At 74.3% G+C, this 56,276-nt stretch carries 52 protein-coding genes; 20 read left to right on the top strand and 32 right to left on the bottom strand.

From position 1 onward, the window contains the following. Window positions 1-314: 314 nt before the first annotated feature. From ACFQ80_RS11920 to ACFQ80_RS11910, 3 genes are read right to left on the bottom strand one after another with little or no spacing between them, the layout of a single operon-like run. Window positions 315-1,724, bottom strand: a complete 1,410-nt coding sequence (locus ACFQ80_RS11920) for a dipeptidase (RefSeq protein WP_430563795.1) — start codon at window positions 1,722-1,724, stop codon at window positions 315-317. Then, a complete protein-coding gene (locus tag ACFQ80_RS11915) occupies window positions 1,721-2,224 on the bottom strand; it encodes a hypothetical protein (protein WP_430563794.1) in 504 nt (167 codons plus the stop codon). Before ACFQ80_RS11915 ends, ACFQ80_RS11920 begins: the two co-directional genes overlap by 4 nt. 1 nt (window position 2,225) lies before the next feature. Continuing rightward, entirely contained in the window at window positions 2,226-3,710 is a 1,485-nt protein-coding gene (locus ACFQ80_RS11910; RefSeq protein WP_430563793.1) for an APC family permease, read from the bottom strand. A gap of 126 nt (window positions 3,711-3,836) precedes the next feature. Between ACFQ80_RS11910 and ACFQ80_RS11905 the strand changes: the two genes are divergently transcribed. Further along, on the top strand, window positions 3,837-4,775 hold the full coding sequence (locus tag ACFQ80_RS11905) for an NAD(P)-dependent oxidoreductase (RefSeq protein ID WP_430563792.1): 939 nt from the start codon (window positions 3,837-3,839) through the stop codon (window positions 4,773-4,775). A 14-nt stretch (window positions 4,776-4,789) separates the two neighbouring features. Here ACFQ80_RS11905 and ACFQ80_RS11900 read toward each other — a convergent pair whose 3' ends face one another. After that, a complete protein-coding gene (locus ACFQ80_RS11900; protein WP_430563791.1) occupies window positions 4,790-5,554 on the bottom strand; it encodes a DUF3995 domain-containing protein in 765 nt (254 codons plus the stop codon). A gap of 60 nt (window positions 5,555-5,614) precedes the next feature. On the opposite strand from ACFQ80_RS11900, the gene ACFQ80_RS11895 reads away from it, so the two are divergent. Then, complete coding sequence (locus ACFQ80_RS11895; RefSeq protein WP_430550194.1) at window positions 5,615-6,175, top strand: TetR/AcrR family transcriptional regulator; 561 nt, start codon at window positions 5,615-5,617, stop codon at window positions 6,173-6,175. A gap of 21 nt (window positions 6,176-6,196) precedes the next feature. On the opposite strand, the gene mutM is transcribed toward ACFQ80_RS11895, so the two are convergent. From mutM to coaD, 6 genes are all read right to left on the bottom strand, one after another. Beyond that, window positions 6,197-7,153 carry a bifunctional DNA-formamidopyrimidine glycosylase/DNA-(apurinic or apyrimidinic site) lyase gene (gene mutM / locus ACFQ80_RS11890; RefSeq protein WP_430563790.1) on the bottom strand — a complete coding sequence of 319 codons (957 nt, stop codon included), beginning with the start codon at window positions 7,151-7,153 and terminating at the stop codon, window positions 6,197-6,199. Beyond that, on the bottom strand, window positions 7,146-7,901 hold the full coding sequence (gene rnc / locus ACFQ80_RS11885) for a ribonuclease III (protein ID WP_430550196.1): 756 nt from the start codon (window positions 7,899-7,901) through the stop codon (window positions 7,146-7,148). Before rnc ends, mutM begins: the two co-directional genes overlap by 8 nt. Window position 7,902: 1 nt before the next feature. After that, a complete protein-coding gene (gene rpmF / locus ACFQ80_RS11880) occupies window positions 7,903-8,097 on the bottom strand; it encodes a 50S ribosomal protein L32 (RefSeq protein ID WP_079574722.1) in 195 nt (64 codons plus the stop codon). 2 nt (window positions 8,098-8,099) lie between these two features. Further along, the gene (locus ACFQ80_RS11875) at window positions 8,100-8,651 is read right to left on the bottom strand and encodes a YceD family protein (protein WP_430563789.1); all 552 of its coding nucleotides are present in this window, start codon (window positions 8,649-8,651) and stop codon (window positions 8,100-8,102) included. Window positions 8,652-8,868: 217 nt separating this feature from the next. Further along, window positions 8,869-9,438, bottom strand: a complete 570-nt coding sequence (locus ACFQ80_RS11870) for a hypothetical protein (protein WP_430550198.1) — start codon at window positions 9,436-9,438, stop codon at window positions 8,869-8,871. A 62-nt stretch (window positions 9,439-9,500) separates the two neighbouring features. Then, on the bottom strand, window positions 9,501-9,986 hold the full coding sequence (gene coaD / locus ACFQ80_RS11865) for a pantetheine-phosphate adenylyltransferase (protein WP_430550199.1): 486 nt from the start codon (window positions 9,984-9,986) through the stop codon (window positions 9,501-9,503). 84 nt (window positions 9,987-10,070) lie between these two features. Between coaD and ACFQ80_RS11860 the strand changes: the two genes are divergently transcribed. Next, a complete protein-coding gene (locus ACFQ80_RS11860; RefSeq protein ID WP_430563788.1) occupies window positions 10,071-10,895 on the top strand; it encodes a GNAT family N-acetyltransferase in 825 nt (274 codons plus the stop codon). Here the strand turns inward: ACFQ80_RS11860 and rsmD are convergent. Genes rsmD through ACFQ80_RS11845 form a run of 3 tightly spaced genes read right to left on the bottom strand, consistent with a single transcriptional unit; the run spans window position 10,820 to window position 15,513 of the window. Continuing rightward, complete coding sequence (gene rsmD / locus ACFQ80_RS11855; protein ID WP_430563787.1) at window positions 10,820-11,458, bottom strand: 16S rRNA (guanine(966)-N(2))-methyltransferase RsmD; 639 nt, start codon at window positions 11,456-11,458, stop codon at window positions 10,820-10,822. The two genes, ACFQ80_RS11860 and rsmD, sit on opposite strands and share 76 nt — an antisense overlap. Before the next feature lie 36 nt (window positions 11,459-11,494). Beyond that, window positions 11,495-13,750 (bottom strand): ATP-dependent DNA helicase RecG, encoded by a 2,256-nt coding sequence (locus tag ACFQ80_RS11850; RefSeq protein ID WP_430563786.1) that lies wholly within the window; start codon window positions 13,748-13,750, stop codon window positions 11,495-11,497. Further along, on the bottom strand, window positions 13,747-15,513 hold the full coding sequence (locus tag ACFQ80_RS11845; protein ID WP_430563785.1) for a DAK2 domain-containing protein: 1,767 nt from the start codon (window positions 15,511-15,513) through the stop codon (window positions 13,747-13,749). The genes ACFQ80_RS11850 and ACFQ80_RS11845 overlap by 4 nt, the downstream gene beginning before the upstream one ends. Window positions 15,514-15,670: 157 nt before the next feature. Between ACFQ80_RS11845 and rpmB the strand changes: the two genes are divergently transcribed. Next, entirely contained in the window at window positions 15,671-15,862 is a 192-nt protein-coding gene (gene rpmB, locus ACFQ80_RS11840) for a 50S ribosomal protein L28 (RefSeq protein ID WP_069984843.1), read from the top strand. Window positions 15,863-16,060: 198 nt separating this feature from the next. Next, on the top strand, window positions 16,061-16,579 hold the full coding sequence (locus tag ACFQ80_RS11835) for a GNAT family N-acetyltransferase (RefSeq protein ID WP_430550204.1): 519 nt from the start codon (window positions 16,061-16,063) through the stop codon (window positions 16,577-16,579). A 15-nt stretch (window positions 16,580-16,594) separates the two neighbouring features. Here ACFQ80_RS11835 and ACFQ80_RS11830 read toward each other — a convergent pair whose 3' ends face one another. Further along, complete coding sequence (locus ACFQ80_RS11830) at window positions 16,595-17,617, bottom strand: thiamine-phosphate kinase (protein ID WP_430563784.1); 1,023 nt, start codon at window positions 17,615-17,617, stop codon at window positions 16,595-16,597. A 52-nt stretch (window positions 17,618-17,669) separates the two neighbouring features. Here ACFQ80_RS11830 and ACFQ80_RS11825 point away from each other — a divergent pair, with 52 nt between their 5' ends. Next, on the top strand, window positions 17,670-18,164 hold the full coding sequence (locus ACFQ80_RS11825) for a DUF3515 family protein (protein ID WP_430563783.1): 495 nt from the start codon (window positions 17,670-17,672) through the stop codon (window positions 18,162-18,164). A 46-nt stretch (window positions 18,165-18,210) separates the two neighbouring features. Then, window positions 18,211-18,624, top strand: a complete 414-nt coding sequence (locus ACFQ80_RS11820; RefSeq protein ID WP_430563782.1) for a VOC family protein — start codon at window positions 18,211-18,213, stop codon at window positions 18,622-18,624. A 44-nt stretch (window positions 18,625-18,668) separates the two neighbouring features. Here ACFQ80_RS11820 and ACFQ80_RS11815 read toward each other — a convergent pair whose 3' ends face one another. After that, window positions 18,669-19,847, bottom strand: coding sequence for a D-alanine--D-alanine ligase family protein (locus ACFQ80_RS11815; RefSeq protein WP_430550208.1), 1,179 nt, complete (start codon window positions 19,845-19,847; stop codon window positions 18,669-18,671). Between the two features lie 43 nt (window positions 19,848-19,890). Continuing rightward, entirely contained in the window at window positions 19,891-21,546 is a 1,656-nt protein-coding gene (locus ACFQ80_RS11810) for an AMP-binding protein (RefSeq protein ID WP_430563781.1), read from the bottom strand. Between the two features lie 230 nt (window positions 21,547-21,776). Here ACFQ80_RS11810 and ACFQ80_RS11805 point away from each other — a divergent pair, with 230 nt between their 5' ends. From ACFQ80_RS11805 to ACFQ80_RS11795, 3 genes are read left to right on the top strand one after another with little or no spacing between them, the layout of a single operon-like run. Then, window positions 21,777-23,189 (top strand): hemolysin family protein, encoded by a 1,413-nt coding sequence (locus ACFQ80_RS11805; RefSeq protein WP_430563780.1) that lies wholly within the window; start codon window positions 21,777-21,779, stop codon window positions 23,187-23,189. Further along, window positions 23,186-24,217, top strand: a complete 1,032-nt coding sequence (locus ACFQ80_RS11800; RefSeq protein ID WP_430550211.1) for a CNNM domain-containing protein — start codon at window positions 23,186-23,188, stop codon at window positions 24,215-24,217. The genes ACFQ80_RS11805 and ACFQ80_RS11800 overlap by 4 nt, the downstream gene beginning before the upstream one ends. Window positions 24,218-24,243: 26 nt before the next feature. Continuing rightward, window positions 24,244-25,464: an acyl-CoA dehydrogenase family protein gene (locus tag ACFQ80_RS11795; protein ID WP_430550212.1), complete on the top strand. Its 1,221-nt coding sequence runs from the start codon at window positions 24,244-24,246 to the stop codon at window positions 25,462-25,464. Between the two features lie 18 nt (window positions 25,465-25,482). On the opposite strand, the gene ACFQ80_RS11790 is transcribed toward ACFQ80_RS11795, so the two are convergent. Continuing rightward, complete coding sequence (locus ACFQ80_RS11790; RefSeq protein ID WP_430563779.1) at window positions 25,483-26,442, bottom strand: aldo/keto reductase; 960 nt, start codon at window positions 26,440-26,442, stop codon at window positions 25,483-25,485. Between the two features lie 57 nt (window positions 26,443-26,499). Between ACFQ80_RS11790 and ACFQ80_RS11785 the strand changes: the two genes are divergently transcribed. The 3 genes from ACFQ80_RS11785 (at window position 26,500) to ACFQ80_RS11775 (ending at window position 30,845) form a co-directional block, all read left to right on the top strand. After that, entirely contained in the window at window positions 26,500-27,951 is a 1,452-nt protein-coding gene (locus ACFQ80_RS11785; protein ID WP_430563778.1) for an MFS transporter, read from the top strand. Beyond that, on the top strand, window positions 27,948-29,522 hold the full coding sequence (locus ACFQ80_RS11780) for a pyridoxal phosphate-dependent decarboxylase family protein (RefSeq protein ID WP_430563777.1): 1,575 nt from the start codon (window positions 27,948-27,950) through the stop codon (window positions 29,520-29,522). The genes ACFQ80_RS11785 and ACFQ80_RS11780 overlap by 4 nt, the downstream gene beginning before the upstream one ends. A 162-nt stretch (window positions 29,523-29,684) precedes the next feature. Beyond that, window positions 29,685-30,845, top strand: coding sequence for a trans-sulfuration enzyme family protein (locus ACFQ80_RS11775; RefSeq protein ID WP_430563776.1), 1,161 nt, complete (start codon window positions 29,685-29,687; stop codon window positions 30,843-30,845). Window positions 30,846-30,870: 25 nt separating this feature from the next. On the opposite strand, the gene ACFQ80_RS11770 is transcribed toward ACFQ80_RS11775, so the two are convergent. From ACFQ80_RS11770 to murA, 4 genes are all read right to left on the bottom strand, one after another. Further along, window positions 30,871-31,590 (bottom strand): HAD-IA family hydrolase, encoded by a 720-nt coding sequence (locus ACFQ80_RS11770; protein ID WP_430563775.1) that lies wholly within the window; start codon window positions 31,588-31,590, stop codon window positions 30,871-30,873. A gap of 67 nt (window positions 31,591-31,657) precedes the next feature. After that, a complete protein-coding gene (locus ACFQ80_RS11765) occupies window positions 31,658-32,707 on the bottom strand; it encodes an NAD(P)H-dependent glycerol-3-phosphate dehydrogenase (RefSeq protein ID WP_430563774.1) in 1,050 nt (349 codons plus the stop codon). Further along, complete coding sequence (locus tag ACFQ80_RS11760) at window positions 32,704-33,462, bottom strand: lysophospholipid acyltransferase family protein (protein ID WP_430563773.1); 759 nt, start codon at window positions 33,460-33,462, stop codon at window positions 32,704-32,706. Before ACFQ80_RS11760 ends, ACFQ80_RS11765 begins: the two co-directional genes overlap by 4 nt. A 41-nt stretch (window positions 33,463-33,503) precedes the next feature. Beyond that, the gene (gene murA, locus ACFQ80_RS11755) at window positions 33,504-34,820 is read right to left on the bottom strand and encodes a UDP-N-acetylglucosamine 1-carboxyvinyltransferase (protein ID WP_430550220.1); all 1,317 of its coding nucleotides are present in this window, start codon (window positions 34,818-34,820) and stop codon (window positions 33,504-33,506) included. A gap of 237 nt (window positions 34,821-35,057) precedes the next feature. Here murA and ACFQ80_RS11750 point away from each other — a divergent pair, with 237 nt between their 5' ends. After that, entirely contained in the window at window positions 35,058-36,410 is a 1,353-nt protein-coding gene (locus ACFQ80_RS11750; protein WP_430550221.1) for an MFS transporter, read from the top strand. Between the two features lie 82 nt (window positions 36,411-36,492). Here the strand turns inward: ACFQ80_RS11750 and ACFQ80_RS11745 are convergent, their stop codons facing one another. Beyond that, window positions 36,493-38,139, bottom strand: a complete 1,647-nt coding sequence (locus ACFQ80_RS11745) for a DHA2 family efflux MFS transporter permease subunit (protein WP_430563772.1) — start codon at window positions 38,137-38,139, stop codon at window positions 36,493-36,495. 54 nt (window positions 38,140-38,193) lie between these two features. After that, window positions 38,194-38,661, bottom strand: coding sequence for a MarR family winged helix-turn-helix transcriptional regulator (locus tag ACFQ80_RS11740; protein ID WP_430563771.1), 468 nt, complete (start codon window positions 38,659-38,661; stop codon window positions 38,194-38,196). A gap of 91 nt (window positions 38,662-38,752) precedes the next feature. Between ACFQ80_RS11740 and ACFQ80_RS11735 the strand changes: the two genes are divergently transcribed. From ACFQ80_RS11735 to ACFQ80_RS11725, 3 genes are all read left to right on the top strand, one after another. Continuing rightward, complete coding sequence (locus tag ACFQ80_RS11735; protein WP_430563770.1) at window positions 38,753-39,850, top strand: LLM class flavin-dependent oxidoreductase; 1,098 nt, start codon at window positions 38,753-38,755, stop codon at window positions 39,848-39,850. Next, window positions 39,847-40,509 (top strand): NADPH-dependent F420 reductase, encoded by a 663-nt coding sequence (locus ACFQ80_RS11730; protein ID WP_430563769.1) that lies wholly within the window; start codon window positions 39,847-39,849, stop codon window positions 40,507-40,509. The genes ACFQ80_RS11735 and ACFQ80_RS11730 overlap by 4 nt, the downstream gene beginning before the upstream one ends. Window positions 40,510-40,730: 221 nt before the next feature. Continuing rightward, the gene (locus ACFQ80_RS11725; RefSeq protein ID WP_430563768.1) at window positions 40,731-41,405 is read left to right on the top strand and encodes a DUF4287 domain-containing protein; all 675 of its coding nucleotides are present in this window, start codon (window positions 40,731-40,733) and stop codon (window positions 41,403-41,405) included. A gap of 44 nt (window positions 41,406-41,449) precedes the next feature. On the opposite strand, the gene rbsD is transcribed toward ACFQ80_RS11725, so the two are convergent. From rbsD to ACFQ80_RS11680, 9 genes are all read right to left on the bottom strand, one after another. Continuing rightward, the gene (gene rbsD, locus ACFQ80_RS11720; protein WP_430563767.1) at window positions 41,450-41,947 is read right to left on the bottom strand and encodes a D-ribose pyranase; all 498 of its coding nucleotides are present in this window, start codon (window positions 41,945-41,947) and stop codon (window positions 41,450-41,452) included. Then, on the bottom strand, window positions 41,944-42,882 hold the full coding sequence (locus tag ACFQ80_RS11715; RefSeq protein WP_430550228.1) for a ribokinase: 939 nt from the start codon (window positions 42,880-42,882) through the stop codon (window positions 41,944-41,946). The genes rbsD and ACFQ80_RS11715 overlap by 4 nt, the downstream gene beginning before the upstream one ends. 35 nt (window positions 42,883-42,917) lie before the next feature. After that, window positions 42,918-43,622, bottom strand: coding sequence for a deoxyribose-phosphate aldolase (gene deoC, locus ACFQ80_RS11710; RefSeq protein WP_430550229.1), 705 nt, complete (start codon window positions 43,620-43,622; stop codon window positions 42,918-42,920). 32 nt (window positions 43,623-43,654) lie between these two features. Then, the gene (locus tag ACFQ80_RS11705; RefSeq protein WP_430550230.1) at window positions 43,655-44,509 is read right to left on the bottom strand and encodes a carbohydrate ABC transporter permease; all 855 of its coding nucleotides are present in this window, start codon (window positions 44,507-44,509) and stop codon (window positions 43,655-43,657) included. Continuing rightward, window positions 44,506-45,399, bottom strand: a complete 894-nt coding sequence (locus ACFQ80_RS11700; protein WP_430563766.1) for a carbohydrate ABC transporter permease — start codon at window positions 45,397-45,399, stop codon at window positions 44,506-44,508. The genes ACFQ80_RS11705 and ACFQ80_RS11700 overlap by 4 nt, the downstream gene beginning before the upstream one ends. A 25-nt stretch (window positions 45,400-45,424) precedes the next feature. Beyond that, window positions 45,425-46,702 carry an ABC transporter substrate-binding protein gene (locus ACFQ80_RS11695; RefSeq protein ID WP_430563765.1) on the bottom strand — a complete coding sequence of 426 codons (1,278 nt, stop codon included), beginning with the start codon at window positions 46,700-46,702 and terminating at the stop codon, window positions 45,425-45,427. Window positions 46,703-46,791: 89 nt separating this feature from the next. Then, entirely contained in the window at window positions 46,792-48,252 is a 1,461-nt protein-coding gene (locus tag ACFQ80_RS11690; protein ID WP_430563764.1) for a hypothetical protein, read from the bottom strand. Between the two features lie 50 nt (window positions 48,253-48,302). Continuing rightward, window positions 48,303-49,322, bottom strand: coding sequence for a hydroxyacid dehydrogenase (locus tag ACFQ80_RS11685; protein ID WP_430563763.1), 1,020 nt, complete (start codon window positions 49,320-49,322; stop codon window positions 48,303-48,305). Then, complete coding sequence (locus ACFQ80_RS11680) at window positions 49,319-50,473, bottom strand: mandelate racemase/muconate lactonizing enzyme family protein (protein ID WP_430550235.1); 1,155 nt, start codon at window positions 50,471-50,473, stop codon at window positions 49,319-49,321. The genes ACFQ80_RS11685 and ACFQ80_RS11680 overlap by 4 nt, the downstream gene beginning before the upstream one ends. 202 nt (window positions 50,474-50,675) lie before the next feature. Here ACFQ80_RS11680 and ACFQ80_RS11675 point away from each other — a divergent pair, with 202 nt between their 5' ends. The 3 genes from ACFQ80_RS11675 (at window position 50,676) to ACFQ80_RS11665 (ending at window position 56,118) form a co-directional block, all read left to right on the top strand. Then, window positions 50,676-51,413, top strand: a complete 738-nt coding sequence (locus ACFQ80_RS11675) for a FadR/GntR family transcriptional regulator (protein WP_430563762.1) — start codon at window positions 50,676-50,678, stop codon at window positions 51,411-51,413. A 329-nt stretch (window positions 51,414-51,742) separates the two neighbouring features. Further along, window positions 51,743-54,181 (top strand): glycoside hydrolase N-terminal domain-containing protein, encoded by a 2,439-nt coding sequence (locus tag ACFQ80_RS11670; RefSeq protein ID WP_430563761.1) that lies wholly within the window; start codon window positions 51,743-51,745, stop codon window positions 54,179-54,181. A gap of 47 nt (window positions 54,182-54,228) precedes the next feature. Next, entirely contained in the window at window positions 54,229-56,118 is a 1,890-nt protein-coding gene (locus ACFQ80_RS11665) for a right-handed parallel beta-helix repeat-containing protein (RefSeq protein WP_430563760.1), read from the top strand. The last annotated feature ends 158 nt before the right edge of the window (window positions 56,119-56,276 follow it).

The following is a 56,276-nucleotide window of genomic DNA, read 5'->3' as shown; positions in this document are numbered from 1 at the left end:
TCGAGGCCAGCACCGGCACGGCGCGCTCCCGTCCGCCTGCCGTCGTCCGTCGCGCGACCGCCCTGTGGGCCGTCGCGGTCGGGTCGGGGGCCGTCGAGACGCTGCTGGTCGTCATCCCATGGGCGACGACCGGTGCGATGGACGCCGGGCTCTGGATGAACCTCGGCCTCCGCGTGGTCGTGTACGGCGTCGCGACGCTCCTGGTCGTCGCCTACCGGCGCCGCCCGTCCGCGTGGTGCACGTGGCGGCCGTCGTCGCCGCGACGGTCACCATGTACCTCCCCGGGGCGAGCGCCTGGTACCGGGGAGCACCCGTCAGCCCGACGCCGACGAGCGCCTGACGCCGAGCCGGGCCAGGAACAGCGCCTCCCCGACGGCGAGGTTCTCGATCTCGCTCGGGTGCACGCTCTCGTTCGGCGCGTGGATCAGACAGGCCGGCTCCTCGACGCCGAGCAGCACGATCGCGGCGTCCGGGTACTGGCTCGCGAGGATGTTGCACAGCGGGATCGACCCGCCCTGCCCGGCGGTCACGGTGGCCCTGCCGTAGGCGTCCGCGAGCGCCGTCGACAGCGTCTCGAAGACGTGCCCGTCGGTCCGGGCGGCGAACGGCTGCCCCGGGGTGTCGCGCTCCACGGTGACGCGCACGCCCCACGGCGCGTGCGCCTCGAGGTGCGCCACGAGCTTGTCCTGCAGGTCGCGGGCGTCCGCGCCGGGCGGCACGCGCAGGTTGAGGCGCGCCGCGGCGCGCGGCTGGATCGCCGCCGCCGACCCGACGACGGACGGCGCGTCGATGCCGAGGATCGTCACGACCGGGCGGGCCCACAGCATGTCGGCCACGCTGCCGTCGCCGAGCAGCCGCGTGCCCGGCAGGGCGCCCGCGTCGGCGCGGAACTGTTCGGCGTCGTACCCGACGCCCGGCCAGGTGCCCGAGGCGTCGACGCCGTCGATCGTCGTGTTCCCGTCGGCGTCGCGCAGGGAGGCCAGGAGGGCGACCAGCGCCGCGAGGGCGTCCGGCGCGGCCCCGCCGAACATGCCGGAGTGGATCTCGCCCTCGAGCGCCTCGACGCGCACGACGACGCTCGTCGCCCCGCGCAGCGACACGGTGAGCGTGGGCAGGCCGAGCGTCGCGTTGCCGGTGTCCTGGATGAGCATCGCGTCGGCGGCCAGGGCGCCCGGGTTCGCCTCCACCCACCCGTCCAGGCCGCCCGTGCCCTGCTCCTCCGAGCCCTCGATCACGATCCGCACGCCCACGGGGAGGTCGTCACCCACCAGCGCGCGCAGGGCGCGCAGGGCCGTGAGGTGCGTGACGACGTTCCCCTTGCAGTCCGCCGCGCCCCGGCCGTAGTAGCGACCGTCGCGCTCCGTCAGCTCGAACGGCGGGGTCGTCCACGCGGCGTCGTCGAGCGGCGGCTGCACGTCGTAGTGCGCGTACAGGAGCACGGTCGGCGCGCCTGGCGGGCCGGGCCGGTACCCGACGACGACGTCCGAGCCGTCGGGGGTGCGCTCGCGACGCGCGTCGTCGATGCCCTCGGCCCGGAACGCGTCGACGACCCACTGCGCCGCGCGCTCGCACTCCTCGCGGGGGTACAGGCGCTCGTCCGCGACGGACGGGATGGCGACCAGGGTGCGCAGGTCGTCGAGCGCGCGCGGCAGCAGCGGGCCGACGGCGGTCCGCACGGCCGCGACGTCCGGCACGGCGTCCGGCACGAGGTCGGGGGTGCTCATGAGGTCTCCTCGCTGGTGGGCTCGCCGGCCGGTTGGGTCGTGGTGTCGTCCAGGTTGAGGGAGTCGACGTAGGCGTCGAACTCGTCGAGCTGGTCGGGGCAGTAGGTCTCGATGACGAGGCGGTCGCCCTCGAGGCGGCGCTCGTCGAGCACGGAGGGCCGCAGGCCCGGGCCGGCGGCGCCGTTGGCGGACCCGAGGTTCGCGGTGGCGTCCACGAGCGCGGCGGGGTCGGTGCAGAACCCGCCGCCGTCGGACCCGAGCACGCGGGCGATGGTCTCCTCGGAGAAGGCCGTGATGCCGATGTCGGCGAACGCGGCGTGCAGGGTGGCGGCCTTCTGCTCCGCCTCGCGCTGGTCCTGCCGGTCCTGGTAGCCGGCGAACTGGACCACCATGATCGCGCCGAGCACCAGGAGCAGGACGGCAGCGGCCGTGTACGTGACCCAGCGGTGCCGGACCGGCGCGCCGGGCTCCGTCCCCGGCGACGACGTCGTGGTGGTCATCTCACTCCCCCTCGTCCGTCGCGACGTCCGCGGTGACGTCCGCCGGCTGTCGCCACGACGGCTTGCGGAGCCGGAGGAACAGCCACGGGATCAGCAGGCCGATGATGCCGAGGCCACCGCCGACGATGAGGATGTACACCCCCACCGAGCCGCTGGAGAACTGCGCGGGCGGCACGAAGCCGATGATCAGCGCCGCGACCGAGGCGAGGAAGCCGACCACGCACAGGACGCCGAGGGCCGGGGCGCGGTAGCCGCGCGGGTGGTCGGGCGCGGTGCGCCGCAGCCGCATCGCCGCGACGAACAGCAGCAGGTACATGATCAGGTACACCTGCGTGGTGATCACCGACAGGATCCAGTACGCGCTGGAGACGTCCGGGATGAACGCGTACAGCAGGGCGATGACCGTGGTGAACACGCCCTGCGCCACGAGGATGTTCTGCTGCACGCCGTTCTTGTTGAGCCGCTGCAGGAAGGGCGGCATGTAGCCCTCCTCGCGCGCCACCGTCAGCAGGCCCTTCGACGGCCCGGCGAGCCAGGTGAGCATGCCGCCGATCGACGCGGCGATGAGCATGAGCCCGAGGATCGGCGTCAGCCACGAGACGCCGAAGTTGGCGAAGAACGCGTCGAACGCCTGCATGACGCCCGCGGTCAGCGAGAGCTGGTCGGCCGGGATCACCCAGCTGATCGCGACCGCCGGGAGGATGAAGATCACCAGCACCAGCCCGATCGCCAGGAACATCGCGCGCGGGAACTCCTTGCCCGGGTTCTTCAGCGTGTTCACGTGCACGGAGTTCATCTCCATGCCCGCGTACGACAGGAAGTTGTTGACGATGAGCACTAGGGACGCGATCCCGGTCCACTGCGGCAGCAGGTGGCTCGAGTCCATCGGCGCGGCCGAGGTGTTGCCCTGGCCGAGGAACACGATGCCCAGCACCACGAGGATCGCGGCCGGGATGAGCGTGCCGATGATCAGGCCCGCGCTGGACAACCCGGCCACCGTCTTCGTGCCCTGCGACGACACCCACACCCCGGACCAGTAGATGACGACGATGACGATCGCCACGTACACGCCGTTGGACGCGAGGGCCGGGTTGATCACGTACGCGAACGTGCTGGCCACGTACCCCAGCAGGCTCGGGTAGTAGAAGATCGTCATCGCGAACTGGCACCACACGGCCAGGAAGCCGAGCGGCTTCGACAGCCCCTCCGCCACCCACCGGTACACGCCGCCCGACCAGCCGGACGCCAGCTCCGCCGACACCAGCGACGTCGGCAGCAGGAAGACCAGCGCCGGCACCACGTACAGGAAGACCGCCGCGAGCCCGTAGACCGCCATCGTCGGAGCGGCCCGCAGGCTCGCCACCGACGACGTGATCATGAACGCGAGCGTGATCCACGTGATGTAGTTGCGCGGCGTGCGCGCCGTCATCGCCTGCCGCACCTGCTCGCGGGTCGGCGGCGCCGTCCCCGTCCCCGACGTCGTCATGCCGACCTCCTCGACACCCGTGCCTCCCGGCGGACGCCGGCCCTTCGCACGATAAGAGGGCAGGTCACGGGGCGCACGGCGAACGGCGCCGAACCACCCGGCCACCGGCTGATAGCGTCGCGAGGCGTGAAGCTCCTCGTGCCGGGCAACGTGCCCTTCGACCTGTCGATCGACGTCCCCGGCGTGGAGGTGGCGCGCTACGTGATGCGCGATCCCGTGCCCGAGGAGCACGTGGACGCCGACGCCCTGGTCACGTGGTCCAGCCCTCAGCGGGTCCTGGAGGACGCCGCGCGCCGGATGACGCATCTGCGCTGGGTGCAGACCCTCAACGCCGGCCCCGACCAGGCGCTCGCCGCGGGGTTCGCGCCCGACGTCGTCATCTCCTCGGGCCGCTCGCTGCACGACGCGACGGTCGCCGAGCACACGCTCGCGCTCGTCCTCGCGTCCGTGCGGCGGCTCGACCGCACCCTGGCCGCCCAGCACGAGCACCGCTGGGACCGCGACCTCGGCAGGGAGCAGGCGAACCACGAGTCGCAGTTCACGCTGCACGGCGCCCGCGTCACGATCTGGGGCTTCGGCTCCATCGCCGCCGTCCTCGCCCCGCTCCTCGCGGCGCTCGGCGCGCGCGTGACCGGGGTCGCGTCGTCGGCGGGCGAGCGCTACGGCTTCCCCGTGGTGGGCTCGATCGAGGAGGTCGCGCCCACGACGGACGTCCTGATCTCCCTGCTGCCCGCGACCGAGGCCACCCACCACGCCCTCGACGCGCGCGTGCTCGCCCTGCTGCCCGCGCACGCCCGGTTCGTCAACGCCGGCCGCGGGGCCACCGTCGACGAGGAGGCGCTGGTCGCCGCCCTGCGCGACGGCACGATCGCCGGCGCCGCGCTCGACGTCACCGAGACGGAGCCGCTGCCCGAGGGCTCGCCGCTGTGGGACGCGCCGCACCTCATCCTCACGCCGCACGTCGCGGGCGGGCGGCCGCAGGGCGCGGCCGGCTTCGTCACCGAGCAGGCGCGGGCCTGGCTGGCCGACGGCGCGGCGGGTCTGCGCAACGTCGTCGCGCGCTGACGCTCCTCGGCCGGTCAGGCCGCCAGCGCCAGGCCGGCCGCGGCGCCGGCCGCCAGCAGGCCGACGGCCGGGGTCCACCAGCGGTCGTCGGCCCGGGCGAACCGGGTGCCCCGCACCCGCTTGGACACACCGACGTAGCGCCCGTCCCCCACGACGCGTGCCAGCAGGACGACCAGGGCCGCGACGCCGAGCCCGCGCCACCAGCCCCCGTCGGCTCCGAGGGCCAGCGCCACGACCACTGCCGCGTAGGCGAGCAGCGCCACGACGACGACCAGCGTCGCGACCGGGCCGGGCCGCACCACCGGCTCTCGGGTGCCGGTGCGCTGCGGCAGCACGCGGCCCCGCCCGGTCGTCGCCCCGGCCGCCCAGGCGACGTGGAAGCCCGCGGCGACGAGGGCGGCGACGACGGCGGCCCCGGCACCGACCCCCAGCACGGGCTCGGGGACCGCCCCGCCGGCCCCGAGCGCCAGCAGCCCCGCCGCGACGAAGACCGGCCAGGCGAGGTGCCCGGGAACGAACCCGAAGATGACCCCGCCGGTGGCGAGACACAGGAGCCCGACGACCACCGGTACGGGCAGGCCGAGCAGGATCGCGGCGAGCGCGTACCACGCCAGGGACAGCAGGTGCCAGACCGCCCGGAGCAGGCGGTCGGCCCACGGTCGCGCGAGGCGCGCGCGCCAGTCGGGCGAGGCGAGCAGCGGACGGACGATCACGCGCTCCCCGAGCACGGAGTGCAGGGTGGCGACGGCGACGAGCAGGACGGCGGCGGCGATCGACATCGGATCCTCCATACGGTGGCGTATGGTCAGGCTAGCCATACGGTGCCGTATGGTCAACGGATGGCCTCGCTCTCCGCCTCCGACTGGGTCCGCGCCGCCGCGGGGAGGCTCGCGGCGGACGGCGTCGACGCCGTCCGCGTCGAGCCGCTCGCCCGCGAGCTCGGCGTCTCCAAGGGCAGCTTCTACTGGCACTTCGCGGACCGGGCCGGGCTGCTCGACGCCGTCCTGGACCACTGGCGCGCGGCAGGGACGGCCGGCGTGATCACGCGGGTGGAGGAGTCCTCCGACGATCCGGCCGACCGGCTGCGCGAGCTCGTGCGCCTGGCGTTCGAGCACGCGGGGGGCGGGCCCGGCGGGATCCTCGACGGCCGGTTCGACGGCGCCGTCCGCGCCTGGGCCGCACGCGACCCCCGCGCCCGCGACGCGGTGCACGCCGTCGACGAGGCGCGGACCGCCTACCTCGAGCGGCTCCTCATCGGGGCCGACGCGCCGGACGCGCCGCGACGTGCCGCGGTCCTGTACCGGGCCCTGCTCGGCGAGTACGCCCTGCGGAACGCGGGGGCCGGCGCGCTGGACCGGCGCGCGGTCGACGAGCTGGTCGCCTGGGCCCTGGGCCGGTGAGCCGGCGCGGTCAGGGGCGCGTCACCAGCGGCCGTTCCGCGGCCGCGGCTGGCAGACGGGGCAGGTGTACGACGAGCGGTTCATGAACGCGTCCCGCCGGATCGGAGCCCCGCAGCGCGGGCAGGGCTCGCCCTCGCGGCCGTAGGCGGCGAGGCCGCGCGCGAAGTAACCGGACTCGCCGTTGACGTTCACGTAGAGCGCGTCGAAGCTCGTCCCGCCCTGCGCCAGGGACTCGTCCATGACCTCGGCGGCGGCGTCGAGGGCGCGGCGCACCTCCACCGGCCGCAGCCGGTCGGTCGCGCGGGCGAAGTGCAGGCGGGCGCGCCACAGGGCCTCGTCGGCGTAGATGTTGCCGACGCCGGACAGCAGCGTCTGGTCCAGCAGCGCACGCTTGAGGCCGGTACGCCGGCGCCGGACCGCTGCCACGACGGCGTCGGCGTCGAACGCGGGGTCCAGCGGGTCGCGGCCGATGTGCGCCACCGGCTCCGGCACGGCCGGAAGGTCGCTGCCGAGCCCGCCCGGGGCGCCGTCGTCCGTCGGCTCCAGGTCGACGACGGACAGGTGGCCGAACGTGCGCTGGTCGACGAAGTCGAGGTACTCCGCCCCGCTCGGGGCACCGGTCAGGTGCAGGCGGGCACGCAGGTGCGGGTGCGCCCAGTCGCCCGCGACGGCGGGGTCGCGCACGAGCAGCTGGCCGGACATGCCGAGGTGCGCGAGCAGCGCGGCCGCCGGGGCGTCGTCGGCCGCCGGACCCGACGGGCCGGTCCCGCCGTCGTCGAGGGGCAGCCAGAGGAACTTGCCGCGACGCACGGCGGCGGACAGGCGCCTGCCGCGCAGCTGGTCGGCGAAGCCCGCGGGGCCACCGTCGTGCCGCCGCACGGAGTAGTCGCGGAACACCTCGACGTCGCGCACGACGGCGCCCACGACCAGGCGGTCGAGGCCGTCGCGGACGGTCTCGACCTCGGGGAGCTCAGGCACCGGCGGCGTCGCCCGTCGTGCCGGACGTCGAGCCGGCGCCGGGCACGGGGAGCTGCTGCAGGGCGCGGTACGCCTCCTCGGCGGCGGCCTGCTCGGCGTGCTTCTTCGCGGAACCGGTGCCGAGTCCCAGCACCGGGCCGGTGGTCACCTGCGCGTGGAAGACGCGCGCGTGCTCCGGCCCCTCGCCGGTGACCTCGTACACGGGGGCGCCGAAGCCACGTACGGCGGCGGCCTCCTGGAGCGACGTCTTCCAGTCGAGCCCCGCGCCGAGCCCGGCGGCCGCGTCGAGCGTCGTGTCCACGAGGCGGTGCACCAGCTCGCGCGCCGGCTCCAGGCCGTGCGACAGGTAGGTGGCGCCGATGAGCGCCTCCACGGTGTCCGACAGGATCGAGTCCTTGTCGAAGCCGCGGGTGCGGAGCTCGCCCTTGCCGAGCAGCACGTAGCCGCCGAGGTCGAGGCGGCGCGCGATCGCGGCCAGCGCGCGCTGGGACACCGTCGCCGCACGCATCTTCGCCAGCTCGCCCTCGGGCTGGTCGGGGTGGCGCCGGTACAGCGCCTCGGTCACGACCAGCCCCAGCACGGTGTCGCCCAGGAACTCGAGCCGCTCGTTGGTCGGGATACCCCCGGCCTCGTGCGCGAACGACCGGTGCGTCAGGGCAAGCACGAGAAGCTCGGGATCCAGGTGGACCCCGAGCTTCTCGAGAAGAGCGGTCGGCTCCGGCCGGGGCCGGTTGCCGGGTGCAGGCATGTCAGCCCGCGTGCTCGGTGCGCAGCGCCTCGGCGTACTGGCGGCCCTTGTAGGCACCGCAGGTGGGGCACGCGGCGTGGGACAGCTTCTGCCCCTTGCAGCTCGGGCACGTCGTGAGGACCGCCGCGGTGGTCTTCCACTGCGAACGGCGCGCACGGGTGTTGCTGCGCGACATCTTGCGCTTCGGAACAGCCACGGCTAGCTCTCTTTCGTCTCGTCGGACACGCTCGACTCCTCGAGCATGGTCTGCAGCGCCGACCACCGGGGGTCGACAACGTCGTGATGGTGGTCCGGGTCGTCCGCCAGCCGCGCCCCGCAGACGGAGCACAGGCCGGGGCAGTCCGGACGGCACAGCGGTTGAAATGGTAGTGCAGTCACGAGGGAATCCCGAACCGCCGGCTCGATGTCGGCCTGGTCGTCGACCAGGACCGGCTCGTCCTCGGCGTCCTCGTCGCCGGACTCCTCCGCCGCCTGCGCCCTCTCGGGATAGGCGAAGAGCTCCTGCACGCGCACCGTCACCTGCTGGGAGACCGGGTCGAGGCAGCGCACGCACTCCCCCACCGCCGTGCCGCGCACGACGCCGGACACCAGCACCCCCTCCATGACCGACTCGAGCCGGAGGCCCAGGGTGAGGTCGTCGCCCTCGGGCACGCCGATGACGGCGGTCCCCATGTCCGCGGGGGCGGGCACGACGCGCGCGACCTCCTCCATCGAACCGGGTCGCCGAGACAGCTCGTGCGTGTCGAGCACGAGCGGCGAGGGCTTCGCGGTGGCGATGGCAGGCTCCGATGAACAGGGGTGGACCCGACGGGCGGGAAGGGGTTCGGCCCGGACCCGGGCCAGCGACCTAGTCTAGGCCATGCCGGCGCCATGGTGCAGCACGCCCGCGAGTGACGAGTCTCTCACGCGCTACGAGGCGGCCCCGGCCCGCGACGTGCGCGTCAGGAGCGCGCGTCAGGAGGGCCGGTCAGGAGCGCCTCTCCTGCGGCCAGCGCGGATCGGCGACGGAGTCCCACCGCACCCGCGGCGCGCCCTGCTCGAGGCGCCCGGCCAGCTTCTCCCGGCCGGCACGCACCTGGTTCGACAGGGCGTCGAGGTCCTGCTGGAAGTCCGCCAGGCGCCCGTCGCAGTACGAGTCCGCGTCGGTGCGCAGCGCCGCCGCGCGCGCCTCCGCCTCGGCGACGACCTCGGCCGCGCGCGACTGCGCCTGCACGACGACCTGCTCGGACTGCACCAGCTCGATCGCCCGGGCGCGGGCGGCGGCCACGATCTCCTCCGCCTGGCGGTGCGCGTCGTCCAGGGTGTCGCGGGCGGCCGCGAGCACCTCGTCGGCGCGGGCCACCTGCGTGGGCAGCGCGTCGCGCAGCTCGTCCACGAGCGCCAGCGCCTGGTCGCGGTCCACCTTCACGTTGGTCGACAGCGGCACGGAGCGCGCGTTCTCGACCAGCGCGGCCAGGTCCTCCAGGATGTCCAGCAGCCCGCCGGCCGGGTTGCCCCCCTGGCCGGTCCCGGGAGTGGTCTCGGTCGTCTCGCTCATCCCCTGCTCCTTGGTCCTGCTCGTGGGGCCCTGCTCGTGGGGCCCGGCTCGTCAGCCTCGCGTCATCTGCCGAGGGCTGCTCGCACCGCGTCCGCGACGCCGTCCGGCACCAGGTCGTCGATCGGCCCGCCGTACCGGGCCACGTCCTTGACCAGCGACGACGCGACGTGCGCGTACCGCTGCTCCCCCGGGACGAAGACCGTCTCGATCCCGGTCAGGTGCCGGTTCATGAGGGCCATCGGCAGCTCGGAGTCGAAGTCCGCACCGCCGCGCAGGCCCTTGACCACCGCTACCGCCCCGACCTCCCGGCAGAAGTCCACCAGCAGGCCCGGCACCACCTCGACCCGCACGTCGGCGGTCTCCGGGTCGGCCGCGAGCGCCGTCCGGGCCAGCTCCACCCGCTCCTCGGGCCCGAGCAGCGCGTTCTTGGCGGCGTTGCGGGCCACCCCGACCACCACGACGTCGAACATCCGGCGCGTGCGCCGCACGATGTCGAGGTGGCCGAGCGTGATCGGGTCGAACGACCCGGGGCAGACGGCGATGCTCACGCCGTCACGCTAGTACAGCGGCGTCGCGATCCCCGGGAGCCCGGTCGGGGTGCCGTCACCCCGCGACGGGGACACCCTGAGGGCATGACCGACGACGCCGCGCCCCACCCGTCGCCCGCGGAGCCGACCGTGGTGCCGCTGACCGAACCGGCACAGCTCGACTCGCTGTGGCGGCACGTCCTGGCGCCGTCCTTCCCGCCCGACGAGCTCACGTCGTCCGACGACCTGCGGGCCGGCCTCGCCGCGGGCGGGCTCACGGCCTACGGCGTGGAGCAGGACGGGACGGTCGTCGCCGGGATCGTGGCCTCGTGGTCGCGGGCCACGCAGGTGCTGCTCGTGGACTACCTCGCGCTGGCGCCCGGTCACCGTGGCGGCGGCCTCGGCGGTCGGCTCCTCGACCGGTCGCTCGCCGGGTGGCGCGAGGAGCTGCACCCCGTGCTCGTGCTGGCGGAGGTCGAGCACCCCGGCCACCACGCGCCCCACCCGAGCCACGGGGACCCGGCGGCGCGCCTGCGCTTCTACACGCGGCACGGGGCGCGCGTGCTCGCCGTGCCCTACTTCCAGCCGGGCATCGGCGGCCCGGGGTCGCCGCGGGTCCCCGCGATGCTGCTGATGGCGCTCGGGACGGGCCCGGGCGCCGACTCGGTGCCGGCCGCCGCCGTGCGCGGCTTCCTCCTGGAGCACCTGCGCGAGTGCGAGGGCACCGTGCCGGGCGACCCGGCGGTCCGGCGGCTGCTCGAGGCGGCGGCCGGGGAGACCGTGCCGCTCGTCGACGCGGCCGACGCGGAGGCCCTGGCCGCCGTGCCCGTCGCCGTCCTCGAGGGGGCGGAGCGCTACGCCCCGCCGGCCCCCGCGCCCTCCGACCCGACCGGGTCCGAAGCGTCGGAGGGGTCGGACGGCTCGGCGTAGTGCACCGCCGTCTCCCCGTAGTCCTTGCGGGCGAGCACCTCCAGACCCGTGGGCCAGGCCGGCTCGGGGCTACGGGTGGACCGCTCCACCACGACGACAGCGCCCGCGGCCAGCACCCCGGGTGCGGCCAGGTGGGTCAGGACCGTCGCGAGCGCGTCCTCGGCCAGGTCGTAGGGCGGGTCGAGGAAGACGACGTCGAACCCGGTCGCCGCGCCCGTCCCGGCCTTGCGTGCGGCGACGCCGGCGGCGAACCGCTCCGCGGAGTCGGCGACGACCCGCACCTCGCGCTGCAGGCCCAGGGTCGCCACGTTGCGGCGGGCGACGTCCGCCGCCCGCCGGTTCGCGTCCACCAGCACGACGTCGGCGGCGCCGCGGCTCAAGGCCTCGAGGCCGAGCGCTCCGGAGCCCGCGTACAGGTCGAGCACCCGCGCGCCGTCCAGCACGTCGAGGTGGTCCAGCCGGGAGAAGATCGCCTCGCGGACCCGGTCGCTGGTGGGTCGCGTGCCCTTCGGCGGCACCTGCAGCGAGCGCCCGCCGAACCGGCCGGCCACGATCCTCGTCATGGCGCCGAGCCTAACCAGTCGACACCAGTCGACCGGTCAGGCCCGTTCGAGGAACTCCTCCTGCTCGTCGTCCAGCTGCGCCGCGATCGCCGCGCGCAGCTCGGGGTGCTCACCGAGCTCGAGGTCGGCGTCGACGACGGCGGTGGCCTCCCGCCGCGCGTCGGCGATGAGGTCGGCGTCCTGCACGACGCGCAGCAGGCGCAGCGAGCTGGAGCGGCCGGACTGGGCCGCGCCGAGCACGTCGCCCTCGGAGCGCAGCTCGAGGTCCAGGGTGGCGAGGCGGAAACCGTCGGTCGTCTCCGCGAGCGCCTCGACCCGGGTCGCCGCGGGCGTGCCGGGCTGCGCCGTCGAGACCAGGAGGCACAGCCCCGGCGCGGAGCCGCGCCCGACCCGGCCGCGCAGCTGGTGGAGCTGGGACAGGCCGAACCGGTCGGCGTCGAAGACGACCATCACCGTGGCCTCGGGCACGTCCACGCCGACCTCGATCACGGTGGTGGAGACCAGCACCTGCAGCTCGCCGGCCGCGAACCGGGCCATCGCGGACTCCTTGTCCGCGGGCGCCATCTGGCCGTGCAGCACGCCGACGTCGAGGCCGTCGAGCGCCGGCGTCTCGCGCAGCATGTCCGCCACCTCGAGCACGGCGCGCAGCGCCGGACGCTCGTCGGCCGCCCCGTCGCCGTCCATGAGCTCGAGGAGGTCCGGGACGTCGTCGAAGTCCTTCGCCGCTGCCCCGCCGCCGGCGGGGAGGTCCTCGTCGGGGTGGATCCGCGGGCACACGACGTACGCGCGGTGCCCCTTGTCGACCTCCTCGCGCACACGCGACCAGGTGCGCTCCATCCACCGCGGGTTGCCGGCGGGGACCACGTGCGAGGTGATGCCGGCGCGCCCGGCGGGCACCTGCGTGAGCGACGACGTCTCGAGGTCGCCGAACACCGTCATCGCGACCGTGCGCGGGATGGGCGTGGCCGTCATGACGAGCACGTGCGGCGCCACGCGCCCCTTGGCGCGCAGCGCGTCGCGCTGCTCGACGCCGAACCGGTGCTGCTCGTCGACGACGACGAGACCCAGGTCGGCGAACTGCACCCGGTCGCCCAGCAGGGCGTGCGTGCCCACGACGATCCCCGCCTCCCCGCTCGCGGCCTGCAGCAGCGCCTCCTTGCGGGCGGCAGCGCCGAGCGATCCGGTGAGCAGGGCGACCCTGGTGCCGTGCGCGGCCCCGCCGAGCAGCCCGCCCTCGGCGAGCGGCCCGAGGAGCGACCGCAGCGTGCGGGCGTGCTGCGCCGCGAGCACCTCGGTGGGCGCCAGCAGCGCGGCCTGCCCGCCGGCGTCGACCACCTGCAGCATCGCCCGGAGCGCCACGACCGTCTTGCCGGAGCCCACCTCGCCCTGCAGCAGCCGCTGCATCGGGCGGGCCTGCGCGAGCTCGTGCGCGAGGTCCTCGCCCACCGCGCGCTGCCCGTCCGTCAGCGTGAAGGGCAGTGCCGCGTCGAAGTCGGCGAGCAGGCTCGGCTCCCCCGGCCCCCGCGACGGGCGGGCCGTGGCCTCCTGCTCGGCGGCGTGCGCCCGGCGCTGCGCGAGCGCCGCCTGCAGCACGAAGGCCTCCTCGAAGCGGAAGCGGTGACGTGCCCGCTGCCAGGAGGCCTGGTCGACGGGGTGGTGGATCGCGCGCAGGGCGTCGAGCCGGCTCGGCAGCCCGTGCCGGGCACGGACCTCGTCGGGAACTGGGTCCTCGACGTCCGCCTCGGTGAGCGGGTCGAGGACCGTGCGCACGGCCCGCTGGATGCGCCAGGAGGGCACGGACGACGACGCGGGGTAGATGGGGATGGGTCGGCTGGCCTCGAACATCGCCTCCTCGGCGTCGTCCGCGTCCACGCCCACGAGGACGTAGTCCGGGTGGGTGAGCTGGCGGGTGCCCCGGTACTCGCTCACCACCCCCGTGAACAGCCCCACGCGCCCCGGTCGCAGCTTGTCCTCGTGCGGCCGCAGCGCGCCGGCACGCTTGGCGAAGAACGTCAGCGCCAGCTCGTGCCGGCCGTCCGTGACGACCGCCGACAGCATGGCGCCCGCGCGCGAGCGCATGGTCCGGACGGTCGCCCGCGCGACCCGCGCCATCACGGTGACGTGCTCGCCGAGCGCCAGCCGGTCCATGTCCGTGAGCGTGCCGGGGTCGCCGTACCGGCGCGGGTAGTGCCGCAGCAGGTCCCCGACGGTGACGAGGCCCAGCTTGGCCAGCGGGCCCGCGCTGCGGGCCCCCAGCACCTTGGTCAGCGCCTCGCCCTCGCGCCCGGTCACGCGGGTCCCTCCGCCGCGTCGACGGCGAGCGGCTCGACGCCGATCGCCACGTGGTCCCCGGGGCGACCGGTGCGCATGACGACGACGTCCGCGCCGTCGGACACGGCCGCGGCCCGCGACGCGAGCACCTCGACGGTGGCGTCAGGGACGTCGTCGTCGGGCAGCAGGGTGACGATCGCGATCGGCGAGCCCGCCACGAGCCGCTTGACGATGGCGCCGACCGTGACGGCCGGGCCGCCGCCGACGCGCAGCCCCGCGACCACCGCACCGACGGCGTCGGGGACGCCCGCGTCCTGCTCGCGCGGGTCGTCGAGCGTCGCGGCCAGCGCGGACATCCCCGCCACGACGTGCACGTCGCCGGGCGCGACGACCCGCACGATCTCGGGTGTCGCCTCGGGCCCGTCCGCGGCGCCCGCTCCCGGGCCCACGGGGTCGGGCTGCAGCGCCTCGGGCGCGAGGACGAGCACCCGCGGGGCCCCCGCCCCGACCGCCGCGGCGACGAGGTCCGCCGCGGTCGGGGGGACGTCGAGGTCGAGGACCACGACGGCGCCGCCGCGCGCGAGCTCGGCGGCCAGCGCCGGCGCGGCCGTCGTGACGACCACCGCCCACCGGTCGGGCGGGACCGCGAGGTGGCGCACCGACACCCGCGACACCGCGCCCCGCGACGCCCAGCGCCGTGCCACGCCGAGCGCCGCGTCGAGGTCCGCGGTGTGCACGTGGGCCTGCCAGAGCGAGCGGTCGACGTCGTCCGCACCGGTGCCGTCCTCGGCGCCGCCCACGACGACGACCGAGCTCCCGACGTCGTCCAGGTCGGCGCGCAACGCGTCGGCCACCGCACCGGGGCTGAAGTCGGCGGCGGACGCCGACCGTTCCAGCAGGAACATGAGCTCGACGTCGTCGGTCGCGACGCCGCCGTGCTCGTGGGGATGCTCGTGGGGATGCCCGTGCGACCGCTCGTGCCCGCCCTCGGGCCCACCCGCGGGCAGGGCACCGCCGGGGCCCGTGCCCCGGCCGGTGCGCGACCCGTCGTCTCCCTCGGCGGCCTCGCCGGCGGAGGGCGCCGCGTGTCCTCGCAGGTCGATGTCCAGCAGCACGGGGCCGATGCTGCCGTCCGCCTCCGACACTCCCTCGGCGGCCGCCCGCTGCGCCGCCGCCAGTGACCGCAGCACCAGCACGAGCCCGCAGGCGCCGGCGTCGAGCACGCCGGCGGCACGCAACGGTTCCAGGGCCCCCACGCTGCGCAGGGCCGCCTCCCGCGCACCGCGGCAGGCGGCGTCGGTCGTGGACAGCCGCGCCGCCGCTCCGGCGGGACCGACCATCCCGCCGGCCTCGGCGTGCCGGGCCGCGGCCGCGGCGGACTCCGCCGCCGTGAGGATGGTGCCGGGCGCGGGGTGCGCGACGGCGTGGCGCGCGGTCCGGGCAGCGACGTCGAGCGCGATGGCGAGGCTGTCGCCACGCGTCGCGGCGACGGTGAGACCGCGCAGCCACTCGCTGAGGATCACCCCGGAGTTCCCCCGTGCGCCGCGCAGGGCCGCCCGTGCGGCCAGCCGCAGCAGGCGCGCCCCGCCGGCGTCCGCGGGCGCGGCGTGGACGGCCGCCGCGGCGTCGCGGATCGTGAGGTACATGTTGGTGCCGGTGTCGCCGTCGGCCACGGGGAAGACGTTCACGCGGTCGATCTCGGCGCGGGCCTCGGCCAGGGCCCGGGCGGCCGTGCTCACCCAGGCACGGACGACGGAGGCGTCGAGGAGCTCGGGCTGTTGCACGCCCCCACGGTAGCGGTGAGACACCACACGTTGAGGGGCACTCCTCCGATCGGCTATCCTCGTGTGGTTGCCCGGCCTGTTCCGGGCTCCCCCAACCACCAAGCTTCACGTCCTGCTGCCCTGGCGCGGGTCGTGTCACGACGATTCAGGAGAGACCGTGGCTGCCAACTGCGACGTCTGCGGCAAGGGCCCGGGCTTCGGGCACAGCATCTCGCACTCCCACATCCGCACGAAGCGCCGCTGGAACCCGAACATCCAGCGCGTCCGTGCCGTGGTCGCGGGCACCCCCAAGCGTGTGAACGTCTGCACCTCCTGCCTCAAGGCGGGCAAGGTCACGCGCCAGGCCTGAGCCTGCGCACCGGGCACACCCCGGTGCTTCGACGCTTTCGCGAGACGCCCGTCGGGATCTTCCCGGCGGGCGTCTCGTCGTCCCCTCGTGCACCCGGCGCCCCCGCGCGCTCGTCGCCCGCGGACACCGGCAAAGAATTCGTGAAGGATTCACCAAACGGCCTTGGCCGAGGCGGCGACGACGTGGCACTCTGAGCAGATGATCGTGCAGACCGACAGCGACGTGGAGATCCGGCCCGCCGCGGTGACCGACGCCGGGCGGATCGCCCAGGTGCACCTCACCTCGTGGAAGGGCGCCTACGCCAGCGTGCTGCCGGCCGAGTACCTCGACTCCCTCGACGCGTCCGAGCGGGCCGCCCAGTGGCAGCAGATCCTCGACGAGGGCACCCGCACCACGCTCGTCGCCGAGGGCGACGGCCGCCTCCTGGGTTTCGCGAGCTACGGCCCGTCGCGCGACGAGGACGCCGAGGACGGCGACCTCGAGCTCTACGCGATCTATCTCGACCCCGAGTCCTGGGGCCGCGGCGTCGCCCGCGACCTGATGCGCACCGTCCTCGCCGACGTCCCCGACGGCGTGCCGATGTCGCTGTGGGTGCTCGCGCAGAACGAGCGCGCGCGCCACTTCTACCGCCGCCACGGCTTCCAGGCGGACGGCGTCGAGCGCATGGACGACATCGGCGACACCCCGGTCACCGAGGTGCGCTACCGCCGCGGCTGAGCGACCCCCGCGCGGTCACCCGCCGAAATGGTCCCACCCGCCGCGCGCGGCGGGCTCCGCACCGTCCACGGTGACGACGGCGGGTCCCTGCCGGACCTGCCCCACGCGGCGGAAGCCCTCCGGCAGCGCGACGCCCGGCGGGAACGCGGCGAGCAGGCCGTGGTCCTCTCCCCCGGTGAGCGCCCATCCCCGCGCGGCGTCCCGAGCGGCCTCCGGGCCGAGCCCCAGACCCCGGGCGGCGGGCAGCAGCCGCTCGACGTCCACCGCCAGCGTGCCCGCCTCGACGTCCACGCCGACGCCGCTCGCGCGCGCCATCCGGCCCGCGTCGCGCAGCAGCCCGTCCGAGACGTCCAGCATCGCGGTGGCCCCGCCCCGGGCCGCCGCCGGACCGGCCGCGAGCGGCGCCCCCGGGCGCAGGTAGCCGGCCACGCAGGCACCGACCCCCGCCGCGCCGTCGACGGTCGTCGCGTCCGCGGGGGTCGCCGCGCCGGCGTCGAGCAGCGCGAGGCCTGCCGCCGAGAGCCCGCGGTGCCCGGCGTGGGCCAGCACGTCGCCCGGCCGCGCACCGGCCCGCGTCACGGGCGCACGCCCCTCCAGGTCGCCGTGCGCGGTGACCGCCACGACCACGGTCTCGCCGCCCGACAGGTCCCCGCCCACGACGCCCGCCCCGACCGGCGCGGACACGTCCGCCAGGCCGCGGGCGAGCCCGGTCACCCAGTCGACCGGCAGGTCCCCCGGGACCACGAGCGACACGACCAGGGAGGTCGGGCGCGCGCCCATCGCCGCGACGTCCGCGAGGTTGGCCGTCGCGGCCCGCGCCCCGACGTCGTACCCGCCCGACCAGCGCCGGCGGAAGTGCCGGTCCTCGACGAGCACGTCCGTCGTGACCACGAACCGCGCGTCCGGGGCCGCGACCACCGCCGCGTCGTCCCCCGGGCCGAGCAGGGTCGCCGCCGCCGCGGGCAGCAGCGGGAAGATCCGCGCGAGCAGGTCCTCCTCGGACAGGTCGCGCACGAGGGGTCGGGTGGCGTCGGTCACGGGACGACTGTAGGCGGTCGGCGGGCACGTCCCGCCCGGTAGCGTGGTCGCCGTGCCCCGTCGTGCCCGTGCCCTGATGTCGTCCCGCGCCGCTGCCCGCGCCGTCGCGCTGGGCGTCCTCGTCCTCCCGTTGGCTGCCTGCGCCACCACGATCGGCGCGACGCCCGCCGAGGACGCCGCCAACCCGGACTGCGCGCCCGTCATGCTCGCGCTGCCCGACGTGCTCGCGGGCGACCTCGACAAGGCGAAGACCAACGCCCAGGCCACCGCCGCCTGGGGTGAGCCCGGGGCCGCCGTGACGCTGCGCTGCGGCGTCACCCCGCCCGGACCCTCTCCCGACTGCCAGCGCGTCGAGTCCCCGGCGGGCGCCGTGGACTGGATCGTCGAGGCCGGCGAGGACGGGACGTGGCGGTTCACCACCTACGGTCGCGAGCCCGCCGTCGAGGTCGTCGTGCCCCCGTCGGTCACCGAGGACCACTCGACGTCGTTCGTCGGCGATCTCGCCCAGGCCGTGAGCAACGTGCCGCCGACCGCGCAGTGCACCTGACGCGACTGCCGAGGCGCGGACCGACCGCCCGTGGCACGGTGACGGGATGGACCAGCGCCTGAGCCTCGTCACCCTCGTCGTCGCCGACCTCGCCGCCACGCGGCGCTTCTACGTGGACGGCCTCGGCTGGGAGCCGCTGATGGAGGCGCCCGGCGAGGTGCTGATGTTCCAGGTCGGGCAGCACGTCGTGCTGTCGCTCTGGGACGAGGGGCACGCCACGGAGGAGATCGGGCCGGTGGTGCGCGGCGGCACCGCGCCGCTGACCCTGGCGCACAACGTCGGCACGCCGGCCGACGTGGACGCCGTCCTGGCGCACGCCCGCCGGGCCGGCGCCGCGACGGTCCGCGACGGCGTGCAGCGCGAGTGGGGCGGCTACTCGGGCTACTTCACCGACCCCGACGGGTTCCTGTGGGAGGTCGCGCACGCCCCGGGCCCGCTCGGCGAGCTCGTGGTGCCCTGAGGCTCGCCGACCTCCTGCACGTCCCCGTTCAGCCACGCCGCCGTTCAGCGCAGGCCGGTGGGGCGCTCCAGGGCGAGCTGGATGAGCTCGTCGACGAGCTCGGGGTAGCTCACGCCCGACGCCTCCCACATGCGCGGGTACATCGAGAAGGGCGTGAACCCGGGCATGGTGTTGATCTCGTTGACGATCACGCGCTCGTCGGGGGTGACGAAGACGTCCACGCGGGACAGGCCCTCGGCCTCCACCGCCTCGAACGTGCGCACCGCGACCTCGCGGATCTCGTCGATGACGGCCTGCGGCAGCTCGGCCGGGCAGCGCAGGTCGACGTGCGCCTCGTCGAGGTACTTCGCCTCGAAGTCGTAGAACGCGTGGCTGTCGTGGTCGACGACGATCTCGCCGGGCAGCGACGCCCGCGCCCGCGCGCCGTCGTGCCCGCCGAGCACGGCGCACTCGATCTCGCGGCCGTCGATCCCGGCCTCGACGACCACCTTGGGGTCGTGCTCGCGCGCGGCGTCGACGGCGGCGGGCAGGTCGGCCAGGTCGTCCACGCGCGTGATGCCGAGCGACGACCCCGCGCGGGCGGGCTTGACGAACAGCGGCAGGCCGAGCGGCTCGACGGCGGCGACGCACGCGGCGCGGTCCCGCTCCCACTCCCGGGGGCGGATCACGACGTACGGGCCGACGGCGAGTCCCTGGCCTGCGAGCACGAGCTTCATGAAGTGCTTGTCCATGCCGACCGCCGAGGCGAGCACGCCCGCGCCGACGTAGTGCACGTCCGACAGCTCCAGCAGGCCCTGCACCGTGCCGTCCTCGCCGAACGGCCCGTGCAGCAGCGGGAAGACGACGTCGACCTCGCCGAGCAGCGCGGGCACCTGGCCCGGCTCCAGCACGCGCAGGGTGCGCTCGCCCTGGGTGAGCGACAGCACGACCTCGGCGCCCGAGTCGGCGGTCACCTCCGGCAGCCGGCCGTCGGTGATCTGCCACCGCTCCGGGTCGTCGGCGGCGATCACCCAGCGACCCTCGCGCGTGATGCCCACGGGCACGACGTCGTAGCGGTCGCGGTCGATCGCGCGCAGCACCCCGGCCGCGGTGGACGCGGAGATGGCGTGCTCGCCCGAGCGACCGCCGAACAGCACGGCGACGCGGGTCTTGCGCGGGGCACCGTCGCCCGCGGGCGGGACGGCAGGAACGGGGCTCGTAGGAGCGGCGGTGGCGTCGGACATCGCCGCCCAACCTACCGGACCCGGACCCGCCGTCCCCACCACCTCAGCGGGCGCGCAGCTCCTTGCGCAGGATCTTCCCCGCCGCGGACTTCGGGACCGCGTCGACGAACTCCACGACCCGCACCTTCTTGTACGGGGCGACGTGCTCGGCGACGAAGGCCTGCACGTCGCCGCCGTCGAGCCTGCTGCCCTCGGCCCGCACGACGAACGCCTTCGGCACCTCCCCCGACTCCGGGTCCGGCACACCGATCACGGCCGCGTCCGCGATCTCGGGGTGCGTGAGCAGCAGCGCCTCCAGCTCGGCGGGCGCCACCTGGTAGCCCTTGTGCTTGATGAGCTCCTTGAGGCGGTCGACCACCGTGAACGCGCCGTCCGCATCGACCGTCACGATGTCGCCGGTGTGCAGGAAGCCGTCGGGCTCGAGCGTGTCCCGGGTGGACTGCTCGTCGGCGAGGTAGCCGACCATGACGTTCGGACCGGAGCACAGCAGCTCGCCGGGCGCGCTGACACCGACCTCGGGCAGCGCGATCGCCTCGCCCGTCGCCGGGTCGACGACCTTGGCCAGCATGTTGGGCACCAGCAGGCCGACGGTGCCCGGGGAGATGTCGGTGCGGTCGACGGGCACGACGTGCGAGACCGGCGACATCTCGGACATCCCGTACCCCTGCAGCACCCGGGCGCCCGGCAGGCGGCGGCCCACCGCCTCGGCCAGGTGCTCGTCGAACGGGGCCGCCCCCGACATGAGGATCCGCACGCTGGACAGGTCCCGTCCGGCGGCCGCCGGGTGCTTGGCGAGCGCCAGCGCGATGGGCGGCGCGACGAACAGCACGGTGGCCCGGTGCTGCTCGACGACGCGCAGGTACTCGGCGAGGTCGAACCGCGGCAGGGTGACGAGCGCCGAGCGCTGGTAGATCGCGCCGTTCATGAGCACCGTCATGCCGTAGATGTGGAAGAACGGCAGGACCGCGGGGACGACGTCGTCAGGTGCGAGGGGCAGGTACGCCTCCGTCTGCACCACGTTCGCCACGAGGTTGCGGTGGGTCAGCATCACGCCCTTCGGCAGCCCCGTCGTGCCGGACGAGTAGGGCAGGACGGCGAGGTGCGTGCGGGGGTCGAACGCGACGTCGGGCGCGGCGTGGCCGCCCGCGAGTAGCTCCCCGAGCGACGGGTGGCCGTCCGCGCCGTCGAGCACGACGACGTCGGCGGCCGCCATCCCGACGGCGTCGGCGCCGGCCTCGGCCGCCGGCAGCAGGGCCGAGACGGTCACGAGCGCCCTCGCCCCGGACGACCCGAGCTGCTTGGCGACCTCGCGCCCCGACGCGAGCGCGTTGATCGTGGTCACCGTGATGCCGGCCCGCAGCAGCCCGTGGAAGACGGCGACGAAGGCGGGCACGTTGGGGCTGTGCAGGGCCACCACGTCCCCGACGCCCAGGCCCCGGGCGGCGAACGCCCCGGCGATCGCCCCCACGCGGTCGCGCAGCTCCCCGTAGGTGATCCTGGCGCCGCTCGGGCCGTCGACCAGCGCGACCCGGTCGACGTCCGCGGCGGCGAGGGACGCGAAGAGGAAGTCGTAGAGGCTGACGTCGGGGATCTCGACGTCGGCGTGCGGGCTGCGGATGACGGAACGGTCGGTGCTGCTGGCGTCGGTGCTGATGTCGGCGCTGCGGCCGACGGCGGTGTCGGCGCTGGTCTCGGACATGGCGGTCCCTTCGTGCGGCACGGTCCTCGTCGACCGTGTGCACGGGAGCGTAGCGCCGGGAACCGATGGCGCGGGAGCGTCGTTGGGGCGATCGTGGACATCACGAACGACTCGAACGCCATCGCGGCGCCCCCGGCCGAGGATCAGGCCGCGCCCGCCGACGACCCCAGTCATAGTCCGGGCTCCCCGCAGCCCTCGACTCCTGCCGACCCTGAGGCGGTGCGCCCCCGGTGACCGCCGTCCTCTCCCTCCTCCTCGGCATCCTGGTGATCCTCGTGATCACGGCGGCGACGGCCTACTTCGTCGCCCAGGAGTTCGCCTACATGACCGTGGACCGCTCCCGGCTCGCCGCCCGCGCGGAGGCCGGTGACGCGACCGCGAAGCGCGCCCTCGCCGTCACGCGCCGCACGTCCTTCGTCCTCTCGGGCGCCCAGCTCGGCATCACCGTGACCGGCCTGCTGGTCGGCTACGTCGCCGAGCCCCTGGTGGGCGACGCGCTGGGCACGATGCTCGGCGGCGTCGGCGTCCCGACCGGGGTCGGCGTGGCCGTCGGCACGGTGGCGGCGCTCGCCGTCTCGACGCTGGTGCAGATGCTGTTCGGCGAGCTGTTCCCGAAGAACCTCGCCATCGCCCGGCCGGAGCCCACGGCCCTGCGCCTGGCCGGCTCGACGACGGCGTACCTCACGGTCCTCGGCTGGCTCATCGCGATCTTCGACAAGGCGTCGAACGCGCTGCTGCGCGTGCTGAAGATCGAGCCGGTGCACGACGTCGAGCACTCCGCCACCGCCCGCGACCTCGAGCACATCGTGGCCGACTCGCGCGAGAGCGGCGACCTCCCCGACGACCTGTCGGTGCTGATCGACCGCATCCTCGACTTCCCGCAGCACGACGTCGAGCACGCCATGATCCCGCGCTCGCGCGTCGGCACCGTCGACCCTGCCCTCACCGTGGGCGAGCTGCGCACGCTCATGTCCGGCGGCCACTCCCGCTACCCGGTGGTGGACGCCGAGGACCGCGCGCTCGGCGTCGTCCAGCTCACCGACCTGCTGCGCACCGGCCTCGACGACGCCGCTCCCGTCACCGACCTCATGCGGCCGGTCACCGTGCTGCCCACCCTCATGGCGCTGCCGGACGCCCTCACCGAGCTGACGCGCACCCGCAACCAGCTCGCCGTCGTCGTCGACGAGTACGGCGGCCTCGCGGGCGTGCTCACCCTCGAGGACCTCGCCGAGGAGCTCGTCGGCGAGATCACCGACGAGCACGACCCGGACCTGCCGGTCACCGTGGCGCACGAGGACGACGGCGCCTGGGTGATGGGCGGCGACGTCCACCTGGACGAGGCGGAGCGCGCCATCGGGCACGACCTGCCGCGCGGCGACCACGAGACGGTCGCCGGGCTGCTCATCGCGCAGACGGGCGCGCTGCCCCGCGCGGGAGACGCGGTGAGGGTCGACCTCCCGCCGGACCCGGCGGACCTCGTGCACGCCGAACCCCGCCGCCGATGGCTCGAGGTCGACGTGATCTCGGTCGAGCGGCACGTGCCCCACCTGGTGCGCGTGCGGCTGTTCGAGGGCACCGCGGAGGGCACGGTCGAGCCCGCCCCGGACGCCACGCCCGACCTCGCGAAGGAGGACGACCGATGAGCAACCCCTGGGTCGTCGTCGTCGCGACCGTCGTCATCATCGCGCTCAGCGCGTTCTTCGTGGCCGTGGAGTTCGCCCTGCTCGGGGCGCGCCGCCACCGGCTGGAGGACGCCGCCCCGCGCAGCCGGTCCGCCCGGGCCGCGCTGCGCAGCTCGTCCGAGCTCACGCTGCTGCTCGCCGGGTCGCAGCTCGGCATCACCGCCTGCACCCTGGCGCTCGGCGCCGTGACCAAGCCGGCGGTCCACCACTGGCTCACGCCGCTGTTCGCGGCGTGGGGCGCGCCGTACTGGGTGGCCGACGTCGCGGGCTTCGTGCTCGCGCTGATCCTCGTGACGTTCCTGCACCTCGTGGTGGGCGAGATGGCGCCCAAGTCGTGGGCCATCGCGCACCCGGAGGCGTCCGCGACGCTCCTCGCCCTGCCGATGCGGGCGTTCATGTGGGTCACCCGGCCCGTGCTGCGCTGGCTCAACGCGCTGGCCAACCAGTGCCTGCGTGCCGTCGGCGTGGAGCCGGTGGACCACATCGAGGCGGGTCACGACCCGGCCACCCTGCGGCACCTCGTGGAGCACTCCGTGAACGTCGGCGCGCTCGACGCCACGTACTCCACGCAGATCGCCGGGGCGCTCGAGCTCGAGACCCTCACCGTCGACGCGCTGGTGCCGGAGGGGGCACGCCCCACCTCTGTCGCCGCGGACGCCACGGCCTCCGACGTGCGCGCCGCGTCCGTGGCGTCCGGCCACCTGCGCATCCTGCTGCGCGACGGCGGTGCCGAGGGTGAGGTGGCCGGCGTCGTGCACGTGCGCGACACCCTGCTGCTCGACGACGGCGCCCCCGTGGCACCCGTGGCGCGCGCGCCGTTCGTGCTCGACGCGGCGACCACCGTGCACGCGGCGATCTCGCTGCTGCGCGAGGCGGGAGAGCAGCTCGCGCTGGTGCGGCGCGACGGGCGCACGCTCGGCGTCGTCACGCTGGCGGACGTGCTGCACCGTTTGCTGCCGCAGGGGCAGGAGGCGACGGCGGACGTCTGAGCCAGGGCGCGGCGTACGGTGAGGTCATGCCTGTGACCTCGCCGGACGCCGCGCCGTCGTCCTTCCCCTCGCCGCTCTCCGCCCCGCGCCAGATCCTCACCGACGAGCTGCTGGAGACGATCCGCGGCCGTGCGGCGGCGTACGACCGCGAGAACGCGTTCTTCGCCGACGACCTCGCCGACCTCAAGGCGGCGGGGTACCTGCAGGCGATGGTCCCGCAGCACCTGGGGGGCGCCGGCCTGACCCTGCGCGAGGCCGCGCGCGAGCAGGCCCGGCTCGCCGGCGCGGCGCCCGCCACGGCCCTGGCGGTGAACATGCACCACGTGTGGGTGGGCGTCGCCCGGTTCCTGCACGAGCGCGGCGACTCCTCCCTCGACTGGCTGCTCGAGGAGACGGCGCACGGCGAGGTCTTCGGCTTCGGCTACTCCGAGGCGGGCAACGACCTGGTGCTGCTCGGCTCGCGCACCGAGGCCCGTCCCGACGGCGACGGCGGGTACTCCTTCCACGGCACGAAGATCTTCACGTCCAACTCCCCCGGCTGGACGCGTCTCGGTGTCATGGGCCTGGACGACGCGACCGACCCCGACGACCCGCGCATCGTGCACGCGTTCGTCACCCGTGACGGCGGCGGCTTCGAGATCAAGGACGACTGGGACACGCTCGGCATGCGGGCGTCGCAGTCCTGCACCACCGTGCTCGACGGCGCCCACGCCCCCGCCGACCGCGTGCTGCGGCGCATCGCGCCCGGCCCCAGCCTCGACCCGTACGTGCTGGGGATCTTCACCAGCTTCGAGATCCTGCTCGCGAGCGTCTACCTGGGGATCGCCGACCGCGCGCTGGCGCTCGCCGTCGAGACGGTCGGGAAGCGGCGCTCGATGAAGACCGGCAAGGCGTACTCGCAGGACCCGGACATCCGCTGGCGCATCGGCACCGCCGCCCTCGCGCTGGACGGCCTGTGGCCGCAGCTCGACCTCGTGGCGGGCGAGGTCGACGCCCAGGTCGACGTGCGGTCCGGGTCAGGTGCCGGCTTCTTCCGCTCGACGGCGGGGCTCAAGGTGCGCGTGACGGAGACGGCCCGCCAGGTGGTGGACGAGGCGATCCGTTGCTCCGGCGGGTCCACGTACTTCAACCGCTCCGAGCTCGGCCGGCTCTACCGCGACGTGCTCGCCGGCATCTTCCACCCGTCCGACGACGAGTCCGCCCACTCGACCGTCGCGCAGGCCGTGCTCGGCCCCCTCGAGGACTGACGACCGCCCCGAGACGGTTCAGGCGGAGGCGCCGTCCAGCCGGGCGAGCTCGTCGGGGGTGAGCTCCAGCGTCATCGAGCGCAGCAGGGCGCCGAGCTGGCCCGTGTGCCGGGCGCTGGCGATAGGCGCGACGACGGTCGGCTGCGCGCGCAGCCAGGCCAGCGCGACGGACGCGACGGGCGCGTCGTGGGCGGCGGCGACGTCGTCGAGCGCGGCCAGCACGCGCCGCCCGCGGTCGTCGAGGTAGCGCGCGGCGCCCTGGGCACGGGGGCTGTCGGGCGCCTCGCCGTCGCGGTAGGTGCCGGCGAGGAAGCCGGAGGCGAGCGCGTAGTACGGCAGCACCCCGAGCGCGTGGCGCTCGGCGGCCTGGCGCAGCCCGTCCTCGAAGCCGCGCTCCACGAGGTTGTAGTGCGGCTGCAGGGCCACGGGACGGTGCAGGCCCGCCGCGTCGACGGCGGCGAACCACTCGTCGATCCGCCCCGGCGTGTAGTTGGAGACGCCGATCTCGCGCACGAGGCCGTCGTCGACGAGGGCGGAGAACGCCGCCGCCGTCTCCTCGATCGGGGTGTCGGCGTCGTCGAAGTGGGCGTAGTACAGGTCGATGCGGTCGGTGCCCAGGCGCTTCAGCGACGCCTCCGCCGCGGCCCGGACGTTCGCCGCCGCCAGCCCACGGAACTGCGGGTGCGCGGAGACCTTGGTCGCGACCAGCACGTCGTCGCGCCGGCCCGTGCGCGCGAGCCAGCGGCCGATCGTCGCCTCGCTCTCGCCCCCGGAGTTGCCCGGCACCCAGGCGGAGTACCCGTCGGCGGTGTCGAGCATGCGCCCACCGGCGTCGGCGAACGCGTCGAGGACCGCGAAGGACGCGGCGTCGTCAGCCGTCCAGCCGAACACGTTGCCGCCGAGCACCAGCGGCGCTCCGGCGAGGTCGAGGGAGCCGAGCGCGAGGCCGGCCGGGGCAGAGTTCGTCGCCTGGGTCACAGTACGCACAAGGACGGCGGGCCCCACGGCATTCCCGGACCGCTACGATCCCGCGTCATGACGCTGCGCAGGGGCACGGTCGCCCGGTACGCCGTCGGGTCCGTCGGCACCGGCGGGTTCGCGACGCTCCCCGGCCTGGTGCTGGTCTTCTACCTCACGGACACCCTCGGCGTCGCGGCCGGGCTCGCCGGTCTGCTCGTCACCGCGGCGAAGGTGTGGGACGTCGTCATCGACCCGCTGATCGGCGCGGCCAGCGACCGCGAGCGCGCCCGCATCGGGCGCCGCCGGCGCCTCATGGTCGTGGGCGGCCTCGCCCTGCCGGTGTTCTTCACCCTGACGTTCGCCGTGCCGGCCGGCCTCGCCCCGGCGGGAGCGGCGACCTGGGTGCTCCTCGCCTTCCTCGCGGCGGCGACGGCGTTCAGCCTGTTCCAGGTGCCGTACATCGCCCTGCCCGCCGAGCTCGCCGGCACCTACGACGCCCGCACGCGCCTGCTCACCGCGCGGGTCGTGGTGCTCACCGCCGCGATCCTGCTGTTCGGCGGCGGCGGGCCCGCGCTGCGGGGCCTCGGGGGCGACGACGAGCGGCTCGGGTACCTGCTGATGGCGGTGGCCGCGTCGCTGGTGCTCGGGGCGGCGCTGCTCGTGGCGTCGACGGTCGAGCGCTCCGCGGGGCCGCCCGCCCCGCCGCGGCCGGTCCCGGCACGTGCCCGTCTCGCCGCGCACTACCGCGAGGGGCTCGGGCTGCTGCGCTCGAGCCGCCCGTTCCGCACGCTGCTCGGCGCGTTCGTGCTGCAGGCGCTCGCCACCGGCGCCATGCTCGCGGGCGCCCAGTACGTCGCGACCTGGGTGCTGGACGACACGGCCGCGGTGACGTTCCTGTTCGTCGCCCTCGTGGGGCCGGCGCTCGTCGTGACGCCCGCGTGGGGCGTGCTCGCCCGTCGCACCGGCAAGGAGCGCGCGTTCCGCCTGGCGTCCGTGCTGTTCGCCGTGGCGGCGCTCGCGCTGCTGCCCCTCGCCTGGGCGCCCGGCGCCTGGGTGTACGCGCCCGTGGCCCTCGCCGGCGCGGCGTACGCGGGCATGCAGTCGCTGCCGATGGCGATGCTCCCCGACGTCATCGCGCACGACGCCCGGGTGACCCGATCCGACCGCGCCGGCGCGTTCGGCGGCGTCTGGACCGCGGGAGAGACCACCGGCATGGCCCTCGGGACCACCCTGCTGACCGTGGTGCTCGCCGTCACCGGCTACGTGGAGTCCACGGGCGGGGAGACCGTCGTCCAGCCCTCCGCCGCCGTGCTCGGCATCGTCGCGTCGTTCAGCCTCCTGCCCGCGGTGCTCGTGGCCGCCAGCCTCCTGCCCCTCGGCCGGTACCCGCTGCGCCGCCGCGACGTCGACGCGCCCGACGACGTACCCGACGTCGCGCCCGGCAGCCCCGCAGACGCAGACCCCGGTCCCACCCGGGCCGACGATCCCTCTCCCCGACCCTGCTCCCCTCACAAGGAGGCCCCGTGAACCGCCCCGCCCAGCCGGCCGGCGCGCTCGACGATCCGTTCGACCTCGCCCAGGACCCCGCCGCCGTGCTCGCCGCGCTGGCCACCCTGCGCCACCGCGACGCCCCCACCCACGGCGGCCGGGTGCTCAGCTACGTCTACGACCCGGGCGTCCCCGAGCTGGACGCGCTGGCCGGCGACGCGGCGCGCGCCATGCAGCCCGTCAACGGCCTCGACCCCACGACGTTCGGCTCGGTGGCCGCACTGGAGCGCGACGTCGTCGCGTTCGCCCGCGACCTGCTGGGCGGCGACGCCGACACCGTCGGGACGGTGACCAGCGGCGGCACGGAGAGCTGCCTGCTCGCGGTGCAGTCCGCGCGGGACACGTGGCTCGCCGCCCGCGGGCTGCGCCCGGGCGAGGCGCGACCCCGGCTGGTCGCGCCGGTCACGGTGCACGCCGCGTTCCAGAAGGCGGCCCACCTGTACGGGCTGGAGCTCGACCTCGTGCCCGTCGCCGCCGACGGGCCGACGACGGGCGCCGTGGACGCCGCGACGCTCGGCGCGCGTCTGACCGGCGGCCCCGCGGGCGCGGCCGACGTCGCCCTCGTCGTCGTCTCCGCGCCGTCCTATCCGCATGCCGCCGCCGACCCGGTGGCCGACGTCGCGGCCCTCGCCGCCGCGGCGGGCGTGCCCGTGCACGTGGACGCGTGCATCGGCGGCTTCGCCCTGCCGTTCTGGCCCGGCCTGCCGGAGTGGGACCTGCGCGTGCCCGGCGTGACCAGCGTGAGCGCCGACCTGCACAAGTACGCCTTCGCCCCCAAGGGCGCGTCCGTGCTGCTGCACCGCGACCGCGACCGCCAGCGCGCGCAGTACTTCGCCACCACCCGCTGGCCCGGCTACCCCGTGGTGAACCCGACGCTGCTCGGTTCCCGCTCCGGCGGCCCGCTCGCCGCCGCGTGGGCGATCCTGCAGGCCCTCGGCACCGACGGGCTCGCGACGCTCGCCGGCCGCGCCCGGCGCGCCACCCTCGCGCTGCGCGACGCCGTCGACGGACCGACCGGGATCGACGGGCTGCGCGTCGTCGGCTCCCCCGTCGGGCCGCTGCTCGCCGTCGCCGCCGACGACGCCGTGCCGGCAGAACGCCGCGTGGACCCACACGTGTGGGCCGACGCCGTCGCCGCGCGGGGCTGGACGCTCCAGGCCCAACCCGGCCTGGAGCAGGCCGACGGCACGCGCCTGCCGCACACCACGCACCTCACCGTCACACCGGTCACCGAGGGGGTGCTCGGCGAGCTCGTGCCCGTGCTGCGCGCGGCGGCCGACGACGTCCGCGGCCTGCCCCGGCCCGACGCCGGCGCGCTGCTCGGCGCCCTCCCGCCGCTCGACCCCGCCGCGCCCCTCGACTCCGCGACGGCGGCGGCCCTGCTGGACGCGGTCGGGCTGGGTGCGGTCGGTGGCGACCCCGACGCCGCGCCGGGCGTGGGGCCCATGGCACCGCTGCTGGCGCTCGTGGAGGCGCTGCCCGCGCCTCTCGTCGAGCGGCTGCTGGTCGAGCTGCTGGCCCGCCTCGTCGAGCCGCGCGCCGCCGTCTGACCCGGGTTGTCAGGGCCAGGTAGGCATATACCCCGCTGTGCCTCTGACAAGTCGCGCGTCCCGGGACTTGTCAGAGCCAGGTCGGCGCATATGCCTGCCTGGCTCTGACAACTCGGTGGGACGGGTCGCCGTCGGCCCAGGGCGCCGTCGTACCCTGCGGCCATGACGCACGACCCGCACGGACCGCACGTGCCGCTGTCCCCCGCCACCCTCGCCGTGACGGCGGGCCGGCCGCCCCGCGTCCAGGGCGGGCCGGTAAACCCGCCGGTCGTGCTCAGCTCGACCTACGTCAACCAGGGCGTGACCGGCCCCGGCGAGCTGCTGTACACGCGGATGGACACCGAGACGTGGCACCCGTTCGAGGACACCCTCGCCGCGCTGGAGGGCGCCCCGCACGGCGTCGTGTTCGGCTCGGGCATGGCGGCCGTGATCGCGGCCGTCGGCGACGTGCCCGACGGCGGCGCGGTCGTGGTGCCGCGGCACGCCTACCAGGTGTCGCTGGGCTACCTCGACGACCTCGCCGCTCGGCACGGAGTCGACGTGCGCCGCGTCGACATCGCCGACACCGCGCAGGTGGTCGCGGCGCTCGACGGCGCCGACGTGCTCCTCGCCGAGTCGCCCACCAACCCCATGCTCGAGGTCGCGGACCTGCCCGCGATCCTCACGGCCGCTCGCGAGCGCGGCGTGCGCACCGTCGTCGACAACACGTTCGCGACGCCGCTCGGCCAGCGCCCGCTGGACCTCGGCGCGGACGTCGTCGTGCACTCGGTGACCAAGTACCTGGCGGGCCACTCCGACGTCGTGCTCGGCGCCGCCGTCACCCGCGACGACGAGATCGCCGCCGGCCTGCGCGCGTACCGGACGCTGCACGGCGCTATCCCCGGACCGATGGAGGTGTGGCTGGCGCTGCGCGGCCTGCGGACGCTGCACCTGCGCGTGGAGCGGGCGAGCGCGTCGGCGGCGGAGCTCGCCCGACGCCTCGCGGCGCACCCCGGCGTGGCCGAGGTGCGGCACCCGTCGCTGCCCGGCGACCCCGGCCACGAGCGCGCCGCCGGCCTCATGAACGGCTTCGGCGCGATTCTCGGCGTCCGCCCGCACGGCGGCCCCGCCGCCGCCGACGCCGTGGTCGCCGCCGTGCGGCTCTGGGTGCCCGCCACGTCGCTCGGCGGCGTCGAGTCCACGCTGGAGCGGCGGCGGCGGTTCGCGACCGAGTCCCCGACCGTGCCCGAGGACCTGCTGCGCCTGTCCGTGGGCGTCGAGGACGTCGAGGACCTCTGGGCGGACCTCGACCAGGCCCTGCGCTCCGGCGCCGGCCGCGGCTGACCGCGCCCGGGTCGGGCCCGCGCCCTCAGGCGACCGGCGACCGCAGCTCCCCGGCGAGCAGGCGTCCGCGCAGGTCCGCCAGGTCGGCGGCGTACAGGTCGAACGCGTCGTCGTCCCGCGGGGCGTCGCCCTGCGGCCGCGGCACGTAGGCGGTGCGCATCCCCGCGGCGGCCCCGGCACGCAGGTCCCAGGCGTGCGCGGCGACCAGCACGGGCGGCCCCGCCGTCCCTGTCGGCGCGGGCGCCGGCACGGCAGCGGCGACCGCCGCGGCGTAGACCGCCGGTGCAGGCTTGTAGGTGCCCGCGTCCTGGGCCGACAGCGCCCGATGCCACGCCAGGCCGGCGTCCGCGCGCAGCGCGGCGAGCGTGCGGCGGTCCGCGTTGGACAGGCCGAGCACGGTGAAGTCCCGTGCCAGCGCCGCCACGCCCGCCACGGAGTCGGGCCAGGGACGCAGCCGCTGCGCGGCGGTCGCGAGGCGGGCGACGACGCGCGCCGGCAGCGCGCCCTCGGCGGCCAGCCCAGCGAGGACCTCGCGGTCCAGGTCACCGCTCGGCACGAAGTCCCGACGCCCCGCGACCACCTCCCGCTCCCGGTCGGCGACCCGGCCGAGCCACGTCGCGACGACGTCGCGCGCGGCCCCCGCGTCGAGCCCCGCGCCCCGCACCTCGGCCTCCAGGCTCCCCGCCTGGTCGACCAGCGTGCCGAGGACGTCGAACACCAGGACGGGCCGGGGACCGGGAGTCATGGCGCCACCGTACGGGCGTGGTCCGACGACCGCCCTCCGGAGGTCGGACGGGGAGCGTTCCCCGCCGTCAGGCGTCGACGCCCTCGGACTTCTGCGGGCGGGCGAGCAGGCCGCGGGCCATCTCCTCCACCGGGAGGCCCTCGTAGAGCACCGCGACGACGCCGGCGGTGATCGGCATGTCGACGCCGTGCTTGGCGGCGAGGTCGAGCACGGAGCGGCAGGACTTGGCGCCCTCCGCCGTGGTGCCGGTGGCCGCGACCGCCTCCTCCAGCGTCATGCCCTCGCCGATGTGGCGGCCGAGGGTGTTGTTGCGCGACAGCGGCGAGGTGCACGTCGCCACCAGGTCGCCCATGCCCGCCAGGCCCGCGAAGGTCGCGGCGTCGGCCCCGAGCTCGAGGCCGAGGCGCGTGATCTCGACCAGGCCGCGCGTGATGACGGTCGCGACCGTGTTCGAGCCGAAGCCGCGGCCCTGCGCCATGCCGACGGCCAGCGCGACGACGTTCTTCACCGCGCCGCACAGCTCCACGCCGACCACGTCGTCGTTGGTGTACGGGCGGAAGTAGGCGTTCGAGCAGGCCTCGGCGACGAACCGCCCCGCCGACTCGTCGGAGCACGCCACCACGGTCGCCGTGGGCTGGCGCCGGGCGATCTCGGCCGCGAGGTTCGGTCCCGAGACGACGGCCACGCGCGAGAGCGGCACGTCGAGCGCCTCGACGATGACCTGGCTCATGCGCTCGTCCGTGCCGAGCTCCACGCCCTTCATCAGGGAGACGATCACGGCGTCGGGCTCGACGAGGTCGCGGAGGCCGGTGAGCGTGGCGCGCGACACCTGCGACGGCACCGCCACGACGACGATCTGCGCGCCGGCCAGCGCCGCGGCGGCGTCGGTGGTGCCCGTCATCGCGGGCAGCTCGATGCCGGGCAGGTACTTGCCGTTGGTGCGCCGGGTCGTGACCTCGTCGGCGACGGCCGCGTCCCGGCCCCACAGCCGGACGTCGCAGCCCGCGTCGGCGAGGACCATCGCGAAGGTCGTCCCCCAGGACCCCGAGCCCAGGACGGCGACACGGGTCGGCGCCGACGGGTTCCCGGACGGGGGTGCGGTGGTCGGGTTCGTCATGGGCGCTCCACGGGCGGGTAGACGGTCTGCTTGCGTTCGTACTCGGGGTGCTTGCGCAGGTCGAAGCGGGTGGGCGGGGCCGTCTCGCCGCGGATCTCGGCGAGCTGCACGGTGATCGCGTCCATGACGCGGTTGGTGGCCTCGCGCAGGCTCTGCGTGTCGATCGGCCGGTCGTACAGGTCGGACAGGTCCACGGGCGGGCCGGCGACGATCGTCACGGATTTGCGCGGGAACGGCCGCAGCAGGCGCCCGTACCGCGGCAGGATCTTGTGGGCGCCCCACTGGGCGACGGGCACGACCGGCAGGCGGCTGGCCAGCGCCAGCCGTGCCAGCCCGGTCTTGCCCTCCATCGGCCACAGGTCGGGGTCCCGCGTGAGCGTGCCCTCGGGCAGGATCGCCACGCAGGCGCCGCTGCCGAGCTGGTTGCCCGCGTCCTCGAGCGACCGGGCGGCCGCGGACGTGCCGCGGTCCACCGGGATCATCCGCGTCGCCCGCAGCACGGACCCGACCACCGGTGCGGTGAACAGGCCGCGCTTCGCGAGGATCCGCGGCTCGAACCCCTTGTCGAAGAGGTAGTGCGCCAGCGTCAGCGCGTCGTACTCGGTGACGTGGTTGGCGGCGGCGATGAACCCGCCCTCGCGGGGCAGGTTCTCCTCGCCGCCGTCCCAGTCGTAGCGGACCATCGAGAACAGCAGCGGCCGCACGATGCGCGCGACGAGGCGGTAACCACGGGAGTCAGGACGGGCGATCGGCACGGGGCCAGAGCCTACCGCCCGGCCCCGGTGGTCGAGGCGCCTCAGCCGCGGGAGACGTCGGCGCCGAGCGCGACGAGCTTGTCCTGGAACGACTCGTACCCACGGTCGATCAGGCTGATCCCCCGCACCGTGGAGGTCCCCTTGGCCGTGAGCGCCGCGATCAGGTGGGAGAACCCGCCCCGCAGGTCCGGCACCACGATGTCCGCCGCGGACAGCGGTGTCGGGCCGGAGATCACGGCGGAGTGGTGGAAGTTGCGCTGCCCGAACCGGCAGTCACGGCCACCCAGGCACTCCTTGTAGACCTGGATCGTCGCGCCCATCTTCCGCAGCGCGTCGGTGAACCCGAACCGGTTCTCGTACACCGTCTCGTGCACGATCGACAGGCCCTTGGCCTGCGTGAGGGCCACGACGAGCGGCTGCTGCCAGTCCGTCATGAACCCCGGGTGCACGTCCGTCTCGAGCACGATGGAGTCCAGGTCCCCGCCCGGGTGCCAGAACCGGATCCCGTCCTCCTGCACGTCGAACCGGCCGCCCACCTTCCGGAACGTGTTGAGGAAGGTCATCATCTCCGGCTGCGTGGCGCCCTTGATCGTCACGTCGCCGCCGGTGGCCAGGGCCGCCGACGCCCACGACGCCGTCTCGATCCGGTCGCTCAGCGCCGTGTGCGAGTACCCCTCGAGGCGGTCGACGCCCTCGATCCGGATCACCCGGTCGGTATCCACCGAGATGATCGCGCCCATCTTCTGCAGCACCGCGATCAGGTCCATGATCTCGGGCTCGATCGCCGCACCGGTCAGCTCCGTGATGCCCTCGGCACGCACCGCCGTCAGCAGCAGCTGCTCCGTGGCGCCCACCGACGGGTACGGCAGCGAGATCTTCGTGCCCTGCAGCCGGCGCGGGGCGCGCAGCTGGATGCCGTTGGGCATCTTGTCCACCACGGCGCCGAACTGGCGCAGGATGTCCAGGTGGTAGTTGATCGGCCGGTCGCCGATCCGGCAGCCGCCCAGGTCGGGGATGAACGCCTCACCCAACCGGTGCAGCAGCGGCCCGCAGAACAGGATCGGGATGCGGCTCGAGCCCGCGTGCGCGTCGATGTCCGCCACGTGCGCCGACTCCACGTTCGACGGGTCGAGGTCGAGGATCCCGGCGTCCGGGTCCGACTTCACCGTCACCCCGTGCAGCTCGAGCAAGCCCGTGACCACGCCCACGTCACGGATCTGCGGCACGTTGCGCAGGACGCTCGCCGACTCGCCCAGCAGCGACGCCACCATCGCCTTGGAGACGAAGTTCTTCGCCCCCCGCACCGTGATCGTGCCCTCGAGAGGGGTCCCGCCGTTGACGTGCAGCAGATCGTTCATGTCGTCGTGTTCGTCCCGTCGTTACGGATGCAGTGGTCCCGGGACGTGGTCGATGCCGTCGTCCCAGCGCGCCGTCGATCCTGCCTCGCCCGGCACGGTGGTGCCAACACGCGCCCCGGCGGGCTTATTCACGTTCACCACACCTTCACGCGGCGGGCACCGGCACGCAGCGGGACGCGATTCATATCTTGAGACAACTGTTCATGATTCGGGACAGCGGTCGTACGGTCGTCGACCATGACCACCTCCGTCACGTCGGGTGCCACGAGCGCGCCGACGCCGGCCGTCAACTCGCGCGGCCGCGTCGTCGTCGCGTCGCTCATCGGCACCTCCATCGAGTTCTACGACTTCTACGCGTACGCCACCGCGGCCACGCTCGTCTTCCCCGCGCTGTTCTTCCCGAACCAGGACGGCACGACGGCGCTGCTCGCGTCGTTCGCCGCGTTCGGCGCGGCGTTCGTCGCCCGGCCGGTCGGGTCGGTCCTCTTCGGCCACTTCGGCGACCGGATCGGCCGCAAGCGCACGCTGGTCGCGTCGCTCCTGACCATGGGCATCGCGACCGTGGTCATCGGTCTCATCCCCAGCGCCTCGACGCCGGGCTGGACCGTGCTCGCCCCCACCGTCCTCGTGCTCTGCCGCTTCTGCCAGGGCCTGGGCCTCGGTGGCGAGTGGAGCGGCGCCGCGCTGCTGGCCACGGAGAACGCCCCCGCCGGAAAGCGCGCCATCTGGGGCACGTTCCCCCAGCTCGGCGCCCCGATCGGGTTCATCCTGGCCAACCTCGTGTTCATCGGGCTCTCCACGTCGCTCAGCGACGCGCAGTTCCAGAGCTGGGGCTGGCGCGTGCCGTTCCTCGCCAGCGCCGTCCTCGTGATCGTCGGCCTGTGGGTGCGCCTCAAGCTCATCGAGACGCCGGCCTTCCAGAAGGTCGTCGAGGCCGACGCCGTCGCGAAGGTCCCGGTCGCCGCCGTCTTCCGCACCTCGTGGCGCAAGATCGTCTCCGGCACGTTCATCATGCTGGCGACCTACGTGCTCTTCTACCTGATGACCACGTTCACGCTGACGTACGGCACCACCCCCGCGTCCGACGTGCCGCCCGGCCTCGGCTACGCGAAGGTCGACTTCCTGTGGATGCTGATCATCGGCGTGGTGTTCTTCGGCATCTTCACGCTGGTGTCCGGCCCGCTCGCGGAGCGGTTCGGCCGCCGCGGCCACCTCCTCGTCGTCACGGCCGCGATCGCCGTCTTCGGCCTGCTCTTCGTGCCGCTGTTCGGCGGCGGCACGACGGGCGTCATGGCGCTCCTCATCCTCGGCTTCACGCTCATGGGGCTGACGTTCGGCCCGATGGCCGCCATGCTGCCCGAGCTGTTCCCGGGGAACGTCCGGTACACGGGCTCCGCCATCGCGTACAACGTGTCGTCGATCCTCGGTGCCGCCGTCGCGCCGTTCATCGCGGTCTGGCTGTGGGGCATCACGGACTCGCCGGTGCTGGTCGGCATCTACCTCTCGGTGATGGCCGTCATCACCCTCGTGGCGCTCTTCGTCGAGAAGGACACCACGCACGTCGACTTCACGGACGACGTCGGCGCCTGACGCGCCCGGCACGTGACGACGGCGCCGCTCCTCCGCACGGAGGGGCGGCGCCGTCGTCGTGCGAGGGACCCGTGGCCGCCGGTCAGCGCGTCGCGGCGACGGGCTCGCGGTGCTGCACGGGCGACATCGCCGCCGCGCAGAGCACCCCGACGACGAGCACCACGCCCACCAGCAGCAGAGTCTGCGCCGCCGCGTCGGCGAAGCCGGCGAAGAACGCCTGCTGGGCCGCCGCCCCGACCTGCTCGGCGACCGAGGCGGGCACCGAGTCCGGCAGCTGCACGGACCCGACCGCCGTCGTGCCGAGGCTGCCGCTCGCCTGCGAGATGCCGTCGACGAACGCCTGCCGGTACTGCTCGGGCAGCTGCGCGGCGACGTCCTGCGCGGCCGCGGGGACGGTGACGCCGAGGCGCGCCGAGAGGGTCGCGACCACGACGGCGGAGCCGATGACCCCGCCCACCTGCCGGTTGGTGTTGAACGCGCCCGCGCCGGCGCCGGCCGTGCGCGCGTCGAGCCCCGACGTGGCCAGGTTGGACAGCGGGGAGAACGTGAGCCCGGTGCCGACGCCGAACAGCGCCATGGGCCACAGCAGCGCGTACGGCGACAGGTCCGGGTCGAGCACCGCGGCGAGCCACAGCACCGCGCCCGCGATGGCCGCGAACCCGGCCGCGACCACCCACTTGGCCGGCACCCGGTCGGACAGCCGGCCCGCGAACGGCGCGACGACGCCGGACACGAGCGAGCCGGGCATCATCACGAGCGCCGCGTTGATCGGCGTCAGGCCCAGGATCGACTGCAGGAAGATCGTCAGCGGGAAGAAGATGCCGATCATCGCGAACGTGACGACCATGCCGTCCACGTTGGCGAGGGAGAAGTTCCGGGACCGGAACAGGCGCAGCGGCAGCAGCGCGCGCGCCCCCAGGCGGTGCTGCCACCAGACGAAGACCGCGAGCACGAGGATGCCGAGACCCACCAGCGTCCACACGGAGAACGGCCCCCAGATGTGGCCCCAGTCGAAGTTCTCGCCCTCCTGGAGGCCGAAGACGACGGCCGCGAGGCCCAGCACGGACAGCACCACGCCCAGCGGGTCCATCGTGGTGCCGTGCGACGGGAGGTGCGGCAGCCGCGCGACCGAGAACCACAGCGCCGCGACGCCCACCGGGATGTTGACGTAGAAGATCCACTCCCAGCCGATCGTCTCCACGAAGACGCCGCCGAGCAGCGGGCCGACGAGCGTCGCGACGCCGGCGGTCGCGCCCCACAGGCCCATCGCCGCGCCGCGCTGGGTGGGCGGGAAGACGCGGGTGATCATCGACATGGTCTGCGGCGTCATCATCGCCGCGCCGACGCCCTGGACCACGCGGAAGCCGATGAGCCAGCCGATCTCGGGCTCCGAGCCGATGTTGCCGGAGAACCCGCACAGGAACGAGAAGGTCGTGAACACGATCAGCCCGGCGATGAACACCGACTTCTGCCCGTACCGGTCGCCGAGCCGCCCGGCGAGGAGCATCAGCACCGCGTACGACAGCAGATAGGCGCTGTTGACCCAGCCCACCTCGATGAGGGAGGCGGAGAACTGCTCGGTCAGGGTCGGGATCGCGATGTTCACGATCGTCGTGTCGACCATGATCATGAAGAAGCCGAGGATGAGCGGCGGGAGCACGCTCCACGCGGACCTGCCGTGCAGGTCGACGAGCGGGGTCACCGGGGCGCGCCCGGGAGAGGTGGACATGCGACGAGCGTGGCACGGGCCACCGACGGCCGCGCGCCCGGCCGACCGGCCGGTTCAGCCGCCCGGACGGTCCAGCGCGGCCCGCAGCGCGGCGGCGATCTCGCCGGCGGCGGCGAGCTGGTCGTCGGTCAGCGCGTCGACGAACAGGTGCCGCACGGCCCGCAGGTGCGCGACGGACGCCCGGCGGAACGTCGCGGCCCCCTCGTCGGTGAGCGCGACGCCGGCCGCCCGGCTGCCCTGTCGGGCGACCAGTCCGCGCCGTTCCATGCGCCCCACCTGGTGCGACAGGCGGCTGCGCTCCCAGCCGACGGCGTCCGCGAGCGCCGACGACCGCAGGCAGTGGCCGTCGGCGTCGTGCAGGGCGAGCAGCACGGCGTAGTCCGGCGAGGAGAGCCCGGACTCGGCCTGGAGCCGCGCGGACAGGCGCGAGCGCAGCGCGTCCGTGGTCTCGACGAACTCGCGCCAGGTGCGCAGCTGGTCGAGCGTCGGCGAGCGCCGCGCACCGTCCCGGTCCTGGGTCATGCCTGCCTCCGCCGCGGTGGATCGACGCTGGGAATTGACACGTCAATTCCGACGTTACCCCCGGCGACCGACACCGCCACAGGAGGGCACCATGACCACGCTCCAGCTCGGGCTCGACTCGTTCGGCGACCGCCCCGTCGGCGCCGACGGCGAGCTCGTCTCGCACGCCGCCGCGATCCGCCAGGTCGTCGAGGAGGCCGTGCTCGCCGACCAGGTGGGCGTCGACGTCGTCGCCCTCGGCGAGCACCACCGGCCCGAGTACGCGATCTCGACGCCGGAGACCGTGCTCGCGACGATCGCGTCGCGCACCGAGCGCATCCGCCTCGCGTCGGGCGTGACGGTGCTGTCCTCCGACGACCCGGTCCGCGTCTTCCAGCGCTTCGCCACCCTCGACGCCCTCTCGGACGGTCGGGCGGAGGTCATCCTCGGGCGTGGCTCGTTCACCGAGTCGTTCCCGCTCTTCGGCTACGACCTGGCGGACTACGATCTGCTCTTCGAGGAGAAGATCCACCTCTTCACCGAGCTCCTCAAGGAGGAGCCGGTGACCTGGTCCGGCACCACCCGGCCCGCGCTGCGCGACGCCGACGTCTTCCCCAAGACGGAGTCCGGCCACCTGTCGACCTGGGTCGGCGTGGGCGGCTCGCCGCAGTCCGTGGTCCGCGCGGCGCACTACGGCCTGCCGCTGATGCTCGCGATCATCGGGGGCGAGCCGGGCCGGTTCGCGCCGTACGTCGACCTGTACCGGCGCGCGACCGCCCAGCTCGGCACGACGGCGCACCCGGTCGGCATGCACTCCCCCGGGTTCGTCGCCGACACCGACGAGGAGGCCGTCGAGATCTTCTGGCCCCACTACCGCCTCCAGCGCGACCGCATCGGCGCCTCCCGCGGGTGGCCGCCGATCCGCCGCGAGGAGTACGACGCCGAGGTGGCGCACGGCTCGCTGTACATCGGGTCGCCGGAGACCGTGGCCCGCAAGATCGCGGCCGCCGTCACCGAGCTCGGCGTCGGCCGCTTCGACATGATCTACACCACCGGCGCGCAGCCCGCCGAGGCCCGGCTGCGCAACGTGGAGCTGTACGGCACGCAGGTGGTCCCGCGGGTCCGCGAGCTCGTGGCCGAGCACGCCGCGACGCAGGACGCCGCCGAGCCCACCACCGAGCCCACCACCGAGGACGGTGACGCCGCGTGACCGCCCCGTCGCCGGCGCCCGGCGCGCCCGCCACGATCGGCATCCTCGGCGCGGGCAAGGTCGGGACGGTCCTGGCGCGGCTGGCCGTGGACGCCGGGTACCGCGTGCTCGTCGCGGGCTCGGGCGACCCGGCGAGGATCGCGCTGACGGTGGAGGTGCTCGCCCCGGGGGCGCAGGCCGTCACGGCCCAGGAGGCCGCCGCGAAGTCCGACGTCGTCGTCCTCGCCCTGCCGCTCGGCCGCTACCGCACCGTGCCCGTGGACGCCCTGGCCGGCACGCTCGTCGTCGACGCCATGAACTACTGGTGGGAGGTGGACGGGCACCGGGCCGACCTCAGCGACCCGGCCACCTCGACGAGCGAGCTCGTGCAGGACTTCCTCCCCGCGTCACGGGTCGTCAAGGCGTTCAACCACATGGGCTACCACGACCTGGACGCCGGGGCGCGGCCCGCCCGGGCGCCGGGGCGCCGGGCGATCGCCGTGGCCGGGGACGACGCCGACGACGTGCGGCAGGTCGCCGGACTCGTCGACCGCCTCGGCTTCGACGCGGTCGTCGCCGGACCGTTGGCCGCCGGCGCGCGCCTCCAGCCCGGCACCCCGGCGTTCGGCGCGAACCTGCCCCACGACGAGCTGCGCGCGCTGGTCTCCCCCGCCGCCTGACGCCGCCCCGGGCGGCGGGCGGCGGCGGCCCCTATGCTGGTCGGCAGGGCGGCGCGTCCCGCCCGACCCCCGGGACCGGCGCTCGCGCCGCCGGGACCGCGCGAGCGGTGGGGGCAGAGGGGACCTCGAGTGCTCGACGCGGTCAGGACACCGTGTTCACCGGTGCCTGCCGGCGGGCGCGAGCCGCGGGTGGCGCACCGAGCGAGCACGCAGGAGTCCTCATGACCACGCAGGAGTCGTTCAAGAAGCGCGTCCGCGCGCGCATGGCCACCACCGGCGAGAAGTACGGCGCCGCGCGCCGCACCCTCCTCGCCCAGGCCGCCCCGCCCTCCGCCGCCGGGACCCGCGCCTGGGTCTCGGAGCCCGACCTCTCCGACGACACGATCCGCGAGAGCACGGGCCGCGGGTGGGACGAGTGGGTCGCGCTCGTGGACGCCGGGCCCGGCCGCGGCGCCGGGCACACCGCCGTCGCCGCCTGGCTCGTCGACGCGCACGGCGTGTCGGGCTGGTGGGCGCAGTCCGTCACCGTCGGCTACGAGCGCATCACCGGCCTGCGCGTGCCGGGCCAGCGGCCCGACGGCACGTTCTCGGTCAGCCGCTCGCGGCTGACCGACGTCGACCGCGACGCGCTGCGGGCGCTGCTCGACGACGAGGCCGGCCGCGCCGACCTGGTCCCCGGCCTCACGCTCGCACCCCGGTCCCGGCCGGGCGTGAAGAGCCCGCGGTTCGGCGTGTCCGACGGCGACGGCGAGCACGGCGTCGCGATGTTCTCGCTGGATCCGGCCGGCTCCCGGCTGCGGCTCACCGTGACCCACGAGCGGCTCGGCTCCGCGGCCGAGGCCGAGCTGTGGAAGGCGTACTGGGCCGACTGGCTGGCGGCGCTCGACGACGCCTGACGGTCACCCGACCGGAGCCCGGCCGGTCGCCGGGGGCGTGCGTGCTACCCGAGCTCGGGTCGCACGCCCTCGGCGATCAGCCGCCGCCGCTCGACGTACTCCGGCAGGATCGTCACGTCGTCGTCGGCGAACCACTCGAACGGCGCGGTCGACGCGACGAGCGCGAAGTTGGCCCACGGCTCGAACGACCCGGACCGGACCACGACCTTGGCGCGCGGCGCCCAGTGCTCGACGAGGTGCTCGTGGGTCGTGCTGTGGAACGTGGCGCCCGAGCCGGTGAAGAGGTCCTGCACGTCGCCGTACAGGCGCGGGTGGTGCGTCTTCACCTCGGTGGCGAGGTGCACCTCCTCGACGAAGACCTCCTCCCGCAGCACCCGCAGGATCGTCCGCACGTCGAGGTGCCCGCGCGTCAGCGCGAGGTCGACGCGGTGCGCGTCCTTCGGGATGGGGAACCCGGCGTCGGTGACCAGCACGACGTCGGTGTGCCCCAGCGTCGCGAGCGCCCCGGCGAGCCCGGGGTGCAGGATCCGTCCGCTTCTCATGCCGTCTCCTTCGTCGTGGCTCTCGTGGTGGCGAGGAACCCCTCGACCTCGGCGCGCGTCCGGTAGGACGGCACCGTCTCCCAGTGCTCGCAGCACAGCGCCGCCACGACGCCGGCGAAGGCGGCACCCGTGCGCAGGTCGCGCCCCTCCCCGAGCGCGACGGCGAGCGCCGCGTTGAAGCTGTCGCCCGCGCCGTTGGAGTCGACGACGTCGACCGCCGCGGTCGGCACCGCCGTCACGCCCTCCGCATCGGCCACGAGCGCCCCGTCCTCCCCGCGCGTGACGACGACGGCGCGCGGCCCGAGGGCGAGCAGCCGCCGGGCGAGCTCCTCGACCGGCGTGGGGTCACCGGGCGGCAGGCCCAGCGCGACCCTGGCCTCGTGCTCGTTCGGCGTCAGGACGTCCACCGCCGAGAGGTCCACGCCGCGCAGGTCGACGGCGGGCGCCGGGTTGAGCACCGTCGCCACGCCGGCGTCCCGCGCGACGCCCAGCGCGTGCAGCGCCGAGCCGAGCGGGATCTCGAGCTGGGCGAGGACGACGTCCGCCCCGCGCAGCGCGTCGGCGGACGCGTCCAGCACGTCGGGCAGCAGCCGGTCGTTGGCGCCCTTGTCGACGACGATGAGGTTGCGCCCGGCCGTGTCCTTGACGATGAACCCGACCCCCGTCGGCGCCGTCGGGTCGACCGTCACGCGCGAGTCGTCGACCCCCTCGGCCGCCATCAGGGCGCGGAACTCCGCGCCGTGCGCGTCGTCGCCCACCGCTCCGACGTACGCGACCTCGGCACCGAGGCGAGCGGCCTGGACGGCCATGTCGGAGCCCTTGCCGCCGTACGTCTCGCGGTACTCCCGCCCCAGCAGGGTCTCCCCCGCCTCGGGCAGCCGGTCGACCGTCATCACGAGAGCCTTCGCATAGCTCCCCACCACCGTGAGCCTCATCGCTCTCCTCCGTGTCGTGCCGTGCGCCGGGGACGTCAGTAGGCGTCGGGGTCGCCGACGAGACCGTCGACGATCGCGGGCCCCGAGCTGGTGCCGACCAGCTCGGCCCCCGCCTCGAACAGGCGCTGCATCTTCTCCAGCGAGTTGACCTTGCCGGACACCTTGACCCGGCAGGGCGGCTCGATGTTCGCGGCGAGCAGGCGCACGTCGTGCTCGGTGGCCTCCAGGCCGCCCTTGCCCCAGCCCGACGACTGCTTCACCCAGTCGACCCCGGCCTCGTACGCGATCCGCGTGGCGCGGGCCTTGAGGTCGTCGGTGGGCAGGAAGCCGAACTCGAGCATCACCTTCACGGCCACGCCCTCGGCGTGCGCGAGCCGGACCACGTCCTCGATGTCGCGGGCGTAGAGGTCCTCGTCGCCGCCGAGCAGCAGGCCCGGGTGCGGCGGGAAGTCGAACTCGTCCACCCCGGTCGTGACGAGGGCGCGCAGGGCCGCGAGCCGCATCTCAGGGGTGTCGTTGGCCATGGGGAAGTTGAGCGTGGACGCGACCTTGACGCCGGTCCCCGCGAGCACGTCCTTCGCCAGCGGCACCCAGTACGGCGCGATCATCGCGGCGTCGAAGCCGTAGGCGGCGCACGTCTCCAGGTGCTTCGTCACGCCGTCGCGCGTGAGGTCGGGGTTGACGTTCGTGTACTGGATCGCGCGGGCGACCTGCGTCGGGTCGGTGAAGTCGAGGGTCATGCGGGTTCTCCTGGACAGGTGAGGTGCGCGGGTCATCCCTTGACCGCGCCGGCGGACAGGCCGCTCATGACGTGCCGTTGCATGAGGACGAAGATGAGCAGGATCGGCACCACAGCCAGCAGCAGGGTGGGGAACACGATCTCGTAGTTGGTGGTGTACGAGGACACGGCCGCGTACACACCGGTGGTGATGGTCCGGAACGACGACCCGGGCCCGAGGATGAGCTGCGGGCTGACGAAGTCGTTCCACGCGCTGAGCGCGTTGAGGATGAACGCCGTCGCGACGATCGGCTTCATGAGCGGGAACACGATCCGCCACAGCACGCGCTGCTGGCTCGCGCCGTCGATCGCCGCCGCCTCGTCGAGCGAGCGCGGCAGCATGCGGATGTACCCGGTGAAGATGAACAGGGTGAACGGGATCATGGTCGACGACATGAAGAGCACCAGGCCGGGCAGCGTCCCCATGAGGTGCAGCGCCTTGAGCACGAAGATCGCGGGCACCAGGATGATCTGCGCCGGGATGAACATGCCCGCCACGAAGAACATCAGCAGCACCCGGAACAGGATCGTCGGGGTGCGGGCGATCACGTACGCGGTGGGGACGGAGACCCCGATCGCGACGACGTTGCACGCGACGACGAGGAACAGCGTCACCGCGTAGCCGGCGACGACCGGGAAGTTCGGGTTGGACCATGCGTCCTGCAGGAACTGGGTCGTGGCCGTGGCCGGGTCGAACCCGAGCGGGGACAGCAGGATCTCCTGCTGCGGCTTGAACGCGTTGACGACGACGATGTACAGCGGCACGAGCATCGCGACCGACAGCACCGCGATCGCGATGGTGCGCACGGTCGCGCGCGACCGCGCCGTCCGGCTGCCCGACAGGCTCATGACAGCGCCTCCGCCCCTTCTTCGGCGTGCCTGCGCAGCGCGATGATCGTGAACGACAGGATCCCGGCGACGACGATCAGCAGGACCGCCTGGGCGCACGCCAGGCCCACCTTGTTGTTGGCGAAGGAGACCGCGAGGATCTCGTAGGCCCAGGTCTGCGTCGCGTCGCCGGGCCCGCCGTTGGTCAGGCCGAGCACGACCTCGTAGACCTTGAGCAGCGACAGCACCGACGTCACGATCGTCACCGTCACGGTGGGGGCGAGCGCCGGCCACGTGACGTGCTGGAACACCTGCACGCGGCCGGCGCCGTCGAGCGTCGCCGCCTCCTGGAGGTCCGCCGGCACGGCCTGCAGGCCGGCCAGGTACAGCACGAGCTGGACGCCGAGCTGGGCCCACACGATGACCGCGATCATCGTCGCGAGCGCCCAGTCCGGGTCGGACAGGAACGGCAGGGCCGACCGGCCCGACCCGGTGAGCAGGTTGTTCACCGCGCCCTGCGGGCCCAGGATCGCCTGCCACAGGAAGCCCACGATGAGGGCCGACAGCACGTGCGGGTAGAACATCACGGCGCGCGCGAACGCGGTGAAGGGCGTGGTCCGCCGCAGTAGCAGCGCCAGACCGAGCGCGATCACGTTGACGCCGAACGCCCCGACGACCGCGATGACCCCGGTGACCCACAGCGACGAGTGCATGTCGCCCGTCGGGTCGGTGAAGATCCGCGTGTAGTTCTTCAGCCCGACCCACTCGGGCGCCTGGGTCGGGATGCCGTTGTACTCGGTGAACGAGTAGTAGACGGCGTACCCGACGGGCACCACCATGAGTCCGATGTAGACCAGCGCCGCCGGGACCGTCATCAGGCCCCGGCCCAGCGCGCCCCTTCTCCCCAGCACGCGTGCCGTCCTCGCTCGAGCCATGTCAGCCCGCTGCCTCCGCGTCGTACCAGGCCGTGAGCTGGGCGGCGGCGTCGGCGGGCGACGTGCCCTGCCACAGCCCCTGCGCGACCTCGGTGAACTTCTCGTTGAACCCGGCGACCGGCAGGGCGAAGTCGCCCACCGTCTGGTTGCCGGGCACCACGAACGACGGCGCGGCGTCGATGAGCTCCTGGACCTGCCCCGCGTACTCGTTCGCGCTGGTGTCCAGGCCCTCGCGGTTGAAGTTGTCCATCTCCGCCTGGGTGGCGATGGCGTCCTCGTCGGTCACGAGGTACTCGACGAGCTGCGTGGCGGCGTCCTTGGCCTGCGTCCCGTTCCAGACCATGTACGGGAACGCCATCGTGGCGCCCATCGGCGCGGGCTGGTCGGCGGCGTCGTCGACCGGCGGCGCGAAGATCCCGACCTCGAACTCGGGCGGCGAGCCGGCGAGCGTCGTGGTGAACCAGGAGCCCATCGGGTAGATCCCGACGTCGCCCGCGATGAAGTTCGCCTCCTGCGTGCCGCTGTCCGTGGCCACGTCGTCGGCCGTCGTGTAGCCGGCGTCGATCCAGTCCGCCACGTGCTCGAACATCGGCTGGAACTGGTCGCCGAGGGTCGAGGAGCCGCCGGCCACGGCCTGCTGCCACCCGGGGGTGGTGAGGTTCTGCTGCGGGTGCCAGATCTCCTGCACCTGGACGCCGGTGGCCCACTCGGAGGCGAACCCGATCGGCTTCTTCACGCCCTCGTCCTGCAGGGCCTTGAGGGCGGCGTCCATGTCCTCCCAGGTGGCGGGGGGCTCCGTGATGCCGGCCTTCTCGAAGAGGTCCTTGTTGTAGTACAGGAGCGACTGGGCCTGCATGCCCACGCCCACCACGTTGATGGCGCCGTCCGTGGAGTACAGGTCGGCCATCGGGGTGTCCTGGGCCCAGTCGTACTCCGACAGGTCGAGGATCTCGGGCGCCGTGTCCTCGGTGGGGAAGACCGACTGGATGACGTCGGGCGCCGTGCCGGCGGCGAGCTGCGTCGGGAACGTCTCGGCGACCGACTGGCCGCTCGGCCCCTCGATCTTGACGTCGATCCCCGTCTCCTCCTCGAAGGGGGCCACGAGCTCGTCCCACTTCGCCTGCGTGAGGTTGTCGGTGATGTTCACGAGCATCCGCACCTGGTCGCCGCCGCCCGAGCTGCCGCCGCCGTCGTCGGAGCTGCAGGCCGTGAGGGCGAGGACGGGTACGAGCCCGAGCGCGGAGGCGCCGATCGCCCCGCGCCGAAACCTTGCTGACATCGTTGTCTCCCTGGGTGGGTGCGTCGTCCTCGAGGACGAGGACCACTTGTCATACATGCTACATGTGAGAGGTGGCGGGCCACCAGTCCCTAGCCGAGCCGGCCTCGGAAGGGGACGGGGCCGACGACGGTCACGTCCGTCGGCCGGTCCGAGTCGTCGATCCGGAAGATCCCCTCGTCCGCGACGAAGAACGCCGGCGCGTCGGGGTACTCCAGCTCCGCCGGCAGCGGTTCCTTGTCGGTCCAGGCGAAGAACGACCGCGCGAACGTGTCGCGGTCCTTGCGGCCGAAGATGCTGAGGTCCCCGGCCGTGTACGGGCTGAGGATGCACCAGTGCACGCCGTCCTCGGCCCAGAACGCCCGGTCCGACAGGATCACCGCCTGCCGGTCGGGGTCCGCGAACACCGCGTCCCAGAACGACGCGTCCACGTCGCCCCGGGCCAGCGCGTGGCGGGCGAGGAAGAGCAGGTCGTGCGCGTGCCAGGCGGTGCTCGGCGCGACGTCGGCCTCGTGGTGCCAGCCCGTGGCCGACACGAACGGGCCGGCGGGCGACTGGTAGCGGGCGTAGGTGCGCAGGCACGCGTCGCGGAACTCGCCCAGCTCGGGCACGTCGACGTCGGCGAGCACCTCCTCGATGCCGTACAGGCTCAGCCCCATCCCCGCGACCAGCATCGGCGTGGTCGAGAGCAGGTGCGTGTCGCCCCGCACGTACCAGTAGCGGTGGAAGCGGGTGCAGCCCGCGTCGTCGGTCCACGCGGAGCGCGCGACGTGCCGGCAGATCGCGACGGCCTCCTCCAGGAGGTCTGGGCGGCCGAACCGGCGCGCGCCCAGCACGAGCGGCACCACCATGAGCCCGTAGTACTCGGCGGGCTCGAGGATGCCGCCGCCCTCGCGGTCGGTCGGCTGGCGGAAGACGCCCACCGAGGCGCCGTCGGGCACCCCGCGCACGTGGCTGAGGCGCACCAGGGCGTCGAGGTCGTCCTCGAGCTCGGCGGCGTAGACGTCGTCGCCGCTCAGCTCCTCGTACCGCAGCTTGGCCCAGACCCGGGCGTACTCCTGGTTCACCGTGCCGTCGGGGGTCGGCCGGCCGCCGCCGTAGACGCGGCACGCGTCGAGGTCGCGCCGTACGGCCGCGAGCACCTCGGCGCGCTCGTCGGCGGGCAGCAGGTGCCCGGCGTGCCGCAGCCCCTCCAGCAGGCCGAGGCAGCCCACCATGTTGTGGATCAGGCCCGCCGTGGCCGACTCGCCCACCTGGAACCCGATGTGGCGGAACTGCCCGTCGTCCTGCACGGCCCGCGCCTGGAAGAGCATCATCCGCCGCCACAGGTCGAGCCCGCGGTCGTCGGGGTACCGCCCGAGCACCTCGCCGAACGCCGCGGTGGCCGGGGCGGAGAACGCCTGGTGGCCGCTGGTGAAGTCGACGAACGTCGCCGGGTTGGTGCCCCACACGCTGTGGTTGTGGAAGCCCCGGATCTGCCCCTCGTCGCCTACCCACGTGCGCATCCAGCGCGCGAGCGCCGCGACGTCGGGGCCGGCCTGTCCTGCCGCCATGCGTCCTCCTGCCTCGTTGCTGCGGGTGGCATCCTCGCGCACCTCGGTCGTCACGACGCCACCAGCTCCTCCGGGTGCGCGAACGGCAGCCCACGGGCGAACCGCTCGACCTCCGCCGCGACGGAGTCGCCGATCCGGCGCAGCTCCGCGCCCGTGGAGCCCGCGAGGTGCGGCGTGAGCACCACGTTCGGCAGGCTCCACAGCTCGCTGTCCGCCGCCGGCGGCTCGGGATCCGTGACGTCGAGCACCGCGTCGATCCGGCCGGTGCGCAGCTCGGCGAGCAGCGCCGCGCCGTCGACCACGCCGCCCCGGGCGGTGTTGACGAGGGTGGCGCCGTCCGGCATCAGGCCGAGGACCCGTGCGTCGATCTGCCCCGCCGTCCCGGGGGTGAGCGGCTGGTGCAGCGACAGGACGTCGCTGCGCGCCGCGACCTCGTCGAGGCCCGTCGCCCGTGCCCCGGGCAGGCCCGGCACCGGGCCGGGCGACAGCTCTGGGCTGTACAGCAGCACGTCGAGGTCGAACGGCCGCAGCAGCTCGACCACGCGGCGCCCGACCAGCGAGGCCCCCACGATCCCCACCGTGCGGCGGTAGTTGCCCGCGCCGGTGAGGAGGCGCTCGGCGTCCGGCGCCGCGCGTCGCTCGCGGTAGGCCCGCTCGGCGGCGTGCGCCTTCTTGTTCGCGAGCAGGATCATCGCCAGCGCGTACTCGGCGACCGGCACGGCGTTGGCGGCCCGGGCGTTCGACGCCGCCACCCCGCGCGCCGCGAGCACGGCCGGGTCCGCGAGGCACGTGCGCGCGACGCCGCCCGCGTAGGCGACCGCCCGCAGCCGCGGCACGAGGTCCGCGGGAACGGGCGGAGCGCCCCAGCCGGCGACCAGCAGCTCGGCCCCGGCGAGCCGGGCGCGCGCGGCCTCCGAGCCGATCTCGACGACGACCTCCGGGTCGAGGTCGACGACCGCGCCCAGGCGCTCGAGGCCGTCGGTCCCGAAGATCCCCTCGACGAGCTCGGGCGGGTCGAAGGCCAGGACGGCACGGGGACGCGCGCCGGCCGCCCGGGGGCTCGGGCTCATCGCTGCTCGCCCGCGCGCCGGCGCGCGAGTCGCAGGCCGGCGTCCGCGGGCCGCACGTGCGGGCCCGACGGGACGGCCCACGTGCCGGACTCGCGGTTGGTGGCGATGAGCTCCTCGTCCACCTCGATGCCGAGGCCGGGCGCGTCGCCCAGCACGATGCCGCCGTCCTGGATCTCCTGGTCCACGTGCAGCCCGACCGGCCAGGTCAGGTCCTGCACCTCCGTGACGAGGTGGTTGGGCACCGCGGCGGACGCGTGGGCGACCGGGTTGGCGTTGTAGCCGACGGGGCTCACGGGCAGGTCCCGGCCGAGCGCCAGCACGGCGACCCGCAGGAAGTGGGTGATGCCCCAGACGCTGCCCGCCTGCACGACGCCCACGGCGTCGCGGTCGAGCAGGGGCCCGTACTGCTCGAGGCCGGTGAGGTTCTCCCCGGTCGCGACCGCGGCGCGCAGCTCCGAGGCGACGGCCCGGTGCCCGGCGACGTCCCACCGGCGCACCGGCTCCTCGATCCACATGAGGTCGACCTGGTCCTCGACGCGGCGCGCGAACCGGACGGCCTGGTGGCGCCCCCAGGCCTCGTTGACGTCGTACATGAGGTCGGGGTGGTCGGTGTTCTCGCGCAGGACGTCCCGGACGATGGCGAGCCGCTTGACGTCGCGGTCGACGTCGAGGCCGCCCTTGACCTTGGCACCGGTGAAGCCGCGCTCGGCCCAGGGCTCGTAGAGCTCGACGAGCGCGTCGTCGGGCAGCGCGTACTCCAGCCCGGACGCGTACGCGGGCACGAACCGGTCGGCCGCGCCGAGGGTGCGCCACAGCGGCTCGTCGGCGAGCTTCGCCTTGAGGTCCCACAGCGCCATGTCGAAGGCGCCGATCGTGCCGAACGTGCTGCCCGCGTGCCCGGACTTGAAGACGAACGCGAGCATGCGGTCGTAGAGCGCGGTCACCGCACGCGGGTCCTGGCCGTCGAGGGCGCCGAAGACCAGGTCGAGGTTGCCGCTCGCCCCGAGGCCGACGCCGGTGACGCCGGCGTCCGTCTCGAGGAGCACGACCGGCACCTCGGTCACCCCGTCCGCGACGACGCCGTTGACGTCGCCCACCGGGCGCCCCCATCGGTGGACGGTGGTGAGGGTCCGGTATCCCGTGATGCGCATCCGCTGCTCCTACTCCGCACGCGCCGCCGTCGGCGCGCGTCTCGAGGCCGGGTCGTGGGAGGTGCAGCGGCTGGGTGCCAGCGCCTCGTCGAGCCTGTCGGCTGAGTCATAACTTATGATACGAGTGATGAGTACGCAAGCCTCCGCTACGCTCGGGGTGGCCGTCAGCGCAGGCCGCGACGCAGAACGGAGCCCGGACGACATGACAACGACGCCCTCGACCGCCGGAGCGGTGCCCCGCCCCCAGCGACACCGCCCGCCGCTCGCCGCAGCGGTGGTGAAGAGCCTCGTCACGGCGATCGTCGTCGGCGAGTACCCCCCGGGCAGCGCGCTCCCCCCGGCGGGCGCCCTCTGCGAGCAGTACGAGGTCAGCCGCACGGTGATCCGCGAGGCCACCACGGCCCTGGTGGAGAAGGGCCTCGTCGCATCACGACAGGGCTGGGGCACGATCGTGCTCGACCAGGACCAGTGGAGCCTGCTCGACCCGCTCGTCCTCGACGCGCTCTTCCAGCGCGAGGACCGGCTCGTCTATCTCGACAACCTCATCGAGATCCGCACCACCCTGGAGTGCGCGATGGCACGGCGCGCGGCCGGCCTGCTCGACGCCGAGCAGCGCTCCGCCCTCGCGGCGAAGCTCGACGAGCTCGCCGACCTGATCGACGACCCCACGGCGTACGCGCGGGTCGACCTCGAGTTCCACGAGCTGATCCACCGCGCCTCCCACGACGCCTTCGGCCGCGCGATCGTCTCCAGCGTGCAGGGCAAGGCGCTGCACTCCCCGCAGTACAGCGGCACCCCGAGCGTCGACGACGTCCGCTCGACGCACGAGGGCCACACGCGGATCCTCGAGGCGCTCGCCGCCGGCGACGGCGACGGCGCGGACGCCGCGATGCGCGACCACATCACGTCGTCCTGGGCGCGGCGCCGCCCCCAGGAGTAGCCCGGCCCGACGAGGCCTCGCCGACCACGAAGGCCCGGCCCTCCCCGCGACGGTCACGCCGCCGCCCGGAGGACCGGGCCTCTTCTCGACCTGTTGACTTGTACTACATGTGATGTACTACATTCGATCCATCGCGGCACCGCATCCCTGAGCACCTCGGGACGCGAGGACGGCGGGGCAGGGCTGCCCGGCCTCCACCGGCCGCGAGAGCACTCCAGCGACACCCTGCAGTTCCGGTACCGAAGGCGACGACGCCCGACCGCACGGGCAGCCGTTCGACCTTTCGTGGCCTCGACGACGAGACGGACGACGAGAGGGATGTGGATGCGATGACCTCGTTCACCCGACGAGACCTGCTGAGATCGAGCGGAGCCGCGGCGGCCGGCGCGGTCGTGCTGGCGGGCGGCTCCCGCGCCGACACGGCCGAGGCCGCCGCCGGGGACGCAGGCCCGGACGACGCCGCGACCGACCCGCTGGAGCTCTGGTACCCGCGTCCCGCGGCCGCGTGGCTCGAGGCGCTCGCGGTGGGGAACGGCCGGCTCGGCGCCATGGTCTTCGGCGGCGTCGCCACCGAGACCCTCATGCTCAACGAGGACACCGTCTGGGCGGGCGGGCCGCACGACTACGCCGACCCCGGCGGCGCTGAGGCCCTGCCCGAGATCCGGCGCCTCCTCGCGGAGGAGCGCTGGGCCGACGCCCAGCGGCTCGCCGACGCACGCTTCATGGGCCGCCCCACGGAGCAGATGCAGTACCAGCCCGTCGGCGACCTGCACCTCACGTTCCCCGGGCTGACGGACGACGTCGCGCAGTACCGCCGCTCGCTCGACCTCACCACGGCGGTGACCACCACGACGTTCGTCGCCGACGGCGTGCGGCACACGCGCGAGGTGTTCGCCAGCCACGCCGCCCAGGCGATCGTCGTGCGGCTGCGCGCGGACGCGCCGGGGGCCGTCTCGGTCGACGCCGCGTTCACGTCGCTCCAGGAGACGACCACTCTGGCGCACGACGGCCGGACGCTCGCCCTCGAGGGCCGCTCCGGCGAGGCCGAGGGGCTCGAGGGCGAGGTGCGGTTCGTCGCCCTGGCACGGGCCGTCGCCGAGGGCGGGTCCGTGGTGTGCGACGAGGCGTCGCTGCGGGTCCGGGGTGCCGATGCCGTCACGTTGCTCGTCACGATCGGCACCAGCCACCGCAGCTATCTCGACGTGGGCGGCGACCCCTTCGAGCAGGCGGGGCCGCCCCTGGAGCGAGCGAGCGTCAAGGGCTTCGGTGTCCTGCGCCGCGCGCACGTGCGCGACCACCAGGAGCTGTTCGGGCGGGTGGACCTCGATCTCGGCGCGTCGTCGGCGGCGGACCTGCCGACCGACGAGCGGGTGGCGGCGTTCCGCGCCGGCGGCGACCCGCAGCTCGCCGCGCTGTACTACCAGTTCGGCCGCTACCTGCTGATCTCGAGCTCGCGAACGCCCGGCCAGCCCGCCAACCTGCAGGGGCTCTGGAACGCGGAGATGCTGCCCGCCTGGCAGTCGAAGTACACGCTCAACATCAACTGCGAGATGAACTACTGGCCCGCCGGCCCGGCGAACCTCGCGGAGTGCTGGCGACCGCTGTTCGCGATGATCGAGGAGCTCGCGGAGTCGGGGGCGCGGACGGCGCAGAAGATGTGGGGCGCCCGGGGGTGGGTGGCCCACCACAACACCGACCTGTGGCGCGGGACCGCCCCGGTCGACCACGCCTTCTACGGGGTGTGGCCCACCGGCGGCGCGTGGCTCTCGCTCCTCTTCTGGGAGCACTACGAGTACACCGGCGACCTCGACACCCTGCGCGAGTACTTCCCGGTGCTGCGCGGCGCCGTCGAGTTCTTCCTGGACACGCTCGTCGTCGACGACGCGACCGGCTACCTGGTCACGAACCCGTCGCACTCCCCCGAGCTCAAGCACCACGAGGACGACGACGAGGGCGTGAGCCTCTGCGCGGGGCCGACGATGGACTGCCAGATCCTGCGCGACCTGTTCACGGCGTTCGACAACGCGTCGCGGGAGCTCGGCCTCGACCGCGAGACCGCCGTGGCCGCCCTCGCCGCGCGCGACAAGCTGCCCCCGAACCAGGTCGGCTACCTCGGCCAGCTCCAGGAGTGGCTGATCGACTGGGAGGACGCGGCCACCGAGACCAGCCGCCACGTCTCCCACCTGTGGGGAGTGTTCCCCAGCGACCAGATCACGCCTCGCCGGACGCCCGAGCTCGCGGCCGCGGCCGACCGCTCGCTGGAGCTGCGCGGGCCGGCGGTGACCGCCGGCTGGTCCCTGGCCTGGAAGATGAACATCCGCGCCCGGCTCCTGCAGCGCGACGGCGCCTACACGCACCTCACGCAGCTGCTCTCCCCCGGCCGGACGGCGCCCAACCTGTTCGACCTGCACCCGCCGTTCCAGATCGACGGCAACTTCGGCGGCACGTCGGCGATCAACGAGATGCTCCTGCAGTCCCACTCCGGGGAGGTCTGGCTGCTGCCGTGCCTCCCCGAGGCCTGGCCCGAGGGGCGCGTGCGCGGCCTGCGCACCCGCGGAGGCTTCGAGATCACGATGACCTGGTCCTCCGGCCGCCTCGACCACGCCCGCGTGCGCTCGCTGCTCGGCCGCACGGTCCGCCTGCGCACCGACGCGCCCGTGCGCGTCGTCGGACCGGGCGGACCGGTCGCCGTCGAACGCCCCGAGGACGGCCTGGCCGTGTTCGGGACGCGGCGCGGCGCCACCTACGTCGTCCGGCCGACCGCCTGAGACCACCCACCTGCCACACCCGCACCACTCACGAGGAGAGGACACCGATGTCCAGACGATGGATCAGGACCGGCACGGCGGCGGTCGTCGCGATCAGCGCCGTCGCCGCGGTCGGGGTGGGGGCCACGGCCTTCGACCCGTACGCGGCGAGCACGCAGGGCAAGAAGTGCCCCCAGTTCTACGTCTCCCCCGACGGGGACGACGACCGCGGCAACGGCACCCAGAAGGGACCTTGGGCCAGCCTCGACCAGGCCCGCGACCACATCCAGGACCTCGGGCTCAACCACGAGCGCAAGATGAGGTGCGACATCGTGGTCAACCTCGCCGAGGGCGACTACCCCGTCGACGAGACCATCGAGTTCACCGAGAAGGACTCCGGCACCAACGGCCACCAGGTGATCTACCGCTCCGCCGACGGCCCCGGCAAGGCCAACCTCGTCGGCGCCGAGCCCGTCACCGGCTGGGAGCCCTACCAGGACGGCATCTACAAGACGACGTTCGACCCCGAGCAGCAGTTCTACACGCTGTTCGAGGACGGCGAGCGCTCCGAGCTGGCGCGCTACCCCAACCGCACCTCGGAGGACACGCAGGCCCCGTACCTGTTCTCCGTCCTCGGTGAGCCCGAGAAGGAGGCCGTCCGTTCCTGGCTCTACTGGAAGGACGGCGACTGGGACCCGGCGTGGGACGACACCGCGGACAGCAACCCGCTCAAGGACGCCCAGATCACGGTGTGGTCCGGCGGGTCCTGGAGCTGGTTCACGGACACGATCCCGATCGGGGGCGCGGACTACCGCAAGGGCTTCGCGACGTTCGACTACTGGTCGCGGTACGCCCTGGTGAACAGCCGCAGCGGGTCGCGCTACTACATCCAGAACGCGATGCCGTTCCTGGACCAGCCCGGCGAGTACTACGTGGACCGGGAGGCCGGCGAGCTGTACTACATGCCGCGGGGCGACATCGACGACGTCACCATCATGCGGCCGACCGTGGCCAAGCTCGTGGACATCAAGGGGGACTCCCCCGAGGACAAGGCGCACGACATCACGTTCGACGGCCTCGGCGTGCAGTACTCCGACTTCGTCGACTGGTACCGCGCCGGGTGGATCAGCGCCGGCGACTCGGGCGAGCCGCACAAGTACCCCGAGTACGACCGGCAGATCGAGATGCCCCGCAACCGGTTCGGCGCCGTCACCCTCGAGAACACCAGCAACATCACCCTCACCGGCATGCACATCCGCGACACCGGTTTCATGGGCGTCTACGCCCTGTTCGCCAACGACCACCTGACGGTCGAGAACTCCCTGCTGGAGAACATCGGCGCGGACGGCATCAAGGTCGAGGGCGGCTGGCCCGGCGAGGGCGACCTCACCCACGCCCACACGTTCCGCAACCTCTACATCGACCACGTCGGCGAGCTCGTGCCCGGCGACGCCTCCGGCATCGAGCTCATGGGCACCGGCGACAACCTCGTGGAGCACGTCAACGTCAAGCACTCCGCGCGGTACGGCATCAGCCTCGAGTCCCGCCCCGAGGTCGTCGACGGCGACCAGTACACCGACAACAACACGTTCCGGTACATCCGGATCGACCAGGCGGGACTCGACTCCGGCGACATGGGCGCCTTCTACACCTACGGCGTCGCGAACCAGGAGCCGCACCCCGTGCAGAACACCGTCGACCAGATGGTCATCGGCGACGTCATCCCCGACCCCGCCGGCGCGATGCCCGACAGCGGCACCCGCGGCATCCACATGGACGCGGGCGGCTGCGGCTTCGCCTTCTCCAACATCGAGGTCGGCAAGACCACCGACCAGTCCTACCAGTCCTACCAGTGCAACGAGGTCACCAACGGCAACTGGGAGGACGGGTTCGACCCCTCCCAGATGCAGTACGACCAGATCGGCGTGACCGACGACTTCCCCTTCGAGGTCGAGTAGCGCCCGGGGCCGTGGGGCGCCCCCCCCGGGGCGCGGCCGTGCGCCCCCCCCCACCGCCGCCCCCGCACGACCGCCGCGCACCCCCCCAACCCCACCCGCCCGGCCGTGCGCGGCCGCCCCCGGGCCCCCACGACCAGGACGAGGACCGCGACGAGGGC

The organism is Isoptericola sp. NPDC056578, from assembly GCF_042793275.1.
Classification (GTDB): domain Bacteria; phylum Actinomycetota; class Actinomycetes; order Actinomycetales; family Cellulomonadaceae; genus Isoptericola.
Note: the sequence above shows the minus strand (reverse complement) of the source record. Positions and strands in the feature narration are given on the sequence as shown.

Excerpts from the sequence above, each read along its gene's own strand:
- ACFQ80_RS11920 (WP_430563795.1), bottom strand. The coding sequence starts at position 1,724 with ATGAGCACCCCCGACCTCGTGCCGGACGCCGTGCCGGACGTCGCGGCC.
- ACFQ80_RS11915 (WP_430563794.1), bottom strand. The coding sequence starts at position 2,224 with ATGACCACCACGACGTCGTCGCCGGGGACGGAGCCCGGCGCGCCGGTC.
- ACFQ80_RS11910 (WP_430563793.1), bottom strand. The coding sequence starts at position 3,710 with ATGACGACGTCGGGGACGGGGACGGCGCCGCCGACCCGCGAGCAGGTG.
- ACFQ80_RS11900 (WP_430563791.1), bottom strand. The coding sequence starts at position 5,554 with ATGTCGATCGCCGCCGCCGTCCTGCTCGTCGCCGTCGCCACCCTGCAC.
- ACFQ80_RS11895 (WP_430550194.1), top strand. The coding sequence starts at position 5,615 with ATGGCCTCGCTCTCCGCCTCCGACTGGGTCCGCGCCGCCGCGGGGAGG.
- rnc (WP_430550196.1), bottom strand. The coding sequence starts at position 7,901 with ATGCCTGCACCCGGCAACCGGCCCCGGCCGGAGCCGACCGCTCTTCTC.
- ACFQ80_RS11870 (WP_430550198.1), bottom strand. The coding sequence starts at position 9,438 with ATGAGCGAGACGACCGAGACCACTCCCGGGACCGGCCAGGGGGGCAAC.
- ACFQ80_RS11860 (WP_430563788.1), top strand. The coding sequence starts at position 10,071 with ATGACCGACGACGCCGCGCCCCACCCGTCGCCCGCGGAGCCGACCGTG.
- rsmD (WP_430563787.1), bottom strand. The coding sequence starts at position 11,458 with ATGACGAGGATCGTGGCCGGCCGGTTCGGCGGGCGCTCGCTGCAGGTG.
- ACFQ80_RS11835 (WP_430550204.1), top strand. The coding sequence starts at position 16,061 with ATGATCGTGCAGACCGACAGCGACGTGGAGATCCGGCCCGCCGCGGTG.
- ACFQ80_RS11820 (WP_430563782.1), top strand. The coding sequence starts at position 18,211 with ATGGACCAGCGCCTGAGCCTCGTCACCCTCGTCGTCGCCGACCTCGCC.
- ACFQ80_RS11815 (WP_430550208.1), bottom strand. The coding sequence starts at position 19,847 with ATGTCCGACGCCACCGCCGCTCCTACGAGCCCCGTTCCTGCCGTCCCG.
- ACFQ80_RS11810 (WP_430563781.1), bottom strand. The coding sequence starts at position 21,546 with ATGTCCGAGACCAGCGCCGACACCGCCGTCGGCCGCAGCGCCGACATC.
- ACFQ80_RS11800 (WP_430550211.1), top strand. The coding sequence starts at position 23,186 with ATGAGCAACCCCTGGGTCGTCGTCGTCGCGACCGTCGTCATCATCGCG.
- ACFQ80_RS11795 (WP_430550212.1), top strand. The coding sequence starts at position 24,244 with ATGCCTGTGACCTCGCCGGACGCCGCGCCGTCGTCCTTCCCCTCGCCG.
- ACFQ80_RS11785 (WP_430563778.1), top strand. The coding sequence starts at position 26,500 with ATGACGCTGCGCAGGGGCACGGTCGCCCGGTACGCCGTCGGGTCCGTC.
- ACFQ80_RS11775 (WP_430563776.1), top strand. The coding sequence starts at position 29,685 with ATGACGCACGACCCGCACGGACCGCACGTGCCGCTGTCCCCCGCCACC.
- ACFQ80_RS11770 (WP_430563775.1), bottom strand. The coding sequence starts at position 31,590 with ATGACTCCCGGTCCCCGGCCCGTCCTGGTGTTCGACGTCCTCGGCACG.
- ACFQ80_RS11765 (WP_430563774.1), bottom strand. The coding sequence starts at position 32,707 with ATGACGAACCCGACCACCGCACCCCCGTCCGGGAACCCGTCGGCGCCG.
- murA (WP_430550220.1), bottom strand. The coding sequence starts at position 34,820 with ATGAACGATCTGCTGCACGTCAACGGCGGGACCCCTCTCGAGGGCACG.
- ACFQ80_RS11750 (WP_430550221.1), top strand. The coding sequence starts at position 35,058 with ATGACCACCTCCGTCACGTCGGGTGCCACGAGCGCGCCGACGCCGGCC.
- ACFQ80_RS11745 (WP_430563772.1), bottom strand. The coding sequence starts at position 38,139 with ATGTCCACCTCTCCCGGGCGCGCCCCGGTGACCCCGCTCGTCGACCTG.
- ACFQ80_RS11740 (WP_430563771.1), bottom strand. The coding sequence starts at position 38,661 with ATGACCCAGGACCGGGACGGTGCGCGGCGCTCGCCGACGCTCGACCAG.
- ACFQ80_RS11735 (WP_430563770.1), top strand. The coding sequence starts at position 38,753 with ATGACCACGCTCCAGCTCGGGCTCGACTCGTTCGGCGACCGCCCCGTC.
- ACFQ80_RS11725 (WP_430563768.1), top strand. The coding sequence starts at position 40,731 with ATGACCACGCAGGAGTCGTTCAAGAAGCGCGTCCGCGCGCGCATGGCC.
- rbsD (WP_430563767.1), bottom strand. The coding sequence starts at position 41,947 with ATGAGAAGCGGACGGATCCTGCACCCCGGGCTCGCCGGGGCGCTCGCG.
- ACFQ80_RS11715 (WP_430550228.1), bottom strand. The coding sequence starts at position 42,882 with ATGAGGCTCACGGTGGTGGGGAGCTATGCGAAGGCTCTCGTGATGACG.
- deoC (WP_430550229.1), bottom strand. The coding sequence starts at position 43,622 with ATGACCCTCGACTTCACCGACCCGACGCAGGTCGCCCGCGCGATCCAG.
- ACFQ80_RS11705 (WP_430550230.1), bottom strand. The coding sequence starts at position 44,509 with ATGAGCCTGTCGGGCAGCCGGACGGCGCGGTCGCGCGCGACCGTGCGC.
- ACFQ80_RS11695 (WP_430563765.1), bottom strand. The coding sequence starts at position 46,702 with ATGTCAGCAAGGTTTCGGCGCGGGGCGATCGGCGCCTCCGCGCTCGGG.
- ACFQ80_RS11690 (WP_430563764.1), bottom strand. The coding sequence starts at position 48,252 with ATGGCGGCAGGACAGGCCGGCCCCGACGTCGCGGCGCTCGCGCGCTGG.
- ACFQ80_RS11685 (WP_430563763.1), bottom strand. The coding sequence starts at position 49,322 with ATGAGCCCGAGCCCCCGGGCGGCCGGCGCGCGTCCCCGTGCCGTCCTG.
- ACFQ80_RS11680 (WP_430550235.1), bottom strand. The coding sequence starts at position 50,473 with ATGCGCATCACGGGATACCGGACCCTCACCACCGTCCACCGATGGGGG.
- ACFQ80_RS11675 (WP_430563762.1), top strand. The coding sequence starts at position 50,676 with ATGACAACGACGCCCTCGACCGCCGGAGCGGTGCCCCGCCCCCAGCGA.
- ACFQ80_RS11670 (WP_430563761.1), top strand. The coding sequence starts at position 51,743 with ATGACCTCGTTCACCCGACGAGACCTGCTGAGATCGAGCGGAGCCGCG.
- ACFQ80_RS11665 (WP_430563760.1), top strand. The coding sequence starts at position 54,229 with ATGTCCAGACGATGGATCAGGACCGGCACGGCGGCGGTCGTCGCGATC.